Genomic DNA, 54,238 nt, shown 5'->3' on the forward strand with positions numbered 1-54,238 from the left:
CGTTACGGCTCGGCATGCCTACGCCGCCATCACGACCGCCCGTGTTCAGGTTGCCCGTGGTCCCGGTGACGCCCGCCTCGCTGGTGCCAATCCCGCTCAGCTCGTCATAGTTGGCGCCCTTGACGCCCCTGCCTTTGTTCTCAGCCATGGTGACCTCCTGTGGTGAAACGGACAAACCTTGATAGTAGTCCCGTGGGCGCCGGGGCCAATCGGAAAATGGACGTGGGCTTTGTGGGACCGGTCCTACAAATTCTTCTCCTGGTCTATTTCCCTTGTGACAAAAGGGGATTATTATTGCCGCATGGAATTTCTCAACGGAGCATCATGACCGGCCAGCCCACCGCCAAGGAACGCATCCTCGCCCGTGCCAACGCCGACTACCAGCCCGAGCTGGTGGCCGTCGATGCCGACGCCATTGCCCGCATGCCCGCGCGGGCCGACCGCTTCAGCCACATGGCCGTTGGCCTGTTCGGCAAGCCGGCCGGCCAGACGCCGGAAGGCGCGGCTGCCTACAGCATTGCATTGAACAGCCTGAACTTCATGTTCTGGACGCCGACCACCGACGGCATCACGCGCTACCACTGGGGCGATGAAGGCGGTGCGCACGGCCTGAAGGCGGCGCTGGACTACGCATGGGGCGAGGAGCCGACGCCGGCGCGGCTGCGCGAGCTGCTGGGATCGGGGCAGGAGCAGGCGGTGCTCGACGTGCTGGGCGAGATCTCGCTGGCACGGCGCCGGGCCCAGTTCCTGCGCGAGGTGTTGGCGGGCGATCGCCTGGAGGAGGCTGCGGCCGAGCTGGTGCAGGCAGCTGGCAGTGGCAGCCTGACCAGCGATGATGCCGAGCGGCTGGCCCGGCGCTTCCCGATGGCGTACGGCCAGGATCCGTATCTGGTGCGGGCACAGCTGGCGGTGATGTGGTACGCCGGCTTCCTGCGCGAGCAGGGTAGCGACATCGATTGCGACATCACGGTGGCAGCCAGCTACCAGATGCCGCGTGTGATGCGCTCGATTAAGGTGCTCAAGTTCGCGCCCGCGCTGGCGGCCAAGATCGACAGCCACACCCTGATCATGCGCGAAAGCGACGAAGAGCGCGCGATCCGCGCCGCCACCGTGCTCGGGTGCCAGATGCTGGCGCGGCATGTGGGCGTGTCCGAACATGCGATGGTCAATGTGCTGTGGCAGAACCGGCATGCGTGCGGCACGATTCCTTACCATCTCACGATCACGACGGATTACTGATCGAGGCCAGCTCGCGAGGCGCTGGCGACGATCGCACCGTTTGGACGCGTGGGCAGAATCTGCCCGCGCCAGCTCAGTGGGTGCGGGCGGCGTCAGTCGCGCGCCAGCGGTCGCACGTATTCGAGCAGGCTGACCAGCAGCTTGCCCGGTTCCTCGAACTGCACCAGGTGCGACGAGCGCTCGAACCACACGCCTTTCTTGTACGGCGCCTTCACCTTGTCGAGCCAGGCAGCGGTCGGTTGGGACGGGGTCGAATAGTCGTGGCGCCCCATGAACATCAGCACCGGGATCGGGAACCGGGTCACGCCCTTGAAATCCACCTCGAGCATTTCGTCGATGACGCTGCCCAGCGTGAGCAGGCTGCCCTTGTCGATCGCGTCCACGGCGGCCTTGTCGTATTCCGGCGAGAGCGCTGCCGCGTTGAAGTAGTAGCCCGATTCGCTGCGGAAGGCCGACAGGCCGCCGTAATACTGCGCCCACTTGCGCGCGATGATGATGCGTTCGCGTGTGATCGGCTGATTGCCGGGGTAGGGCGCGATGGTGGCCAGTTCGTCCAGCGCCGCCTGGTTGTGCGCGGCGCGCGCCTGCTGCAGCCCGTAGTCGAAGCTGATCCGCTCGTTGTCGTGCGCGTTGATGATCTGGCCGATGCCCACATAGGCGTAGAACAGGTCGGGGCGCGCGAGCGCCGCCTTCATCGCCACAATGGTGCCCCAGCTGTGGCCGACCAGGATCACCTTGCGCTTGCCGTAGCGCTGGGCTACCTGCTGGGCGATCTCGACGGCGTCCTGCACGTAGCGATCGATTTTCAGGGTCGGCTTGACCGCGGCCGGGTCGCTTTCAAGGTAAGTCTTGCCGGCGCCGCGCTGGTCGTAGTTGACGACGGTGAAGTACTCTTCCAGCGGACGCTGGTAGGTCCACATCACCGGCGCCGCCGGCGAGGCCGGGCCGCCGTGGACGAACAGGATCACCGGGTTGGCCTTGTCCTGGCCGCGCACGTACAGCCATTGGTCGATGCCGCCGATGCGCAGCTTGAAGTTCTCTTGTATGCCCGAAGGGCTCACGATGCGCCCGAGGTCGCCGATGACGTCGCGCGGCGGCGGTTCGGCGGCGAGCGCAAACAGGGGCAGGGCAAGGAGCAGCAGGCAGCGGTACAGCGTGCGGATCATGGGGGCCTCGTCGGACAGGATGGGGCTGCTAGTGTAGCAGAGCAATATTGACAAGGCAGGAGCGCGCGGATCGTGCGCCACGATAAAACTTGCCGTGTTAGCGTTATTTCCTTGTGGAAACTTTGCGAGGAAGAGCGCATGGAAAACGAGATCAGGGAATCGGTCATGGATGCAATCGGCAATACGCCGGTGGTACGGCTGGAAAGGCTGTTTCCGGCTGCCGACGTGGTCGCCAAGCTCGAATACATGAACCCAGGCGGCAGCATCAAGGATCGGATGGTGCGCTACATGTTGCGGCACATGCCGGAGGGCACGACGCGGCTGGTCGAGAGCTCGTCCGGCAACACGGGCGCGGCGCTGGCGATGGCCAGTGCCGTGCTTGGGCTGGAGTGCGAGGTTGCGGTGCCGGAGTGCACCAGCGTCGAAAAGGTCCGGCGCATTGGGGCCTACGGCGCGCGCGTTCATCTGTGCGCGCAGGAGAGCGGCGAGGGGGATTATCACGCCGTGGCGCGCCGCATCGCGGCCGCGCGCGGCGCCTTTCACCTGGACCAGTACGCGTCCGAGCTCAATCGGCTGGCGCACTATCACGACACCGCGCCGGAGCTGTGGCGGCAGCTCGGTGGCGAGCTCGACGTGTTCGTGTGCGGCATCGGCTCGGGCGGCACCATTTCCGGCATCGGCCGCTACCTCAAGGAGCGCAATCCGAACGTGCGCGTGATTGGCGTGGAGCCGCTCAACTCGTCGTATCGCAAGCTGGTGACCGACCGCCCGGCCGCGGGCGAGTTCGACACCGTGATCGAGGGCGTGGGCAAGCGCGCGCCCTCGCGCAGTTTCGATCCGGCGGTCGTGGACGACGTGGTGCAGGTGCCGGACGGCCAGGCGCTCGCCTGGTGCCGGGCGCTGGCAACCGAGGAGGGCATCCTGGCCGGTGGCTCGAGCGGTTGCGTGGTGGCCGGCATCGCCGAGGTCCTGCCGCGCTTTCATGGGGCGCGGGTGGCGGCGGTGTTGCCCGATTCGGGTGCCTACTACTTGTCGAAGTACTTCTGAGGCCAGGGGGCGTTGCGCAATAAAGTTGAGCTATTAATACTTTTTCGTGTTTCGGAGAAACTATTGTGTAAGATAGCCGGCTGTACCGCACTCCCGGTTTTCCCTTGAGCACACTGAGCCTCCTTCTTGTCACGGCCGCCATGTCGGCCGTCATGCTGCTGGTCCTGTCGTCGCTGTCGCGCAGCGAGGTGAAGGGCATCCGCTGCTGGGCGCGCGCCAACTGGCTGGCGGTGCTGGCGCTGCCGCTGTTCGCCGGGCGTGGCGTGCTGCCCGACCTGATTTCGATCGAGCTGGCCAACGGGCTGTACCTGTGGGCCATTGCGACGATGCTGGTGGGCTTTCGCAGCCACCTGGGAGTGCCCACCGGCGCGCGCGCCCTGGCTGCCTGCGCCGTGCTTGCGCTGGGCGCGCTCACCATTTTGCACTATGTGATCGAGTCATTCCCGCTGCGCGTGGTGGTGGCCTCGCTGTTCCACGGCGGGTCCACGCTCGCCATCGGGCTGGCGGTCAGGCGCGCGCTGGGCAAGGCGCCGGCGCGCTATCCCTACGTGTTCACCAGTGTGGCGGCGTTCGGACTGGCGAGCGGCCATGCGGTGCGGGCGGCCGTGTCGCTGGCCCAGCATGCGGGCGTGGCGCCGCTGTTCGACGCGGCGACCTGGACCCTGATCTTCTTTTCGCTCGGTACGCTCGCCATGCCGCTCCTGACGCTGGGCGCGGTGATGATGGCAAATGCCGACATCGTGGCCAGGGCCAGGTATGCGGCGGACCACGATTACCTGACTGGCGCCTGGTCGCGGCGCGCGTTCTTCAACCTGGCCGAGCACGAGCGCGCGCGCGCGACGCGAAGCGGCGCCGAGCTGTCGGTGCTGCTGTTCGACGTGGACCACTTCAAGCGCATCAACGACACCTTCGGCCATGCGGTCGGCGACCGGGTGCTGGAGGATATCGTACGGCGCACCGCGAGCGTCATCCGCGAGGCCGACTGCTGCGCGCGCCTGGGCGGTGAGGAGTTCGCCGTGCTGCTGCCGGACGCATCGATCGAAACGGCGAGCGCCGTGGCCGAGCGCCTGCGCGACGCGCTGGCCCATTCGCCGCTGCTGCTGCAGCCCGCCGTGGTGGTGGCATACACGGTGAGCATCGGCGTGGCGCGGCTGGAGCCGGGCGAAAGCATCACCGCGCTGCTGTGCCGCGCCGACCGCGCGCTGTACCTGGCCAAGGCCGCGGGCCGCAACGTGGCCGTGTGCGCCGCCGCGGCGTGCGATGCCGAGGACGCGTTGTGCGAGCACCCGGCGCCAATGACGCTGGCGGTGAGCCAGGTGTTAGCGGGCGACCAGCAGCTTTAGGCCGAGCGCAACGAAGATGCCGCCGGCCAGGCGGTCGAGCCACATGCCGGCGCTGGGCCGCCTGGCCAGCCATGCGCCAACCGATCCCGAAAAGAACCCGAGCAGTCCGAACAGCAGGGCCGCCTGCACCGTGAAGATGAGGCCCAGCGCCGCCGTCTGCAGGTTGGCATGGCCGTGCGCGGCAACCACGAACTGCGGCAGGAAGGACAGGAAGAACAGCACCACCTTGGGGTTGATCGCGTTGGCCAGCAGCCCCTTGGCGAACAGCGTGGACAGCGGCTCGCTGGCGGTGACGGTGGCCGCCCTGGCGCCGCCACGGCTGCGCAGCGCCTGCAGGCCGAGCCAGACCAGGTACAGGCCGCCGGCCACCTTGAGCAGCGTGAATGCGGCGGGCGAAGCGGCGATCAGCGCACTCACGCCGAGCGTGGCCAGCACGGTGTGGCTCAGGCAGCCGAGCGCGCAGCCCAGGCCAAAGGCCATGCCGCGCGCGCGGCCCTTGGCCATGCCGATGCCAAGCACCATCATGTTGTCCGGTCCCGGCGACAGGGTGATCAGGACCGCGGCGGTGAGAAAGCCAAGGACTTGTTCGATCGAGAGCATCTGGTGGCTTCAGGCGGCAAACGGCAGCAGCAGGGCGTGCTGGGTGGCGGTGTGCAGGTCGCGCCATACGCGGCCGATCTCGCTGCGGCTGTCGCAGGCGGACAGGCCGCACAGCGGGTACAGCTCGTCCACGGCGCGGCGTGCGGCCTGCACCATCTGCAGCGCCACCTCGTGCAGCGCGCGGATATCCTCGCCTGGCACCTGCTCGCGGCGGCACACCTGGTCCCACATCCGGTCCAGCAGTGCGTAGAAGCGCACGCGCAGCCGTGCCAGTTCGGCCGGGCCGTCCGCCAGTGCGCTGGCCACCTGCGGCAGTTCGGCCAGCGGCTGCCGGGTCACGTGGTGGCGCCGCTGGCCGATGACCTCGCGCGCAAGGCCGATGAAGTTGGCGGCCATGCCGGCCATGTTGGCGCCCAGCGTGACGAAGGCGAGCGACAGGAACGGGAAGCGGTACAGCGGGCCGTCGGCCACCGCGCTCTCGGGCGTCAGGTCGAATGCCTGATGCGCGCCGGCGAACACGCCGTCCAGGCTGAAGGTGTGCGATGCCGTGGCCTTCTGACCGATGGTGTGCCAGTTTTCGTGCACCGTCACGTCGGATGCGGGCACGATGAAGGCCCGCATGCGCGGCGTACCCGCCTCGTCCAGCAACGGCTGGCCGTCGCGGCGCAGGATCGCGTTCATCGTGAAGTGCGTGGTCATGGGCGCGCCGGTGGCGAAGTCCCAGCGGCCGGTCAGGCGATAGCCCTCGCCCTCGATGTCGGCGTGGCCCGAGGGCGCGCCGCTACCGCCCAGGCACAGGCCGCGCGTGGCCATCACCTCGCTGGCGTAGGCCGGCGGCAGGAAGCCGGCGAACCAGCCGGCGCCGGCGCACAGCGTGACGGTCCAGCCGGTGCTGCCGTCGGCGGCGGCAATGGCTTCTTCGAGCCGCACGGCCTGCGGCAGGGGCAGCTCGGCGCCGCCGACGGAGCGGGGCGCCAGCATGCGCAGCCAGTCGCGCGCGTGAATCAGTTCCTGCACCGGCGCGGTCAGCATGCCGGCTTGCTCGGACGGGTGGGCCTGGCCGCGGATCAGGGCGGCGTCGGCGGGGGAAAGGGTGTAGTCGGTGTTGGGTACTGCTTGGTCGGGCATCTTCAGGTCCGGTGATGAGTTACGAGACCGACAGCGCGGTCATGCCATGTTCGCCCAGCCGCACCGCGACCGCGCCGCGCGCCACCATGCGGTCGATGGCGCGTGAGCCGTCGCCCGGGTGCACGTCCACGGCGCGCATCGCTTCGGGCACGATCAGGGTCTCGAAGCCTTCTTCCAGCGCGTCGGTGACGGTGTTGAGCACGCAGTAGTCGGTGGCCAGGCCGCACACGGCCACGCGCGTCACGCCGCGCGCGCGCAGCTGGCTGGCCAGCGTCGTGCCGTTGAAGGCCGAATAGGCGTCGGCTTGTGCGGTGTCGGCCTTGGAAATGACGATGGTGTCGTCGGGGAAGGCCAATTCGGCGGAGAATTCGGCGCCGTGGGTGCCGGCCACGCAATGCGGGGGCCACGGCCCGCCCTGCTCGCGGAACGAGCAGTGGTCGGCGGGGTGCCAGTCGCGCGAGGCAAAGATCGGCAGCTTGCAGTCGCTGTACAGTGCGAGCAGGTGGTTGATCGGGGCAATCACCTCGTGCCCTGCCGGCACGCCCAGGCTGCCGCCGGGCAGGAAGTCATACTGCATGTCGACGACGATCAGGGCGTCTCCCTTGCCGAGTTTTATCGCGCTCATGGTGGTTCCGGTCAAATGGTTGGCGGGCAGGTTGCCATTGTAATCGTTCCGGCATCCCGGCCCGGAAAGTCAGGCGTCGAGCTCGACCCACGTGGGCGCATGGTCGCTCGGCTTTTCGCGCGCACGCACATGGCGGTCCACCTCGGCAGCGCGCAGCGCGGGGGCCAGTGCGGGGCTGAGCAGCAGGTGGTCGATGCGCAGGCCCGCGTCGCGCCCGAAGGCGTTGCGGAAGTAGTCCCAGAAAGTGTAGATCGTTTCGTCCGGGTGCATGGTGCGCAGGGCGTCGGTCCAGCCCTGGTCCACCAGGCGACGGAAGGCGGCGCGCGTCTCGGGCCGGAACAGGGCGTCGTTTACCCAGCGCTCGGGCTTGTACACGTCCAGTTCGGTGGGCATCACGTTGAAGTCGCCGGCCAGGATCACCTTCTCGCCGCTGGCGATCAGCTCGGCGCCGCGCGCGATCAGGCGTTCGAACCAGGCCAGCTTGTAGTCGAACTTGGGACCGGGCGCCGGGTTCCCGTTGGGCAGGTAGAGGCAGGCGATGCGGATGCCGTTCACGATCGCCTCGATGTAGCGGCTCTGTTCGTCGGACGGGTCGCCCGGCAGGCCGCGTCCCGCCTCCTGCGGCTGGCAGCCGCGCGCCAGGATCGCCACGCCGTTCCAGCTCTTCTGGCCATGCCAGATCGCGCCGTAGCCGGCCTCGCGGATCGCGTCCAGCGGGAACTTCTCCTGCGGCGCCTTGAGCTCCTGCAGGCAGGCCACGTCGGGCTGGGTTTCGTCCAGCCATTGCAGCAGGGCGGGCAGGCGGCTGCCGATGCCGTTGACGTTGAAGGTGGCGACACGCATGTTTACTCCGGGATGTTATTGATTCTCCAATTTTGCCTGCAGGTTGCACTGTCGTGACGCACGCGTCAAGCGACCGTTCTTGTTGGCCGGTTGGCAATTGCCTATACTCGACAGCTCAATCGACTCTGCATTGGGATCAAGATGCCTGCCTGCCGCAAACTCATCGTGTCCGCCGTTTTGCTGGCTGCGCAGGTGGCCGCGCATGCCGCCGAGCCGCTGCTGGTCCGCATCGGCCTGGCCGACGCGCTGACCGGCCCGTTGTCGCATTTCGGCAAGGACGACGAAAACGGCGCGCGCATGGCCATCGACGAGCTCAACGCGCGCGGCGTGACGATCGGCGCTCGCAAGGCGCGCTTCGAGCTGCTGGTGGAGGACGACGCCAGCGAGCCGCGCATCGCAACCACGGTGGCGCAAAAGCTGGTGGATGCAAAGGTGAACGCGGTGATCGGGCACGAGACCTCGGGCACCAGCATCCCGGCTTCCCGGATCTATTTCGATGCCGGCATACCGCAAATCTCGACCTCGGCCACGAGCCCGAAGTACACCGAGCAGGGCTTCAGCACCACCTTTCGCACCGTGAACAACGACAAGCAGCTGGGGCGCGCACTGGGACGTTATGCGGGCAAGAACATGGGCGTGAAGCGCCTGGCGCTGATCGATGACCGCACCGCGTACGGCCAGGGCGTGGCGACCGAATTCCTCAAGGGCTTCCAGGAAGCCGGCGGTACGGTCGTGGCCCGGGAGTTCACCAACGACAAAGCCACCGAGTTCAGCGCCATCCTCACGAAGATCCGCGCCGCGCGGCCCGACATGGTGTTCTTTGGCGGCATGACCCCGGTGGCGGCGCCGATGCTGCGGCAGATGAAGTTGCTCGGCATGGGCAGCGTACGCTTCATGGGCGGCGACGGCATCTGCACGGACGAGATGACCAGCCTGGCGCAAGGCGCGATGGGAGAGGGGCAGGTGATGTGCGCCGGCTCGGGCGGCGTGGAGGACGCGCAGCAGGCCGGCTTGCAGCGCTTTCGCGCGGCGTACCGCAAGCGCTACGGCATCGACAGCCTGATCTATTCGCCCTACGTGTACGACTCGGTGATGACGCTTGCCGCCGCCATGGAGAAGGCGGGCTCGGCGCAGCCCGCGCGCTACCTGCGGGTGCTGGCGAAAATCGAACACCAGGGCATCACCGGCGCGATCGCGTTCGACCAGCACGGCGACATCCGCAACGGCACGCTGACGCTGTACACATTCAGGAACGGGCAGCGTGCGAGCGTGGGCGTGATCCGGTAAATACGGCTGTTGCTTTATAGCAGGCGCGTCTTTCGATATTGCCAATCGATACTTCTGGCGCCCCTGCGCATCGCCTATACTCGACGGTTCGATTCATCAGCCGTCTGGAGCAACCATGGTCATTCGTCGTAAAGTTTTTGTATCCGCCGTCGCACTCACCCTCGCCGCGGGGGGCGCGCAGGCCCAGCAGCAAGTGGTCAAGATCGGCCACGTCGCCGCCGTGTCGGGGCCGCTGTCGTACTTCGGCAAGGACAACGAGAACGGCGCGCGCATCGCCATCGACGAACTGAACGCGAAGGGCGTGACCATCGGCGGCAAGAAGGTCAAGTTCGTGCTGATGGCAGAGGACGATGCGGGCGAGCCGCGCAACGCCACCGTGGTCGCGCAAAAGCTGGTCGATGCCAGGGTCAACGCGGTCATCGGCCACGAGACCTCGGGCACCACGATCCCGGCGTCGAAGATTTACCACGATGCCGGCATTCCGGAAATCTCGGCCGCCACCACCAGCCCGAAGTACACCGAACAAGGCTTCAATACCGCGTTTCGCGTCGTGGTAAACGACAAGCAGCTCGGCCGCACGCTGGGGCGCTACGCGGTGAAGAACATGGGCGTCAAGCGCGTGGCGCTGATCGATGACCGCACCGCGTACGGCCAGGGCATCGCTACCGAATTCGTCAAGGGGTTGCAGGAAGCGGGTGGCCTTGTCGTGACCAAGGAGTTCACCAACGACAAGGCCACCGAGTTCGGCGCGATTCTCACCAAGATTCGCGCTTCGCGCCCGGACATGATCTTTTTTGGCGGGATGAGCGCGGTGGCCGGGCCGATGCTGCACCAGATGAAGGCGCTCGGCATGGGCAATTTGCGCCTGATGGGCGGCGACGGCATCTGTTCGGACGAAATCGGCACGCTGGCGCAAGGTGCGATGTCGGACGGCCAGGTCGTGTGCGCCGAGGCGGGTGGCATCGAGGATTCGGCCAAGACCGCGCTCGAGAAGTTCAATGCCGGCTACAAGAAGCGCTTCGGCATCGACGTGCAGATCTACGCGCCCTACGTGTACGACTCGATCATGACGATTGTGGATGCGATGGTGAAGGCCGGTTCGGCCGAGCCGGCCAAGTATCTGCCGGTGCTGGCGAAGATCGAACACAAGGGCATTACCGGCACCATCGCCTTCGATGCGCGCGGCGACATCCGCGACGGGACGCTGACCCTGTACACGTTCAAGAAGGGGCACCGCACCACGATCGCGGTCACGAAGTGAGCGTAGGGTGGGCGGGTTTCCGCCCACGCGTTCAGCCGGGGCGCGCGCCGTCGTGATGCCTGCCCTTGTTGGACGCGTGGGCAGGGAACCTGCCCACCCTACGGGGACCGTTCGTGGTTATCTTGCCGGAGCTTTGAGCATCGACGGGTAGCCCGCGTCCTCGGTCGCCTTCTTCAGGTCGTCCACGGTCGCCTTGCTGTCGTCGTACACGATCACGGCTTCGCGCCGCTCGTAGCTCACCTTCACCTTGGACACGCCAGGCACCTTGTTCAGCGATGCCTTGATCGTGATCGGGCAGGTGGCGCAGTCCATGGTGGGGATATTCAGCGAAACGGTCTGCTGCTTGGCCAGCGCGAGGCCGGGCATGAGCAGGAGGGCAGCGATAAGCAGTTTGGCCTTCATGGTTCGGGTCAGTAGAAAAGTGGTGCGATCAGCGGAAAGCCCAGCAGCAGCGCGACAAACACGGCGCAGGCGATGAAGATGCGGCGCGTGGCCGGCCGCGTGGTGGCGCAGGCGTCGGTGCCGCATTCGCCGGCGGGACGCAGCACCAGGTAGCCGGCCCAGCCCATCGCGCCAAGCGCCAGCGCGATGAACAGCGGCGTGACCGGCTTGAGCGCGACCAGGTTGGCCATCCACGCGCCCGTCACGCCCAGCAGCACCAGCACCAGCGGCAGCACGCAGCAGGTGGAGGCGAGCAGGGTCGAGACCACCGCGAGTCCCATCAGCCGCAGGCCGAGATGCTCGCGCGAGGGTGCCGCTTTGGCCGGTGCCGCTTGCAGGTTCATGCTGATTTACGCCTTGATTTCGCGGGCGGTGATGGTGTACTTGAACGAGTCCGGGTCGAGCGGGTCGTAGGCTTCGCCACCGGTCTGGGCCTGCGGGTACATCAGGAAGCCGAGCTTGGCGCCATGCGCGCCTTGCAGCTTCACGTCGTGCGCGAAGTTGTAGCCCATCCAGTTGCCTTCCCAGCCGCCGAACAGGCCGGCCTTGACCGGCGCGACCAGCGCGTTGTCCGGGTCCTTGATCCAGGTGTCGGTTTCCAGGCGCATCACCTTGCCCACGTCCGCCGGGTCCATTGCAACCCAGCCGTGCTTCTTCAGGTACACCTCGGCGCGGCAGTGCTGCGCGCCCTGCAGCGCGGCGCTGTTGCCGCCCAGTTGCTTGTAGCCGAACGCGGACGGCGCCACGCGCAAGCCGTACACGTCGCGCGCGGGCACGCCGGCGGCGCGGCACAGGCCGACGAACAGACCGTTGATGTCACCGCACTTGCCGCCGAAGTTGCCGGTTTCGAGCATCGTCTTGATGTCGCCGGTGCCGCAGCCGCGCACCTTGGGCTCGCGGAAGGTGTTCAGCACGATCCAGTCGTAGATGCGCTGGACCTTTTCGTCATCGCCGCGGGCGCCCGCCACGATCTGGCGCGCCGTCTTGCGCACGATGCCGTCGGTGGGCATCAGGTCGGTCGGCTGCAGCCACATGCGCAGGTCGGCGGCCGATTCGGTCGCGCCGGGCGCGGCCTTCCAGTCTTGCGCGCGGTCGCGCGTCTGCACGCGGCTGGCCACTTCGAGCACCGGCTTGCTGCTGCCGTCGAATTCGGCGACGAGGTAGCGCGCGCCAAAGCGCGGGTCGGCCGCCAAGCGCATTGCGGTGGCGTTGCCGGACCAGTTGTTCGACAGCGAACGCTGCCAGTCGGTGTCGATCGACGGCAGCGGCACCCACACGGTGGAGGGCGCGGTGCCGTGCGTGAGCTCGACGCGGGTGACGACTTCGAAAGTACGCCAGTCGCCCGGGCGCGGCTCGAAGCGGCGCGCGGCTTCCTTGGCCAGCAGTGTGGTCGGCAGCGCGCCGAACAGCATCGCGCCGGAGGCGGCCTTGAGCACTGCGCGGCGGGTCATATTGCTTGAGTCTTGCATGGTTTAACCTTTCCCTGTTTTTGGTTGTTTTTATTGCGCGAGCATCTGGTCAAGCGCCTCGCGCACCCGCTTGTCGTTCGGGGCGATCGCACCGATCACGCGCCAGCGCGGCTTGCCGTCGCGGCCGATCAGCACGGTGGTCGGCATCACGCCGCCGGTCCAGCGCTTGAAATGCTCGCCGGTCTTGTCCAGTAGCGCCGGGTAGCCGAACTGGTGTTCGCGCGAAAAGCGTTCGACTGTCCAGCTGGGCTCTTTGTAGTTGACGCCGAGCACGACCAGCCGGTCGCCGGATGTGGCCGCAATCGTGTTCAGCACGGGTACTTCTTCAATGCACGGCCCGCACCAGCCGGCCCAGAAGTTCAGCACCACCACCTTGCCGCGCAAGTCGGCCAGGTTCCATTGCTTTCCGTTCAGGTCGGTCAGGGCCAGCGGCGCCGCCGCCAGCTTCGCCGGCCATGGGCGCAGTACGCTGTCGGGGGCGGCAGTCGCGATCGAGCAGGCCAGCAGCAGCGGGACGATGCCGCATGCGGCGCGGCGCAAGAACTTGACGCGCATTGAACTCAGAGACTCCGGCTGTGCCACGAAAAATGCCCGCTATTTTAGCAGATCAGCGGGCTGCCCGGCCCTTGTGGGGCGGCCCGCCGGACGCATATCCCACAATGCAACCGAGACAAGGAGGAGATCATGGCAACTGGAAACGAACGCAAGGACAAGCCGGGACGGCCTTTCGACCAGATCACGCACGATGGCACCAGCAGCGCCGGCAGCGTCGGCCCTGGCGGCACGGGAGACTTGGGTGGCGCCGCAGGCGGGCAGGGCGGATCGCTGCAGTCGGACACGCGCACGGATGACCTGCTGGCGGGCGACGCCGGCACGCAGGGATTCCGGCCAGAGCACGCGGGCGAATTGCAGATTGGCATGGGTGGCATCGGCGGCGCCAGCCAGAGCAACCGCCAGTCGGCTCCGGTTGGGCCGCCGGGCTCGGCGCAGGGCGAGCGCGACCGCGAGAACGAGCGGGCGGTGCCGCGCAGCTCGGCGCGCATCTCCGAAAGGCACGGCCGCAAGGGCTGAGCGAGCTGGCCGGCTTAGCGCAGCGCCTGCCGGGCCGCGGCGCCGTATTGCGCGACCGCGGCCTCGCGAATGAACTGGGCGGTCGCCTCGGGCTGGGTGATCGGCAGCATGTGGCCGGCATCGAGCAGGCTGAGGGTGGCCCCCGGCACCTTGTCGACCAGCGCCTGGCCGTTGTCGCGCCAGTCGAGGATCTTGTCGTTCAGGCCGTACAGCACGCGCACCGGCAAGCGCAGCTGGCTGTAGCGCGCTCCCAGCGCCGGCAGCGTGTGCTCGAGCGCCAGCAGGTCGGCCGACGAGGACAGGAAGGCGCCCGGGCGCAGGCTGAGCAGGCCGCCGCCGCGGGTGGCGAAGTCGGCCGGCACCGCCTCTGGGCCGAACACGTCGGCCAGCAGGCGCGCGCTCTTTGCGATCGACATGGGCGTGGCGAGCGTCCAGGCGACGAACTTGCGCGCCAGCGCCGAGCGGATGGTGAGCCCCTTGAACGCGGGCGGCACGTCGTCAGGCGCGTGGGTCAGCGGGGCGATCAGCGCCAGCGCACCAACCTGGTCCGGGTGGTCGAGCGCCAGCGTCAGCGCCACGGTGCCGCCGAACGAATGGCCGACCACCAGCGGCCGGTCAAGCTCGAGCGTGTCGATCAGCGCGGAGATCGCGTTGGCCTGCGCGCTTGCGCTTGCACTCGCTGCGGCGTCGCGCGTGGAGTAGCCGGAGCCGGGGCGGTCGACCATGATGACGCGGTAGTCCGCAGCCAGCCGGTCAAGCAGCGCGTAGCTGAAGTGCGCCATCTGGCCGGCCAGGCCGTGGATCATCAACAGTGGCGGCCCGTTGCCGGCTTCGCGCACATGCAGGCGCGCACCGGGCACGTCGATGAAGCGGCCGGCCGGGCGCAGGTAGGCCTCGATCCTTTTGGCCGTGCGCCAGGTGAACAGCGCGCTGGCCGCCAGCACCAGCGCAATGGCGCCGGCAACGAAGAGCAGCAGGTGTGTGGTCATGCCCTGATCGCTTTCCTGAGAAGGTTCCAGTAGCTCACCGGTGCAAAGCGCTCCAGCAGCGACACGATTTTCGCATCGTTTCCGACCAGGATGCGAGCGCGATCGCGTTCGATGCCCTGGACGATGATTTCGCCGGCCTGGTCGGCCGGCATGCGCAGCATCGCCTGTGCGATCTTGCGGCCGCGTTCCACTTCCGCGGGCGGCGCACCCGCCGGAAGGCGCGCGTTCTGCGCGATCGCCGTGTTGACCCCGCCCGGGTGCACAACCGTCACGCCGACGTTGGTGCCGGCCAGTTCGTGGCGCAGCGCATTGGAAAAGCCGCGCACCGCGAACTTGCTGGCCGAGTAGGCCGCCTGGCCGGGGGGCGAAATGATGCCGTAGATGCTGGACAGGTTGACGATGCGTGCCTGCTGGCTGCCTTTCAGGACCGGCAGGAAGGCACGGGTCATGCGCACCACGCCATGGAAGTTGATCTCCATGAGCCAGTCGAAGTCTTCCTCGCTGACCTGCTCGAACATGCCCCCAAGGGCCACGCCGGCGTTGTTGATGAGGATATCCACGCCACCGTGGGCGGCGCGCACCGTGTCGGGAAAGGCGCGCACGGCGTCGCGGCTGGCGACATCGAGCTGGTGCCAGGTAGCGCGCACGCCGAACTCGCGCGCCTGCAAGGCGGTGAACTTCGCCCCCGATTCGTCGATGTCGGCCAGGGCGAGATGGCATCCGCGCCGTGCCAGCGATATGGCGATGGCGCGTCCGATGCCGCCGCCCGCGCCGGTGATGACTGCTACGCGTTGGGCCAGTTTCAAGGCATGGTTCCTTTCCGTCCAAAGTGCATGACGCCGTCGGCCAGGCGGCCGAAGCGGATCATCAAGAGGTCCTGCAGGTAGTTCTGGTACACCTGCCAGGGTTTGCGGTCGCCCTGCTTGGGCAGCATGTCGATCGCGCGCTGCACGTACCCGGAGGTGAAGCTGACGAAGGGCTGCGCCCCGGCTTCGTGGCCGCGCCGAGGTACCGCGATGGCGAGCTTGCGGCGGTCCATGTAGCGCAGCAGGCGGCACACCCAGGCGGCGGTCAGGTCGGCCTTGAGCGTCCAGGATGCGTTGGTATAGCCGAAAGCGAGCGCCAGGTTCGGCACGTCCGACAGCATCATGCCCTTGTACGACAGCGCCTGGCCGGGCTTGAACGGCTGGCCGTCGATGCTGATGGCGGCGTCGCCCAGCACGTTCAGCTGCAGGCCGGTGGCCATCACCACGATGTCCGCCGCGAGCTCCTGGCCACAGGCGAGGCGGATGCCGGTTGGCGTGAAGCGTTCGATGGTGTCGGTGACGACCGAGGCGCGGCCCTCGCGGATTGCGCGGAACATGTCGCCGTCCGGGACCACGCACACGCGCTGGTCCCAAGGCTTGTAGCGCGGGGTGAAGTGGGTTGCCACGTCGTAGTCGCGGCCCAGGTCCTTGCGCGCCAGCGCGACGATGCGGCGCTTGACCTCCTCCGGATACTTGCGCGCCATCCGGTACAGGAACATGCTCTCGGCGATCACGCGCCAGCGGGTGACCGCATAGGCGAGCTTCTCCGGCAGCAGGCGGCGCCAGCGCGCGGCGAATTCATACTCGGACGGGCGCGACACCACGTAGGTGGGCGAGCGCTGCAGCATGGTCACGTGGGAAGCGCGTTCGGCCATCGCGGGCACCAGGGTCACGGCGGTGGCGCCGCTGCCGATGACGACCACGCGCTTGCCGCTGTAGTCGAGGTCCTGCGGCCAGAACTGCGGCTGCACGATGGTGCCGGCGAAGCTGTCTTCGCCTTCGAATTGCGGCCGGTAGGCCTTGTCGTAGCTGTAGTAGCCGCTGCACATGTAGAGAAAGCGAGTGCGCAGCAGCCTGCTTTCGCCGGTCTTGCTGTCGCGCGCCTCGACGCTCCAGCAGGCGTCCGCGCTCGACCAGCTCGCGGCAACCACCTTGTGGCCGAAGCGGATGTGCTTGGCGACGCCGTATTCGCGCGCGGTCTCGCGCACGTAGTTCAGTATCGACGGCCCGTCTGCAATCGCCTTGGACGCCAGCCAGGGCTTGAACGCGTAGCCGAGCGTGTACATGTCCGAGTCGGAGCGGATGCCCGGATAGCGGAACAGGTCCCAGGTGCCGCCGATGGCGTCGCGCGCTTCGAGGATCGCGTAACGCTTGCCCGGACAGCGTTTGTGCAGGTGAACCGCCGCGCCGATGCCGGACAGGCCGGCGCCGACGATCAGGACGTCGAGGAGTGGCTCCTCGGGTGGAGAGGATACGGCTGTCATGTGGTGTCTCTTGTTGTAATTATCGTGTGTGACACTGTACATTGTCAGAAATCCGGTTGCAACAACCTGTGCCAAAATAGAGGGATGACTCCAGACTCCTTACCATCGCGCCCGTACCGCGGCGTGGCCCCGGACGAGCGGCGTGCGCAGCGGCGCCGGCGCCTGATCGAGGCTGCGGTGGCGGTGTACGGCGAGCGCGGCTACCGGCAGGCCACCGTCAAGGCGGTATGCGAGGCGGCCGGGCTCACGGAACGCTATTTTTACGAATCGTTCGCCAACAGCGACGAGCTCCTGATCGCCGGCTTTAACGCGGTGACGTTCTCGGTCGTCGGCGAGGTGCTGGCGGCGGCGCAGGCCGCGGGACGCAGCCGCAGGGAGCGTGCGCGCGCGCTGCTGGGCACCTATTTCGCGGCACTGCAGCGCGACCCGCGTTCGGCGCGCGTGTTCCTGGTGGAGATGCGCGGCGTGAGCCGTGAGGTGGACAAGGCCTTCGATGCGGCGCTGCGCGATGTCGGGCGCCAGGTCGCGCGCGTGGTGGCGCCGCCGGGCAGCCAGGACGACGAGCTGCTGCAGGCTGGCGTGATCGGCGGGGTGATCCACATCGCGCTGCGCTGGATCGAGCAGGGCTATTGGCCGCCGCTGGAAGAGGTCACGGAAACGGCCCTCCGCCTGGGCATGGTGCTCGCGCGCGCGTCCAGCCCTGCCTGAGCCGGTCAGAAGTTACAGTAGCCCGCGCCCGGCACGCCGCGAAAATCCATCCGCCCCACGAAGTTGTTGTGGAACGCGTCCCAGGTACTGCGGTTGCCGTTGGCAACCAGGGCGGCATTGAGCGCGCCCAGCGTGGCCTGGTGCAGCCTGGTCTCTTCCTGGGTGTAGGTCGGCGCAAAGTTCTGGATCACGTAACCCCGGTAGAACAACAGGTTCACGCAGCGCATCTGCGGCGACTCGGTGATCGCGGCGTTCACGATCATGCCGGTTGCGACGTGGTCGGTATGGTCGCCGGGGTTCCAGCGCGTGTCCGGGTCCTGCGTGTTCAGGTTGACCATGGCGGCGGCGCGGTTGTTGATCCGGACGATCTCGCGCATCACTTCCTTCAGCTCTGCCAACGTGTAGGTGTTGACCGGGTTCAGACTCGTCACCATCCCTAGCCGGCCGGTGGCGAGCTGCTGCAAGCTCATGTCGTCGGGCAGGTTCAGGTGGTACATCACCACGTTGCCCATGTGGACAGTCTCGATGGCCTTGCCTGCGATGAGTTCGGTCGTCCTGAGCGGCACCGGCGCTGGCACGTCCGGGTTCAGGCCCTGCCAGAAATGGACGATGGACTCGAACGCCCTGAGCCGCGCCCGGTAGTAGGGAATGCGCATCGTGTTGTTGGCGTAGCCGGTGCCGTTGGCGGCGTCGCCGGCCGTGGTCAGCACGAATACGGTCGGGTAGCCGGTGGCCACGTCGGTTGCCGCGTTCTTGTGCATCATCAGCGGCACGTCGTCGGGATGGGCGGCGATGAACAGGGCACAGCGGGCGGGAGCGATGAGGATTGCCGCGAGGGCGAGGAATGCGGCCGCGCTACGTTTGAGGGAGATCATGGGAACCTCCGGAAGCGGGAACTGGTTGTAAAGTTGCTAATCCAGTCTAGGGTTCCGCAGGAGGCCGGCTATTGTGCGAGATCGAGCCGCACTGTGCACCTGATCAAACGTGTTGACCAAAGTGCAGGATTCGTTTTCGTAAGGAAAATGCGGCCGCGCAGTTGGGGCCGCGCGCGCGAAAAAACACCGTCATTCCGGCGAAGGCCGGAAATCCATGCTGAGCGTGCGTCCGGGCGGTCGGTGACCTGCCGCGACGGTTCACGTTCAGCATGGGTCCCGGCTTGCGCCGGGACGACGGGTGCTTCAGATGTGCAAGGCGTGGCCCAGGGCGCGCAGCGCGGCTTCCTGCACCGCTTCGCCCAGGGTCGGGTGCGCGTGGATCGTGCCCGCGACATCCTCGAGCTGCGCGCCCAGCTCGATCGACTGCGAGAACGCGGCCGACAGTTCGGACACGCCGCGACCTACCGCCTGCCAGCCGACGATCAGGTGGTTGTCCTTGCGCGCGACCACGCGCACGAAGCCGTCCGTGCTTTCGATCGTCATCGCCCGGCCGTTGGCGGCGAACGGGAAGTTGGCAGTCACGCATTCAAGGCCGTTGCGCTCGGCTTCCTGCGGCGTGAGGCCGACCACCACCACCTCGGGGTCGGTGTAGCACACCGCGGGAATCGCGCTGGGAGCGAAGTGGCGGCGCTTGCCGGCGATGATCTCGGCCACCATCTCGCCCTGCGCCATCGCGCGGTGCGCCAGCATCGGCTCGCCGGTGATGTCGCCGATGGCCCAGACGTTGCGCATCGAGGTGCGGCACTGGTTGTCGATGCGGACCGCGCGACCGTTCATGTCCAGCAGCAGGCTTTCCAGGCCATAGCCCTTGGTGCGCGGCTTGCGGCCGACCGCCACCAGCACGCGGTCCGCTTCCAGCTGCGATTCGTAGCCGCCGGCAGCGCCACGCACGCGCACCGCGTCGCCGGCTTCGGTCATGCCCAGCACGCTGGTGTTCAGGTGCACCTCGATGCCCAGGCGCTTGAGCGATGCCGCAACCGGCTTGACCAGCTCTTCGTCGTAGGCCGGCAGGATGCGGTCCATCGCCTCCACCACGGACACCTGCGCGCCCAGCTTGCGGTAGGCGATGCCCAGTTCCAGGCCGATGTAGCCGGCGCCCACCACCACCAGGCGTTGCGGCAGCGTCTCGGGCGAAAGCGCCTCGGTGCTGGAGATGACCGCGCCGCCGAACGGCATGAACGGCAGCTCCACGGCCTGCGAGCCGGTTGCCAGCAGAAGGTGCTCGCAACGGATGCGCATGCTGCCCTCCGCAGCGCCAGGTTCGGTCACCTCGACGGTCTTGCCGTCCACGATGCGCGCCCAGCCCTTGATGACTTGCACGCCGTGCTTGCGCAGCAGGGCGCCCACGCCGCCGGTCAGGCGCCTGACGATGCCGTCCTTCCATTCAACGGTGCGGGCGACGTCGATCTTCACGCCGGACACCGCGATGCCGAGCGGCGAATTGTCGGCGTAGTGGCGGGCCTTCTCGAATTCCTCGGCCGCGTGGATCAGGGCCTTGGACGGGATGCAGCCGATGTTCAGGCAGGTGCCGCCCAGGTGCTCGGCCTCGACCAGGATGGTGGGGATGCCGAGCTGACCGGCGCGGATCGCGGCCACGTAGCCACCGGGGCCGCCGCCGATCACGAGCAGGGTCGTCGAAACAGAATTCATATGCTCATTCCACAAACAGAGTTGCCGGGCACTCGAGATAGCCACGGATGGTTTGCACGAACTCGGCGGCCACCATGCCGTCGATGACGCGGTGGTCGAACGAGGACGACAGGTTCATCGTCTTGCGCGCCACCATGCCGCCGTTCCTGATCACCGGCTTTTCGACGATGCGGTTCACGCCGATGATCGCCACCTCCGGCCAGTTGATGACCGGTGTGGTGACGATACCGCCCAGGGGGCCAAGGCTGGTGATGGTGATGGTCGAACCGGAGAGCTCTTCGCGCAGCGCCTTGCCGTTACGAGCCGCGTCCGCCAGGCGCACGATTTCGGAGGCGCTGGACCACGGGTCGCGCGCCTCGGCATTGCGCACCACGGGCACCATCAGGCCGGTGTCGGTCTGGGTCGCGATGCCGAGGTGGACCGGGTTGTAGCGGGTGACCACGCCAGCGTCGTCGTCGTAGCGCGCGTTCACCTCGGGGAACTTGCGGATCGCGAGCACCACCGCGCGCATCAGCAGCGGCAGCAGGGTGAGCTTGCCGCGCTCTTCGCCGTAGCGGCTGTTCAGTTGCGTGCGCAGCAGTTCCAGTTCGGTGACGTCGACCTCTTCCACATACGTGAAGTGCGGGATGCGGCGTTTCGCTTCCTGCATCTTCTCGGCGATCTTGCGGCGCAGGCCGATCACCGGCACCGCCTGTTCGCCCTGCAGCTCGGCGTAGCGCGTGTCCGCGCCGCCCATGCCGCCACCGCCGCGCTGGCGCGTTTCGACGTAGGCGTCCAGGTCGGCGTGCGTGATGCGGCCGGCCGGGCCGCTGCCCATCACGTATTGCAGCTCGATGCCCATGTCCCAGGCGCGCTGGCGAACCGCGGGCGCGGCCAGCGGTTTTTCGCCAGCGGGGCGCAGGGCGACCACGGGGGCGACAGGGCGCGGTGCGGTTGCGGGGCGTGCCTGCGCATGGGCATGAGTGCCCACGCTACCGGTCTGCGTGCCTGTGTTGGACGCGTGGGCAGCGGAGCTGCCCACCCTACCGGTTGGCTTGCCTTCCGCGTTCACCGCAACGGGCTCGCCGGCCTGTTGTTCGGCCACCGCGTCCTGCGCCGAGACCGGGGCCGGGACCTTGTCCTTGTCGGCCGAGTGGTTGCCGGCGCCTTCCACTTCCAGGCGAATCAGCTCGGCGCCAACTGCCATCGACTGGCCCACGGCGCAGCCGAGCGAAGTGACCGTGCCGTGCACCGGCGACGGGATTTCGACGGTGGCCTTGTCGGTCATCACGTCGGCCAGCACCTGGTCTTCCTTGATCGTGTCGCCGGGCTTGACGTGCCATTCGACGACTTCAACTTCTGCAATGCCTTCGCCCAGGTCGGGCATTTTGATTACATGAATGCCCATATCACCTCTCCATCGCACGTTTGAATGCCGCGCCCACGCGGTCGGGGCCCGGGAAGTACGCCCACTCCTGCGCGTGCGGGTACGGGGTATCGAAACCGCACACGCGCTCGATTGGCGCTTCGAGGTGGTAGAAGCAGTGTTCCTGCACCAGCGCGGCCAGTTCGGCGCCAAAGCCGCTGGTCTTCGTGGCTTCGTGCACGACCACGCAGCGGCCGGTCTTGTTGACCGAGGCGACGATGGTTTCCAGGTCGAGCGGCCACAGGGTGCGCAGGTCGATGATCTCGGCATCGATGCCGGTCTCCTTGGCGGCAGCCTCCGACACCCAGACCATGGTGCCGTAGGTGAGCACGGTCAGGTCGGCGCCGGGACGGAACACGGCCGCCTTGTCGAGCGGGGTCGTGTAGTAGCCTTCGGGGACTTCGCCCATCGGGTGCTTGGACCAGGGCACGACCGGACGGTCGTGATGGCCGTCGAAGGGGCCGTTATACAGGCGCTTGGGTTCGAGGAAGATCACCGGGTCGTCGTTCTCGATCGAGGCGATCAGCAGGCCCTTGGCATCGATCGGATTGGACGGCATCACCGTGCGCAGGCCGCACACGTGGGTGAAGAACGCTTCCGGGCTCTGGCTGTGGGTCTGGCCGCCGTAGATGCCGCCGCCGCAGGGCATGCGGATGGTGAGCGGGGCCGAAAAATCGCCGGCCGAGCGGTAGCGCAGGCGCGCAGCCTCGGACACGATCTGGTCGGTCGCCGGGTAAAAATAGTCGGCGAACTGGATCTCCACCACCGGGCGCAGGCCGTAGGCGGCCATGCCGACCGCGGTGCCGACGATGCCGCCTTCGGAGATCGGCGCGTCGAACACGCGGGTCTTGCCGTACTTGGCCTGCAGGCCGTCGGTGCAGCGGAACACGCCGCCGAAGTAGCCAACGTCCTGGCCGTAGATCACGGTATTGCTGTCACGCTCGAGCATGACGTTCATGGCGCTGCGCAGCGCCTGAATCATCGTCATCGGCACGACTTTGCTTGGTTTATCGTCGTCGCGTGCCACGGTCACACTCCCAGTTGTTGGCGTTGCTGGCGCAGGTGTTCGGGCATGTCCTTGTACACGTCCTCGAACATCGTTGCGGCGCTCGGCACACGGCCGTCGATCAGGGTGCCGTGCTGCTCGGCCTCTTTTTGGGCGGCGAGCACTTCGGCTTCCAGTTCGGCCTGTACCTTGTCATGTTCCTCGTCGCTCCACCAGCCCTTGTTGGTCAGGTGGCGGCGCAGCCGGGCGATCGGGTCGCCCAGCGGGAACCACGACCAGTCGTCGGCGGGGCGGTAGCGCGACGGGTCGTCGGAAGTGGAGTGGGGGCCGGCGCGGTAGGTGACCCATTCGATCAGGGCCGGGCCATGGCCGCCGCGGGTGCGCTCGGCAGCCCAGCACGAGGCCGCGTACACGGCCAAAAAGTCGTTGCCGTCCACGCGCAGCGAGGCGATGCCGGTGCCCACGCCGCGAGTGGCAAAGGTGACGCTCTCGCCGCCAGCGATGTGCTGGAAGGTGGAGATGGCCCACTGGTTGTTAACCACGTTCAGGATCACCGGCGCGTTGTACACGTGGGCGAAGGTGAGGGCGGTGTAGAAGTCCGATTCGGCGGTGGCGCCGTCGCCGATCCAGGCCGACGCGATTTTTGTGTCGCCCTTGATGGCCGAGGCCATGGCCCAGCCCACGGCTTGCGGGTACTGGGTGGCCAGGTTGCCGGAAATGGTGAAGAAACCTTTTTCGCGCACCGAGTACATGACGGGCAGCTGGCGGCCCTTCATGGGGTCCGCTTCGTTGGACAGCAGCTGGCAGATCATGTCCTTCATCGGATACTCGCGCGCCATCAGCAGGCTTTGCTGGCGGTAGGTCGGGAAGTTCATGTCGCCATCCTTGAGCGCGAGCGAATGGGCGGTGCCGATCGCTTCCTCGCCAAGGGAGGTCATGTAGAACGACAGCTTCTTCTGGCGCTGGGCGATGACCATGCGCGCGTCGAAAATGCGCGTTTTCATCATCGTGCGCAGGCCGAAGCGCAGCGTTTCACGGTCGAGATCCGGCGCCCACGGACCAACGGCATTGCCGTCGTCGTCGAGTACGCGGATCATGGTGGAGGCAAGATCGCCCGTTTCGGATGGCAGTACGTCAATGGGTGGACGACGCACTGATCCCGCGGGGCTGACCTGCAGGTATGAAAAATCAGTCTTGCAGCCGGGCCGGCCGGATGGCTCCGGTACATGCAGCGACAGAGGCTTACTCTGGCTCATAAATACGCTTCTCCCTTGTGAGGTGACTTGCGGCAAGCGCGATGATAAAGCGTCCAGCAGCGCACGAGTGGCGATATCGCAGATATTTTCATGTTGCTATGCAGCACGCATCCTGGTCCGGGCGGGACGTGCGCGGGCTGATCGCGGTAAAGTTGCTGCATGAACGAGCCGATTTGCCCGCTGTGCGGGCGTGCCCTGGGGACCGAAAACATCGACCGGCACCACCTGGTGCCGAAGACCTACAAGGGAAAAGAGCAGTTCCCGGTGCACAAGATCTGCCACCGGAAAATCCATTCGGTGTTCACCGAGAAGGAGCTGCGCGACCGCTTCCACAGCTGGGAAGCTTTGCGCGCACATGAGGATATCCGCAACTTCATCGCCTGGGTGGCAAAAAAGCCGCCGGGGTATTACGCGCGTACGGAGACGGCAAAGCGCAAGAAGTGGTGATGCACGCAGCTGTTGGACGCGTGGGCGGGAAACCGCCCACCCCTACGGGGCGCAGCCAGTGACGGTGGGCGTTCAGCTCACGTCCGCGCTGGCGCGTTCGGGTACCGTGGCCACGCTGCGCTGACGCAGCCAGTAGCCCACGCCCAGCACCGCCAGCCAGGCCGGGATCAGGATCACCGACACGCGCAGCTCGGGCGTGATCCACATGATGACCAGCATTGCGGCAAGGAAGCCCAGGCACAGGTAGTTGGTGAGTGGCGCGGCCGGGCTGGGGAAGCCGGTCGGCGCGCCCGCAGCGCGCTTGGCGGCGCGAAAGCGCAGGTGAATCCAGCTGATCATGCCCCAGTTGATCACCAGCGCGGACACGGTCAGCCCCATCAGCATGCCAAACGCCTCACCTGGCATGAAGTAGTTCAGGCACACGCAAATGCCGGTCACCAGTGCAGACACGCCCAGCGCCAGCACCGGCACCCCGCGCCGGTTCACGCGCAGAAGTGCGCGCGGCGCGTTGCCCTGCGCGGCCAGGCCATACAGCATGCGGCTGTTCGAATACACGCCGCTGTTATACACGGACATGGCCGCGGTCAGCACCACAATGTTGAGCAGGTTGGCAACCATGTCGCTGTTGAGCGCATGGAAGATCAGCACGAACGGGCTGCCGCCGGCCGCGACCTTCTGCCACGGGTACAGCGACAGCAACACGCCGAGCGCGCCGATGTAGAAGATCAGGATGCGGTAGATGGCCTGGTTGGTTGCGCGCGGGATCGAGTGCGACGGGTCGTCGGCCTCGGCGGCCGTGATGCCGATCAGCTCCAGCCCGCCAAAGGAGAACATCAGCATCGGGATCGCCATCACCAGACCGCCCAGGCCGCCCGGGAAGAAGCCATCGCGCCACAGGTTGGACACGCTGGCTTGCGGACCGGCGCCGCCGGACAGCAACAGCCACAGGCCGAACACGATCATGCCGACCACCGCCACCACCTTGATGAGGGCGAACCAGAACTCCATTTCGCCGAACGCTTTCACGTTGAACAGGCTGATGGCGTTGATAACGGCAAAAAAGGCCAGCGCCGAGACCCAGGTGGGGATGCCCGGCCACCAGTACTGCACATAGATGCCGACCGCCGACAGCTCGGCCATGCTGACCAGGACGTACAGGACCCAGTAGTTCCAGCCGGTGACGAAGCCGGCGAGGTGGCCGCAGTATTTGTTGGCAAAGTAGCTGAAGGAACCGGCCACCGGCTCGTCCACCACCATTTCGCCGAGCTGGCGCATGATGAGGAAGGCAATCATGCCGCCGATCGCGTAGCCGAGCAGGACCGACGGGCCGGTCATCTTGATCGTTTGCGCCACGCCCAGGAACAGGCCGGTGCCGATTGCGCCGCCGAGGGCGATGAGCTGGATATGGCGGCTCTTGAGCCCGCGCTTGAGTCCTTCTTTTGGTTCTGACATATTCACCCTCGGCAATAGCTGAAGGTTCGGATTCTAAATCAGGCGCGGGCCGAGCGGGTAGCGAAAACGGCCGGCCCCTCGCTGGAAGGGGCGCGGACGCCATGCGCAAAACCTAGCGCTGCAGGATCGAGGCGACGTTGCCGTAGCCGGGCGTGGTGAAGTTCTGGGAGATGGTGGCGGTGTACCCGGCGGTGCCGGCGCTGGTCTGGGTGATGGTGGCCAGGTTGTCGTAGCCACCCTGGCGAATGGTCGCCGTGTTGGTCTGGTCTGCCGAGAAGCCATCGCCCACCGAGGTGATGCGGCCGGTGTTGTGGTTGCCGTGCTGGATGATGGTGGCATCGACGAAGCTGCCGGTCACGTCGATGGTGGCGACGTTGTTGTTCCCGGCCTGGTCGATCTTGGCCGAATTGGAAAAGCCTTGCTCGCTGATCCGTCCCACGTTGCTCACACCGTCCTGCTTGACCGTGGCCTGGCTCGAGTTGGCCGGCAGGTCGATGGTCGCAAAATTCGACGAACCGTGCTGGTGGATCGTCGCGTTCGGATCGACCGAGTTCGGCTCGTTGATCGTGGCCACGTTGTCGTTGCCGGACTGGCGCACCTCGGCGGTGGCGCCGATGGTGTTGTTCTGGTTGACGGAAGTGATGTTGCGCAGGCCATCCTGCTCGACGTTGATGTGAAGCTCGTGGATGCCGCTCTGGTCCACGTCGGCCACGTTGTCCGACCCGCGCTGCACGATCGTCGTGTGCGAGCCGTCGGTGTCCTGCTTGACGCGGGCGATCTGGTTGTTGCCGTACTGTGTGACGGCGGCGTGCGCCTCGTAGCCGGTCTGCTCCACGGCGGCGTAGTTGTTGGTGCCGGTCCCCTGCAAGATGTCAGCAGTGCTCTCGAACGAGACCACGAACCGGCCCTGGGTGATCTTGGCGGTGCTCAGACTGCCCTGCTGGGTAATGGACGAATTGTCGGACGCGAAGGCCGGCAGGGCGCTCAGGGCCAGGACGGTGCATGCGAGTGTGGCGAATGGGTGCTTCATGGTGGATCTCCTGTGGTGAGGGATGAAGGTGCTGCCTGGAGCGGGGTGGGTGGCGGGTGCCGGCTAGCGGCGCACGACGACAGGGGCGCTTGCGGCGCCGTTCTTGACGATCGAGGCGGTCAGGCCCAAACCGGCCAGTTCGATGCGCGAGGGCTTGTGCGGTGCGCTTCATGGCGGCTCCCATCAGCCCTTGCGCGCACCGCGGGCGCCCAGTGCCCCGTCTTCCTTCAGGTAGGCTTCGATCAGCGGATCGGACCAGTCCTTTTCGTCTTTCAGCTGCCAGCGCCCGTCCTTCAAACCCTGCACCACCAGGTGCACGACCGCCGCCTCGATCGCCTCGCGCACGCACAGCTGGGCCGGCTCGTTGCGGGTGGTGCCGGCCTCGAACTGGGCCAGGTCCTTGAAGTTGACGAACTTGAACACGCTTGGGTGCAGCTCGTACGAATAGATGGTCTTGGTGGTGGAGACCGAGTTCAGCACCTCGCCGGTGCGCACGTCCACGCTGCGCAGGGTGATGGTGACCTGGTCCACCCGGTATTGCGAGGACGCGCCGATGCCGAGGAAGTTGGCGCCAATGCCGCCGGTGCGCACGTTGGTCTCGTAGGCCGTGATGCCGCCTTCGACCAGGATGGCGGCGGACACCAGCTGCGGCATTGCGGCCGGCGCCGGCGCGGCGTTCGCTTCCTTGGGCGACTCGAGCGCGCGCGCGATCTTGCGTTCGGTGAGCAGGTCTTGCAGGTTCTCGCGCTCGACCGGGGTGAACCAGCCGGAAGCCTGCAGGGCGCCGAGCAGCAGCGAGGCCGCGCCCTGCGTGACGGCGGTGGAGAACGAGCTGTCCGGCGCCGCCTTGTACTGGCCGGTCTGGTCGCGAAAGCCGTACACGGCCACGCTGATCTTGCCGCGCGGCGGCGGCAGGCGGGTCAGGTCGCGGGTGACGGAGGTGGCCGGGGTCAGGCGCGCGCCGGACTGGGCGACGGACGGGGCGTGGGCGCAGCCGGCCAGCGTTGCGCATACCAGCGCGCCGGACAGCGCGGCAAACAGCTTGATGGCGGGGCGAGCGTTTTTCATTGTCCACCTATCTGGAAGGTCGTCGAGGCGCCGGTGGTCTTGTCGGTGGTGGTGATGGTCAACACGCCGCCGCCGGAATCGACGATCGTGATGCGAAAGTTGCCCGTGTCAACGGTTCCTGGCTGGAGCTTGCCGTTCTGCCCGATCACGCCCGACATCGCCGCGGCGGACAGCTGGCTGAGGATCGAGCGCTCCAGCATGTCGGTGAACTGTTCCAGCGGCGACTTGTCGAGCAGCGAGTTGCGCGCAGCGAGCGGGTCCTTGTGCTTGTTGGTCGCTTGCGCGCTGGCGAGCAGGCCCGGGCCGTTGAGCGGGCTGCCGCCGAACGCGGGGTTGACGGGCGTGTAGACCAGCTCGGTTGCGGCGGCCGGAAGGACAGCCGTACACGCACAGAGGAGGGCGGCAAGGTACAAGTGTTTGGCCATGGGAACTCCTGTTGACGCTGCTAGATTTCGTCGGGCGCGAGGTCGCCGTCGGCCGGCAGCAGCGGCTGGACCTGGCTGGCGAGCGCCGCGTCGTAGGCCGCATCCACCGCCTGCGCGGCCAGCGGGCGGACCTGCGCGCGCGTGGGCGGCAAAAAGGCGCGGAACAGCAAGCGGCCCGCGTGCTCGACCTCGATGGTGGTGCCGCGCGCGGCGGAAGGCCGCTCGCGCACCAGCACGGCGTAGCCGGCCACGCCCGGCTTGTCTGCCCACATTGCGGCAAAGGCGGCGTGGAACTCCTGTCCCGCCACCGTGACGGTCTGGTTGACCAGAATGCCTTCGACCGGATCTTGTTGCGGAGGCACACCGCCGGCCGTGGCCATCCTCGCGAAGAGCAAGGCCAGGGCCGCGGCTGCAATGGTCCCGGCACGCCTCATCTTCCTGTCTCCGCCATTACCGCTGCACGATGCGGGCGTAGTTGCCGCCACCCGGGGCAAGGGTGTTCTGCGTGATGGTGGCAGTCAGCCCATTGCCAAGCTGATCGATCTTGGCCCAATTGTTCCGGCCGCCTTGCACGATGGTGGCGAAGTTGCCGTCGCCGGCCGAGGTGATGAAGGCCTTGTTTCCGGTGCCGGTCTGCGATATCTGCGCGGCGCTGGTGGTGCCGGTCAGGTCGATCTCGCCGACGTTGTTGCTGCCGTTCTGGTCGACGATGCCGGATAAGCGCGAGCCGCCGTGCACGTTCGTTGCCGCTGAGTTATCCGTCCCCACCTGGTGGGCGCCAGCCTGGTTCTCGTCACCCGAGAGATCGACGTCGGCGACGTTGCCTGTGCCGTTCTGGTAGACCGTCGAGCCGAGAATCGTCCCGTTCAGCTCGCTGATGCTGGCCTTGTTGTTCGTCCCCAGCTGCGTGACGTCGGCGAAGGCGTCCGTGATACGCTGGGCTATCGTGACGGTGTTGCCCCGGCCTTCCTGGCGGACCTTGGCAATGCCGCCAACGACCTCCTGCACAATGTCCGCGGAGTTGCCCGCGCCGTGCTGCAAGATGGTGGCGCTGCCGCCATCGTTGTGCTGCAGGATGCGCGCGGCCTGGTTGTCGCCCCCCTGGTCGATGGCGGCGTCGGCCTGGTTGCCGGCCTGTTCGATGATGCCCAGGTTGCCCGAGCCCGGCCCCTGCGTGATGCTCGCACTGGCCCCGGAGAGCAGGTGCTCCTGCTTGATCGTTGCGGTGCCGTTGCTGCCTTGCTGGTCGATCGACGCGGATTCCTGCGCGAGCGCCGGCAGTGCCAGCAGCGTCAGGGTGGCGAGGGCAAGTGCTTCGAATGGCCGCTTCATCATGATTCTCCTTGCTGAAGGAAATTGTTTCGTTTCGGAATTTTTCCCTGAATAATCAACTAGATAGGGTTGTCATCCTGTCCAGTATTGGCGAGGCCCAGGCCCCAGCCCTTGGCGCAGATTAAGAACGGCTGAGTTGACCATATGACGTGGCGCAACAACGCATGGCGCCGCGTTTTGATTTATCTCAATTGGCACTTGAGCACCTCGGAAACAATGCCGGGATACCCGCCCGGCGTGCCAGCCCGGCCGCCGTCGTTCACCAAGGAGACTGCCGTGCGCCAAACATCCCGTGCCGCCTTAGCCCTCATGACCCTCGCCATTGCCGCCTGCTTCCAGGGCGCGCGGGCCGACGAGACCTGCAATTCCCCGTACCTGTCCAACCTGATCAAGGGGCAGGAGGACTACCTGTACGTGTGGACGCTGGGTGTGCCCGGCATCGGCGATGGCTCGGACAAGCTGGTCACGGTGGACGTGAACCCGCGCTCGAAGCAGTTCGGCAAGGTGATCGCGCAACTGCCCGTGGGCGGGCGCGGCGAGGCGCACCACGCCGGCTTCACCGACGACCGCCGCTTTTTGTGGGCGGGCGGCCTGGACGACAGCAAGATCTACGTGTTCGACATCCACACCGACCCGGCCAGGCCAAAGCTGGTGAAGACCATCACCGACCTGCCGGCGAAGAGCGGCTATGTCGGCCCGCACACCTTCTACGCGCTGCCGGGGCGCATGCTGGTCGGGGCGTTGTCGAACACCAAGGACCATGGCGGTGTGACCGGTATGGCGCTGTACAACAACAAGGGCGAGTACATCACCAAATACCCGCTGCCGACAAGCATGGGCGGCGACGGCTACGGCTATGACATCGCGATCAATCCGGCGAAGAACGCCATGCTCACTTCCAGCTTTACCGGCCACACCAACTACATGATGGACCTGGGCACGCTCATCAAGAACAAGACGGCGATGGGCAACTTCGGCAACACCATGGTGCTGTGGAACCTGAAGGCCATGAAGCCGGAGAAGGTGTTCAAGGTGCCCGGTGCGCCGCTGGAGATCCGCTGGTCGCAGCACGAGGGCGACGACTGGGCGGTGACCGCAACCGCGCTCACGTCCAAGCTGTGGCTGGTGAAGAAGGACGCGCAGGGCCAGTGGCAGGCCAGGGAAGTGGCCACGATCGGCGACCCCGCCAAGACACCGCTGCCGGTGGACCTGTCGCTGTCCGCCGACGGCAAGGGGCTATGGGTGAACACCTTCATGGACGGCATCACGCACCATTTCGACCTGTCGAACCCCGAGGCGCCGAAGGAGGACTACGCGAAGCACACCGGATCGCAGGTGAACATGCTGTCGCAGAGCTGGGACGGCAAGCGCCTGTACGTGAGCAGCTCGCTGTTGGCCAACTGGGACAAGAAGGGCGCGGACAACGAGCAGTTCGTCAAGCTGTATGCGTGGGACGACAAGGAGCTCAAGGAGGTCTTCCAGCTCGACTTCGCCAGGCTCGGGCTGGGCCGGCCGCACCACATGAAGTTCGGCGCCGCCACGCCCCAGCGGGTGGCGTCGGCCCGGGAGTAGGCGATGGCCGGGCGCCGGCCGGGTCGCGCGGTGCTGGCCGGGCGCGCCGCACTCGCGCTCGGACTGCTGCGCGCGGCCATGGCAAGCTGCGCGCCGGTGCAGGCCGCCACGCCGGGCCAGGCGCTGACGCTGCCGCCGCCCGGCAGCTACCGGCTCGAACGCATCATGCGCGCGCCGGAGGGCGTGGTGCTGGACAGCGACGGTGGGGCGCACCGGCTGTCCGAGTTCACGACCGGGAAGGTGACGCTGTTCTCGTTCATCTACACCTACTGTACCGACGCGCGCGGCTGCCCGTTGGCCTACGCGACGATGCACAGCGTGAAGCAGGCGATCCTGGCCGATCCGGCGCTGGCCGCACAGGTGCAATTCGTGAGCATGAGCTTTGACCCGGAGTACGACACCCCCGCCGCGATGCGCAGCTATGGCGGCGAGGACGCGCGCGACCGCCGCGCCCTGCGCTGGCACTTCCTGACCGCGCGCTCGGGCCGCGAGCTGGCGCCGATGCTGGACGGGTTCGGGCAGGATGTGCGGCTGGCGGCGCAGCCGCCGGGCCAGCGCGCGCCGGTCTTGAGCCACGTGCTGAAGGTGTACCTGCTGGACCGGCGCGGCTACGTGCGCGAGATCTATTCGACCTCGTTCCTCAACCCCGAGGTGCTGGTGAACGACATCCGCACGCTGGCGATGGAGCGCTAGGGGCGCAGACTAACGGCGGCGGGCCACCAGGCCGATCAGGGCCGACGGTCCGATGTGGCGCGAGCCTTCGTTCAGCTGCGCCTCGTACTCGCGCAGCTCCACCATCTCCAGGTCGGCAAACGCCGCGCGCAGCAGCTCGGGCGTGTACAGGTGCTCGAGGATGCCGGGCCCGCCGGTGTTGTAATCCAGCTGTTTGGGGGTGTAGCCCTGCAGGACAAGGTAGCCACCGGGCTTGAGCGCGCGCGCCATGTTGGCGAACAGTCGCTCCCGCATGGCCGGATCGGCGAACTGGATGAAAATCGCCACCACGTAATCGTAGGTTTGCGGCTCCCAGTTCCACCCGTCGCAATCGGACACCTGGTAGTTGACGGCCACGCCGCCCTGGCGCGCCAGCTCGCGCGCCTTGGCCACGCCCACCGGCGAAATGTCGAATGCGTCCACGGCCAGACCCTGCCGGGCAAGCCAGACGCTGTTGCGGCCTTCGCCGTCGGCCACGGCCAGCACGCGCTTGCCCGGCTCGAACAGGGCGCGCTGGTTGGCGAGGAAGGCGTTCGGTTCGGTCCCGAACACGTAGCCCGGCTGACTGAAGCGCTGGTCCCAGGTCGCGGCCGGTTCCGGGAATTGTCGTTCATGCGCCATGTGAAAGCCCCAGGTTGCGGTTGGCAGGTACGGCCACGTCGATCAGCTTCGGACGCGGCAGGTTGAGCGCGGCCATCACCTCGGCAAATTCAACCCGGGTGCGGTTGGCAAGGCGCGCGTTGTGACGCTTTTCCCAGCCGATCGTGGAGACCGACTGGCCCTTGTAGTCGTGGCCCGGCCAGATGCGCGTGTCTTCCGGCAGCGTGAACAGCTTGTTGGTCACGCTGTCGTACAAGGCGTCGGCGCTGCCGCTCTGGAAGTCGGTGCGCCCGCAGCCGTCGATGAGGAGGGTGTCGCCGGTGAACGCGTTGCCGCGCCAGACGTAGCTCATGCTGCCGGCGGTGTGGCCCGGCGTGTGCAGCACCGAGATCGTCTCGCCCGCGCCAAAGCGGATCACGTCGCCGTCGTTCAGCTGTACTTCGGCCGGCGGGATGCCGCAGCCGCTGGGCACGCAGGCCTTGGCGCCGGTCAGTTCGCGCAGCTTGCCGGCCGAGGTGACGTGGTCGGCATGCGCGTGGGTCTCGAGCACGTAGGCCAGCGTCAGGCCAAGGCGTTCAATGTGCGCCAGGTCGCGCTCGAGGTTGTGATCGACCGGGTCGATGATCACCGCCTCGCGGCTGTCCGGGCCGCACAGGATGTAGGTGAAGGTCGATGACTCGGCATCGAACAGCTGGATCGGGTTGATGTTCATGGTCTCTCCTCAGTCCTGATTCTAATCTGCTTTCACCATACGGCCTTGGCGATCATCCCCAGCGCCACGGCGCCCGAGATCGCGCCAAAACCCGCCTGCAGGTGCGGCCCGGCCAGCCGCGCAGCCACGGCGCGCCCGCCCAGCATGCCGGCCAGTGCGCCGCCGGAAAAAGGCAGGGCGACCGCCCAGTCCAGCTGACCGGCGATGGCGCTTGCGACGACCCCGGTGGCCGACACCAGCGCGATCACGGCCAGCGAGGTTGCCACCGTCGACTGCATGTCCAGGTCGGTGTAGCGCTGCAGCGCCGGCACCATCACAAAGCCGCCGCCCACGCCAAGCAGGCCCGAAAGAAGGCCCGCCGCCACGCCGGACAGGGCAAGCGCGCGTGCGCACGGCGCCGTCCAGATGAAGCGGCCGGTGGCGGCATTGCGCACGCACGGACGCGCGGCGTGCGCGTGTTCGGCCGGCTGCTGTCCGCGGCCCAGGCCCTTGGCCAGCGCGCGGTAGCCCACGTACAGCAGCACGAGTGCGAACAGCACGCTCAGCCAGCGGTTGTCGATGCGATGCGCGAGCAGCAGGCCCAGCGGCGAAGCCAGCATGCCTGTCCCGGCAACCAGACCGGCCGCACGGTAGCGGACGATGCCGCCGCGCAGCCCAAGCAGCGCGCCCAGCGCCGCCGCCATGCCCACCGCCAGCAAGCCGATCGGGGCCGCCTGCACCAGCGCGATGTGCGCCACGAACACCAGCAGCGGAACGGCCAGGATGCCGCCGCCCGCGCCGGTGAGCGCAAGGATGATGCCGACGACCAGGCCGAGGGCGAGGGCGATCATGACCGGGTCGCTGCGCGGCCGGCGCGCGGCAGGCGTTCGAGCACTTCGAACAGCGCCATGCCGGCGACCATCGCGATCACGAAGATCGCCGGTTTCGCGCCCAGCGTGAGCGAAGCGAGCGCCGGGCCCGGGCAGTAGCCGGCCAGGCCCCAGCCGGCCCCGAAGGCCAGGCTGCCGAGCACCAGCCGGCGGTCGATGTCGCGGGCGGTGGGCAGGCGCATGGGGGCGCCCAGCACCGAACGTTCGCGCTTGCCGGCAAAACGGAAGGCGACCGTGCCGACCGCGATGGCGCCGACCATGACGAAGGCCAGCGACGGGTCCCAGCTGCCGCCAAGGTCGAGGAAGCCCTGCACCTTGCCGGGGTCGGTCATGCCGCCGACGATGAGGCCAATGCCAAAGACAAGGCCGATGATGAATGCGCTCAGGATCTGCATGGCTGGTTCCTTAAAAAACGTGACGAATGACGAACACGGTGACAAAGCCCGCCAGCATGAAGGCGGCGGTGGCCACCAGCGAGCGCGGCGACAGGCGCGACAGGCCGCACACGCCGTGGCCGCTGGTGCAGCCGGAGCCGTAGCGCGTGCCCAAGCCGACCAGCAGGCCGGCGGCGATCAGCGTGCCGGTGCCGGCATCGACGCGTGACTCAGGCAATGCGTGGAACAGCGCGTAAGTGGCCGGGGCGAGCACCAGCCCGAGCAGGAAGGCGACGCGCCAGGCCGAGTCGCCGGCGGGGCGCGTGAGCAGCCCGCCCAGGATGCCGCTGATGCCCGCGATGCGGCCGTTGAGCAGCACGAACAGGGCCGCCGCCAGGCCGATCAGCAGGCCGCCGGCGAGCGAGGCCAGCGGGGTAAAGTGGGTCCAGTCGATATTCATTTTTTGGCTCCTTGGTTGGCGCCGCAATACAGGTCATAGAGGACCTGCATCACGGCCTGCGCCTCGCGGCTGGTGATGCTGTAATAGATCTGCTTGCCCTCGCGGCGGGTTTGCACGAGCGCTTCGTCGCGCAGCACGCCCAGTTGCTGCGACAGGGTGGGCTGCTGGATGCCGAGGGCTTGTTCGAGGTCGCTCACGCACTGCTCGCCTTGCGTGAGCTGGCACAGCAGGAGGAGCCGGTCGGGATTGGACAGGACCTTGAGCAGGCCGCGCGCCTGTTCAGCCGCGGCGCGCATGGCGTCGATGTCGAGGGTGTCTTTATTCACGGGAATCTCGGACGGAGCGGAATGGTTCATGGCAATCAGTATATCGCACGATAATCTATTGTGCAATAGAGTGTGTCAGTACGCCGCCTTTCGTCCGCTGTTGCAGGTTGGCAACTATACAAGCCAGCCTCTTGTCCATACTAGTTTCCTGCAGGTAATATCTGCGCTCTTTTTGCCAAGAGCTCCACGTGAGGGTGCGGGAGGCACTGTGCCGCCCGGCGTTTCGCTAATGAAAGGTGGTCAATGAAGTTACGTAGCAAGATCGCGCTGGGCATGGGCCTGGTGTTCGCCGTATTCTCGATTGCACTCGGCGTGGCCATCTGGGGCATGCGCAACGCGACCGCCCAGTTCGAGCGCTTCATCGACAAGGACCAGGTGGTGCTGACGGCGAGCAACGGGCTGTATGCGCAGGGCCTGCAGATGGGCCAGGCGCTGCGCAACATCGTCATGGCGCCGGATAACCGCAAGGCGTACCAGAACCTGGAAGACTCGCGCAAGAGCTTCCGCCAGACGCTGGACGATGCCGGGCCGTTGGCGGCGGAGGACCCTGAGATGGCGCGCACCCTGGCCAAGCTGGGCGAGATGCACCAGCGCCAGCGCGCCTTGCAGGACCAGTTGGTAGCCATGGCCAGGGACGACCAGGCCGGCGCGATCCAGAAGCTCAACGCCGAAGAAACGCCGCTGTGGCGCCAGATGCGCGCCGACTTGCTCGATCTCATCAAGAGCAAGAGCGCAGCGGTGGGCGAGCGCAAGGCCGCGCTGGCGGCGCAGACCAACCGCCTGCTGACATGGAGCCTGGCGCTGGCCGCCTGCGCGCTGGTGGCCGGCGGCGCGATCGCGTTCTGGCTGGCGCGCGACATCATGCGCCGCCTGGGCGGGGAGCCCGATTACGCGGCCTCCATTGCCGCGTCCATTGCGGCCGGCGACCTGACGGTGCAGATCGACATCGACAGCGAGGACAACCGCGCCAGCGTCATGTATGCGATGCGCACCATGCAGCAGGGCCTCGCCCAACTGGTGAGCAAGGTGCGCCAAGGGACGGATGCGATCACGACGGCATCGGGCGAAATTGCGGCCGGCAACCTGGACCTGTCGGCGCGCACCGAGCAGCAGGCCAGCGCGCTGCAGGAGACCGCCGCGTCGATGGAGCAGCTCACCGTCACGGTGCGCCACAACGCCGACCATGTGCGCGAGGCCAACGACATGGCCGCGTCGGCATCGGCGGTCGCGCTCAAGGGAGGCGACGCGGTGGCCGAAGTGGTCCAGACCATGGGGTCGATCAACGCCTCGGCCAAGCGCATCGTGGACATCATCGGCGTGATCGATGGGATCGCGTTCCAGACCAATATCCTGGCATTGAACGCGGCGGTGGAAGCGGCGCGCGCGGGCGAGCAGGGGCGCGGCTTTGCCGTGGTGGCGTCGGAAGTGCGGGCGCTGGCGCAGCGCAGCGCGGCGGCGGCCAAGGAGATCAAGGAGCTGATCGGCGAGTCGGTGCACCAGGTGGAGAACGGCAGCAAGCTGGTGCACACTGCCGGCAGCACGATGGAAGACGTGGTGGAGAGCGTCAAGCGGTTCTCGGCCATCATGCACGAGATCGCGCAGTCCGGGCAGGAACAGAGCTCGGGCATCGCCCAGGTGAGCCATGCGATCACGCAGATGGATTCGGTGACCCAGCAAAACGCGGCGCTGGTCGAGGAGGCGGCCGCGGCGGCGCAGGCCATGCAGGAGCAGGCGGAAGCGCTGCTGTCGCTGGTGGGGACGTTCCGCGTGGCGCAGGATGAGCGGGCGCCGGCCTTGGCGGGACGGGCGCTGCTGACTGCGTAAGGCGTTCCATCTGCCGCACGCTTTGGCTGGACGCGTGGGCAGGAAACCTGCCCACCCTGCGGGTTCAGGAGCGCAGGTAGGCGTAGCCTTCGTGCTGGCGGCGGATCAGTTCACCGACGCCCGAGGGCACGTAGCCGGCTTCGGGCAGCATGTCCTTCGGCTCCAGGTGCAGCGCCCGCATGGTGTTCTGGCAGGCGACGAGCTTGATGCCGGCGGCTGCGGCTTCGGTGATGCGCGCGCCCACTTCCGATCCGGCCTTGAGCATGCCGATGCCGGGGCCGAACACCACGATCTCGATCACCGTGTCCTTGCCCAGGTCGGCCGCGGCGTTCCTGGCGTTGTTGAGCGTGAGGTTCCACTTGTGCGGGTCGGCGTCGCTCACCTGGATCACGACCTTGTACGGGCCGCCGGCCCGGGCCGGTTCGGCGGCGACGGCACCGGCGCACAGCGCTGCGGCGGCCGCCGCGGCGATGGATTGGGTGACGAGCGAGCGGCGCTCCTGCGAAGGCTTGGTCATCGTTGTTCTCCGATTGTCGAGTCGCGACAGTCTAGCGTGTTTGCCCGTCCTCGGGGGCGTTTGCGGACCCGGTACGCCTGACCAGCAAGCGGTCGATCCGGTTGCCGTCCATGTCCACCACCTCGAAAGAGAAATCGTCCCAGCCGAAGTGCTCGCCCGGCCGCGGGATGGTGCCGAGCTGGTAGAGCACGAAGCCGGCCAGGGTATGGTAGCGGGCTTCGTCCTCGTCGGGAAAGCGCGCATCGGTGGCGAACAGGTCGCGAAAGCGTTCCAGCGACATGCCGCCGTCGAGCAGCCAGCTGCCGTCCTCGCGCTGCACCGCGTCCGGCTCGGGCTGGTCGGCCCGGGCCGGCACCTCGCCCACCAGCGCGCCCATCATGTCCGCCAGCGTGACCATGCCCTGGATGTCGCCGTACTCGTCCACGATCAGCGCAAGCTCGGCGCGGTTCTGCTTGAACAGCTCGAAGGCGTCCATCACGCTCACCGATTCGGGAACGTACAACAGTGGCCGGACAGCGGCGCCAATGTCGATCGCGTCGAGCGCGCATGCGCGAATCGCCTGCGAGAACAGGTCGCGCGCGTGCACCACACCCAGGATCTGCGAGCGGTCGCCGCGGTACACCGGATAGCGGCTGTAGGGCGAGGCGGCGATGCGCGCCAGGTTGGTGGCGGTGCTGTCGCCAAGGTCGAGCAGGTGCAGGTCCACGCGCGGCGTCATCAAGGCTTTCAGGTTGCGGTCGTCCAGCCGCAAGGCGCGCGACACGATGTCGTACTCCATTTTTTCCAGCACGCCGGCCTGGCTGCCTTCGCGGATCATGCCCGAGATCTCTTCTTCGGTCGGCGTCTCGTCGCGCGGGCGGTGGATGCCCAGCAGGTGCGAGAGAAAATCGGTGGCGGCGGTCAGCACCCTGACCAGCGGCGCCATCAGTGCCGACAGCGCGCGCAGTGGCGGCGCGGCCAGCGTGGCCAGCTGCTCCGGGTACTGGATCGCGATGCGTTTGGGGACCAGTTCGCCGAACAGGATCGAGGCAAAGGTGATGGCCACCACCACGGTCACCAGCGCCGCCTCGTGCGCGTACGGGTCGGCCAGGCCAAGGGCGGAAAAGCGCGGCCCCAGGCGCGCGGCCAGCGAGGCCTCGCCGAAGGCGCCGTTGAAGATGCTGATGAGGGTGATGCCGATCTGGATGGTGGACAGGTAGCGGCTCGGGTTGTCCGCCAGTTCGAGCGCGGCGCGGGCGCCGACGCTGCCATCACCGGACAGCTTTTCCAGGCGCAGGCGGCGGGCCGAGACCAGGGCCAGCTCGGCCATTGCGAACGCGCCGTTCAGCAGGATCAGGCCGAGGATGATCAGGACGTCGCTCATGGCCCCGCGAAGTGCCGGGCTTGCCGGGCCGGCGGCCGCTGCGCCGGGATGGCGCGCAGCACATCATCGCACGTGCGGCGTGCCGCCCGGCACACAACTGGCTACGGTTCCAGCCGGAAATTCTTGCGGATGCCGGCCCAGCAGTCGGCGTAGTCGCGCTGCAGCTGCGGCGAGGTGAGGGCGTACTCGGTCGGCTGGATCACGTGGCGCGTTTCGAACATGAAGGCCATCGTGTCGGCCACCTTGTGCGGGCGCGTGGTGTCGGCCGCGCTGGCCTTGTCGAAGGTGGCCGCGTCCGGGCCGTGGCCGCTCATGCAGTTGTGCAGGCTGGCGCCGCCGGGCACGAAGCCCTCGGCCTTGGCGTCGTATTCGCCGTGGATCAGGCCCATGAACTCGCTGGCCACGTTGCGGTGGAACCAGGGCGGGCGGAAGGTGTCTTCGCCCGCCAGCCAGCGCGGCGGGAAGATCACGAAGTCGATCGTGTCCACGCCCGGGGTGTCGGAAGGCGCCTGCAGCACCAGGAAAATCGACGGGTCCGGGTGGTCGTAGCTGATCGAGCCGATGGTGTTGAAGTGGCGCAGGTCGTACTTGTACGGCGCGTAGTTGCCGTGCCAGGCCACCACGTCGAGTGGCGAGTGGCCGATCGGGGCGCGCCAGAGGTTGCCGCAGAACTTGGCCACCAGCTCGAACTCGCCCTCGCGGTCCTCGTAGCGCGCCACTGGCGTGAGGAAGTCGCGCGGGTTGGCCAGGCCGTTGCTGCCGATGACGCCCAGGTCGGGCAGACGCAGCAGGGCGCCGAAATTCTCGCAGATGTAGCCGCGCGCCTGACCGTCCGGCAGCGCCACCTGGAAGCGCACGCCGCGCGGGATCACTGCGATCTCGTGCGGCTCGACCTGAACCAGGCCAAGTTCCGTGGCAATCGACAGCCGGCCCAGTTGCGGCACGATCAGCATTTCGCCGTCGGCGGAGTAAAAGAAGCGGTCCGTCATCGATTTGTTGGCGGCGTACAGGTGGATCGCGCAGCCGGACTGGCTTTCCGGAGAGCCGTTGCCGGCCATGGTCACCAGGCCTTCGACGAAGTCGGTGGGCGCGTCCGGCATCGGCAGCGGCGACCAGCGCATCTGGCTCGGCGGCACGGGCACCTGGCCGAAATGGCTGACCATGCGGCCGTTGGGCATGCGGCTGAACTGGCCGTGCAGCGCGCCGGGGCGAATGCGGTACATCCACGTGCGGCGGTTGTGTGCGCGCGGGGCGGTGAAGGCGGTGCCGGACATCTGCTCGGCATACAGGCCGTAGGCCACGCGCTGCGGCGAGTTGCGGTGCTGCGGCAGGGCGCCGGGCAGGGCTTCGGTGGCAAATTCGTTGCCAAAGCCGGACTGGTAGCCGTCCTGGGGCTGGGGCATGGCGGTCTCCTCCAATGATTGGGTCGTTTTCGGACACTCTACGGCAAACCTGTGTGATTTACGAGATGAATGGCAAAATGTAGACTATTGATCGGATAAATATCGTTGAACGCTACCGGACGCAGCGCATGTCCGCCCACGCGTTCATTCAAAACGCCGGATGATCGAGCCAACCAATATCGACTTGAACCTGCTTGCCGTCTTCCAGGAGGTGTACCGCGAGCGTCAGATCTCGGCCGCCGCGAAGCGCCTTGGACTGACCCAGTCGGCGGTGAGCAATGCGCTGGCGCGCCTGCGCCGCGTTTTCAACGACGAGCTGTTCGTGCGCACGGCGCAGGGCATGCAGCCCACGCCGTTCGCGCAGCAGGTCGCCGGCCCCGTCGGCGCGGCCATGGCCCAGGTGGCGCTGGCACTGAACCAGCGCAGCCAGTTCGACCCGGCCACCAGCGAGCGCCGCTTCGTGCTGGCGATGACGGACGTCGGCGAGGTGCACTTCATGCCCGCGCTGATCGAGCGCTGCCGGGCTCTGGCGCCGCGCGTGCAGCTCAGCTCCGTGCGCGCGGGCAGCATCGCGCTCAAGGAGGAGCTCGAGACCGGCCGGGTGGACCTGGCGGTCGGGCCGTTCGACGGCATCTCGGAGGCGCTGTTCCAGCGGCTGCTGTTTCGCCAGCCGTACGTGAGCATGTTCCGCAAGGGCCATCCGCTCGGGCGCGGCAAGGTCACGCTGGCGCGCTTCGTCGCGGCCGAGCACCTGCTGGTGGACGCGACGGACGCGCCTTACGAGCGCATCAACCAGTTGCTGGAACAGGCGGGCGTGGGCGGCAATTCGCGCTTTCGCGTGCCGCATTTCACCGCCGTGCCGTACATCGTGAGTACGGGCGAACTGGTGGTCACGGTACCGCTCAAGCTGGCCGAGCGGGCGGCGGCGCCGTTCGGGCTTACGTGGATCACGCCGCCGCTGGCGTTACCGCCGCTGCAGACCAATCTGTTCTGGCATCGGCGCTTCCACCAGGATCCGGGCAACCAGTGGCTGCGGGCATTGGTGGTGGAGGTGTTTGGGGAGTGAGGCGAAGGCGTCGCCGCACTAAGCTATACAATAACCACCTGCCCCAAGACCGTCATTCCGGCGCAAGCCGGAATCCATAGGCAGCGTGCGCATTTGCTCAGCATTGGTTCCGGCCTGCGCCGGAACGACGGCTTTCAGTTTAGCGGTGATCCCCGATACCGCGATCCAGATTGATACCGGAAGGACCAACATGCTTGCGGCTTTCGCCATCCTCCTCATTTTCCAGTGTCTAGGGGAGGGCGTCGCCTTCCTCATCGGCGTGCCGATTCCAGGCCCGGTGATCGGCATGCTGCTGCTGTTTGCGGCGCTGCTGGCGTGGCCGCGCCTGCAGGAGCTGCTGGAACCGACCGCCTCGGAGCTGCTGCGCCACCTGTCCCTGCTGTTCGTGCCGGCGGGGGTTGGCATCGTCGTGGCGGCGGCGAGCGGGCGCGGACAATGGGTCGCCATTGGGGCCGCGCTCGTGGGCAGCACGCTGCTGACGCTGGGCGTGACCGCGTTCGTGATGCAGGCCCTCTCCCGTGTGGGCAAGGAGCAGGGCGATGTTTAGCGAAATCACGTCGTTCTGGGTGTACCTGTCGGCCTCGCCGCTGCTTGGCCTGACGCTCACGCTGTGTGCCTACGTTGTCGCCCACGCCATTTTCGTGCGGGCCCGGTTTTCGCCGCTGGCCAACCCGGTCGCCATCGCGGTGGCCCTGATCGCGCTGGTGCTGGCCGGGTCCGGCATGTCCTACCAGCGCTATTTCGCGGGCGCCCAGTTCGTGCACTTCCTGCTGGGACCGGCCACGGTGGCGCTGGCGGTGCCGCTGGCGCGGCTGTTTCCGCGCATGCGTCGCTCGCTGCTCCCGATTTCGTGCGCGCTGCTGTCCGGGTGCGTTACCGCCATCGTGTCGTCGGTGGTGATCGCCCGCCTGCTGGGGGCGACGCCGCAGCTGGCGCGCACCCTTGGTCCCAAGTCGGCCACCACGCCGATTGCCATGGCGGTGGCCGAGCGCCTTGGCGGCCTGCCGGCGCTGACGGCGGCGGTCGTGATCGTCACCGGCGTGTTCGGCGCGATCACGGGGCGTTTTCTTTTCAACGCGCTGCGCATTCACTCGATGCAGGCGCGCGGCTTTGCGCTTGGCGTGGCCGCGCACGGGATCGGGACGGCGCGCGCGTTCCAGGTCAATGCCGAGGCTGGCGCCTTTGCCGGCCTGGGCATGGGCCTGAACGGCGCGCTGACCGCACTGCTGGCGCCGTGGCTGGTGCCGCTGGTGCTGAGCTGGATGTAGGCGCGCGGAACGGGACGCAGCCCGGCCGCGCGGCCGCGCTATCATCGGCTCGACAGCCATCACAGGGAGGCTGCGATGCCGACTCATCTTTGGCGGCCTGGCGCCGTGCTCGCGCTGGCGGTGGCGGGCCTGGCACAGGCGCAACCGTTCCAGCCGCAAGTTGCCGCGTCCGTTGTCGAGCAGGACCGGTACCCGCAAGGCCAGCCGGCTTTCCCGCGCGGCGTGACCGGGCTGCCCGGGCTGGTTTATGCCACCGATCCGGGCTACGCCCCGCTCCGGCTCGACTTGTACCTGCCGCCCGGCGCCGCGTCCAGCGCGCCGCGGCCGCTGGTGGTGTTCGTGCACGATGGCGGCTGGCACGGCGGATCGCGCCGCACCAACGGGGCGTTTGCCGACTGGCCGCTGGCGCTCGCGGCACTCGCCGCGCGCGGCTACGTGGTGGCGTCGATCGACTACCGACTGGCGCCGCAGGCGAACTTCCCGGCGCCGGTGCAGGACGTGAAGGATGCGCTGCGCTGGCTGCGCAGCAAGGCGGGAGCCTACGGCATCGACCGCGCCAAGGTGCTGGTGTGGGGCGCCGGGGCGGGTGCGCACCTGGCGGCACTGGCGGCGGTCTCATGCGGCGCCGCGGGCCTCGACCGGCCCGCCAGCGGGGGGCGCCCGAACCCGGCCATCGGCGCCGCGGCGACGCCGCCGCCACCGTCTGACGAATCGGCCTGCGTGCGGGCGGCGGTCGCCTGGTACGGCGCTTACGACCTGCTGGCGCTCAGGTCCATGCCGCAGGCGAACAGCTTCCTTGGCTGCGGCGCGGCCAATTGCGACCCGCAGCGGCGCCTGGCCAGCCCGGTGAACTACGTGGACGCAAGCGTACCGCCGTTCCTGATCGTGCACGGGATGGAGGACACGTTCTTCGCGGTGTCGCAGGCGTCCACGCTGGACCGCGTGATCCGCGCGCGCGGCGGCAGCGCCGAGCTGATCTTGCTGCCCGGGGTTGGCCATGCCTTCATCGGCAGCAGCGCGGACGCGACGCGCGCAGCGTCCCAGCGCGCGTGGGAACGCACGGTGGACTTCATCGCCCGCATGCTGCCCCCGGCCAGGCCGTGAGGGCAAGCGCTCAGGCGTGCTTTTGCCCGAATTTCTTGACCGCGAACAGCGTGCCGGCCACGCCCAGCGCGATGGCGGCCGTGCTGCCGGCAAAGCCGAGCACGGTGTTGGCGGCGATCTTGCCGGCCTTGGGCGTGACCAGCTCAAGGCGCCGGCGTGTCATCTGCGCGCCCAGCTCGGACAGGCGCTCCTGGCCAAGGAATTCCTCGGCCTGCGGCAGCAGCACGGTTTCCTCGTCGGCCACGTGGTGGATCACCAGGCGCATCAGCTCGAACATCAGCCGGTCGTGGTCGGGATCGTCCGCCTCGGTGTTGCACAGCAAGGCAATTACGTTGCGCATCTGGTCGTGCTCGGACGGGCTCTTGGCGAGCACGTGCTCGTCGGTGGTGATGCCGCGCATGACCGGGTAGAAGAGCTCCTCTTCCAGCCGGGCGTGGATGTCCACCGCGTCGCAGATGGTCTCGGCGAGCGCCTTCTTGATCCTTGCCGGCTTGTCCCGGGTGTACTGGTGGAAGGTCACCATCACGTGCGAGTGATCGAAGCGGATCATGTCGGTGATGGTCGGGCTAAGCTTGTTCAGAGAAAACATTTCGCAACTCCGTCGAGCGTTGAAGCCACCATGCTAGCTCCCGGCGCGCGCGTCGTCAGTAGGACAGCAGGCTATCGTGCTGTCGGCATTTTGCCGGGAAAGTTCAAAAAATCGGCTGAACCGACGCGCTGGCCGCTTGTCTTATGAGTTATTTCCTGAAACGCAATCGGTAACGCAGCGCATGGCTGAACAAACGGCGACCACATCCGTCGCCAGCCTCGAGAACGTGCTGATCACCGGCGAACTGTCGGCGCGGCCCGCGCGCGCTCCCGATTACCGGGCCGAGAGCCAGGCGCTGGCCGCGCTTGGCAGCGAGATGGCGGCGCGCCCGCACGGGGTGCTGCAAAAGCTGGCCGAGATCGTTCTGGAGCTGTGCCACGCCGACTCGGCTGGCGTCAGCATCCTCGAGCCGGACGGCGCAGCGGGACAGTTTCGCTGGCGCGCGGTGGCCGGCACGTTTTCGCCCAACCTGGGCGGCACCATCCCGCGCGACACCAGCCCGTGCGGTGCGGTCATCGAGCGTAACGGGGTCATGTTGTTCCGCGATCCCGAGCTCGTGTTCCCGCGCCTGCGCGAAGTGCAGCCGCGCATGCACGAGACCTTGCTCGCGCCGTGGGCGGCCGACAACCAGGTGGTCGGCACGGTGTGGGCGATCGCGCACTCGCCGGACCGGCACTTCGACCGGGAAGATGCGCGTTTGCTGCAGAGCGTTGCCAGCTTCGCCTCGGCGGCGCACCAACTGGTCACCGCGCGCGACCAGGCCGACACCGCGCGCGACGTGGTGCAACGGCAGGTGGCTGAGCGCACGCGCGAACTGGGGCGCAGCAACGCGCTGCTGCGCCAGCAAGGCGAACAGATCAGCCAGGCCGGGCGCGACGCGCGCGAGCAGCACGCGCTGCTGGCGGCGGCCATGGGCATCGATACGGTCGGGGTGCTGTTTTTCCGGCTCGACGGCAAGGTACTGGCGGCCAACCGGGGCTTTCAACGGATGAGCGGCTACAGCGAGCAGGAACTGGTGCAGTCGGTGAACTGGGCCACGCTCACGCCCGCCGAGTTCTGCGCAGTCACGCGCGCCGCCGCTGCCGAGCTGGAGGAGACGGGCCGCACCGCGCCCTACGTCAAGCAAATGGTGCGCAAGGACGGCACGCGCTGGTGGGGGCTGTTTGCGCCGACCCGGCTGTCGGGCAGCGGCAAGCAGTCGAAATGCGTCGAATTCATCCTCGACATCACCAAACAGAAGGACACCGAAACGGCGCTGCGCGCAAGCGAGGAGCGGTTCCGCGCGCTGGCCGACGGGTCGCCGGCGCTGATCTACCAGTTCGACGCCAATGGCGCTGCGGTTTTCCTGAACCAGCGCTTTGCCAGCGTCACCGGGTGCGACACCGAAGCGATGCTCGGCACCGGCTGGCAGGCGTTGCTGCACCCGGACGACGTGGCGCCGATCACCCAGGCCGTGGGCAAGGCGATCCGCGAGCACGTACAGTGCCAGCAGCGCATGCGCTTTCGCAGCGCCGGCGGCGACTGGCGCTGGTTCGAGTCGCACTCGGTGCCCTGGTACGGCGGTAGCGGCGATTACCGGGGACTGGTTGGCATCGCCATCGACATCACCGACGCGGTGCAGGCCGAGCAGGCGCTGCGCGCCGCCGACCGGCGCAAGGACGAGTTCCTGGCCACGCTCGCGCACGAGCTGCGCAATCCGCTCGCCCCGATCAGCAACGCCGTGCACCTGCTCGGCCGTCCCGACGGGCGGCGCCGCGCCGACCGGCTCATTGGGATGGTCGAGCGCCAGATCAAGCACATCGTGCGCCTGGTGGACGATTTGATGGAGGTGTCGCGCATCACGCGCGGCAAGCTGGAGCTGCAGTTGGCGCCGGTGACGCTGGACGAGGTAGTGCGCGGCGCGCTCGAGATCAGCCAGCCGGCGATCGACCAGGGAAGGCACCGGCTGGCGGTGTCGCTGCCGCCAGAGCCGGTCACGCTCATGGCGGACAAGGTGCGGCTGGTGCAGGTGTTCGCCAACCTGCTCAACAACGCGGCGCGCTACACCGACCCGGGCGGCGCGATCGCGCTGGCCGCGTGCCGCGCCGGCGCCGAGGTGGTGGTGGCGGTGCGCGATACCGGCATCGGGATTGCGCCGGACCAGCTGCCGCGCGTGTTCGAGCTGTTCACCCAGGTGCAGCGTGAAGGTTCGCGCGGCATCGGCGGGCTCGGCATCGGGCTGACCATGGCGCGCAGCCTGGTCGAGATGCACGGCGGCAGAGTGGCGGTGGCAAGCGACGGGCCGGGGCGCGGCAGCGAGTTCACCGTGCGCTTGCCAATCGCCGCGAAACCAGAGGCAGTCGCCACGGGCGAGGACGCCGGCAAGGAGCACGCGCCACTGGCCGGGCTGCGCGTGCTGGTCGTGGACGACAATCGCGACGCTGCCGACTCGCTGGCGATGCTGCTCGAGGAAGAGGGCGCGACCGTTGACGTGACCTACGACGGGCCGGCCGCGCTCGCGCGCGCGCAGGCTTTCGCGCCGCGCGCCGTGCTGCTGGACCTGGGCATGCCGGGAATGGATGGCTATGAGGTGGCGCGCCGCATGCAGCAGGACCCGGCGCTGGGCGAGCCGCTGCTCATCGCGCTCACCGGATGGGGCCAGGACGCCGACCGCCGCGCCACCAGCGCCAGCGGGTTCGACCACCACCTGACCAAGCCGGTGGACCTGGCCAGGCTGACGATGTTATTGCGGGAGCGAGGTTAGCAGCTCGCCTTCGATCCCGGTGTGTGTGCCCAGGTCGCGGCACAGGGCACGCATGCGCTCGAGGATCCAGTCGCGCGCTGCCGCGTGGGCCGGCGCGGTGCGGCAGTCTTCAATGAACAGCGGCCGCATCGCCAGCTTGAGCACCCGCCGGGCGTCGAGGTCCAGCTCGAACAGCAACTGGTGGTCGTTGCGAAAGCCCGGATCCACGTAATAGTCGTCCACCAGATCGCCCGCCGCGTAGATGATCGGGCAGCCGGCGCGCCACTCCACGCCCTGGAACACGTGGGCGCTGTGGCCGAACACGATCTTCCAGCCCATGTCGATGGCGGCGTGGGCCAGCCGCCGGAAGCGCGGCGACGGCCGCCACACCATGTTCGGACCCCAGTGCAGCGACAGCACCGGCCAGTCGGTGCCGGCCTCCACCAGCGTGGTGAGCGCGGCGCGCAGGTCATCCGCGGCGCGCGCCGGGTTCTCCAGGTCGATCCAGGCGATGCCGGGGCGGTCGTGGGCGGCGGCGAAATCGCTCTGGTGGTCGCAGAACGCCGCCATGCCGAAACGGATGCCGTCGCGTTCGAGCAGGGCGGGGCGCAGCGCGCCAGCGAGGTTTTCGCCGGCGCCGGCATGCGCGATGCCGTGCGCGTCCAGCGCCTGCAGGGTGTCGCGCAGCCCTTGCACCCCAAAGTCGAGGGCGTGGTTGTTGGCCAGGCTGACGAGGTCGATGCCGGCATCGGCCAGCGACAGCACGGCCGCGGGCGGGGCGCCGAAGTAGAAGGCCTTGGGTTCACCGGGCCAGGGCGTGGTGCACGCGGTGAGCGCGCATTCGAGGTTGACGATGGCAAGGTCGGCGCCGGCCAGCGTGGCCGCCAGTGGGCCGAGCGGGTAGCCGTGGCCGAAGCGGGCGATCGCCTTGCCCACCAGCCGGCCGAGCATGGCGTCGCCGCCGAACACGACCCGCAGTGGCCGCGCGGCGTCCATCGGTCACCCGGCCGGGCAGTGGCTGCGGAACCAGTCCGTGGCCAGGCGCGCCACCTCTTCCAGCGTGCCGCGTTCCTCGAACAGATGGGTGGCTCCAGGCACGATGACAAGCTCCTTTTCGCAGGTCATTGCGGCCAGCGCGCGGCGGTTCAGGTCGATGACGATGGCGTCGTCGCCGCCCACGATCAGCAGCGTGGGCGAGCGCACCTTGCGCAAGGCATCGGCGCCGGCCAGGTCGGGCCGTCCGCCGCGCGAGACCACGCACGCCACCGCATCCGGCCGGGCCGCGGCCAGGCGCAGGGCCGCCGCCGCGCCGGTACTGGCGCCGAACAGGCCGATCAGCAGGTGCCCGACCTGCTGGTTGGCCGCGAGCCAGCTCGCGGCGTCATCCAGGCGGCCGGTGAGCAGGGCAATGTCGAAGCGGTTCTCGGCTGCCTGGTCTTCCTGCGGCGTGAGCAGGTCGAGCAGCAGGGTGGCGATGCCGGCCTTGCGCAGCTCGCCGGCGACGTAGTTGTTGCGCGGGCTCAGGCGGCTGCTGCCCGAGCCGTGCGCAAACAGGACGATGCCGGCGGCGTTGTCGGGCACTTCGAGCATGCCCTCCATGACGGCCGCGCCGGTGGGGATGGTGACAAAGGTTTGCTGCGCCATATTTGGCCTCCGTGCCGATTGGACCGGAGCGGGGGCGCGAAAATTCGGCTCGGCGGTTTTGGTACTGCCGGCGCGCGGGGCCGCGTGCGCGTGTCGAACGCGTGGGCAGGATCTGCCCACCCTACAGGTTGGTGTCGCGGGTAGGGTGGGCAGGTTTCCTGCCCACGCGTTCAGCCAGAAAAAGCGCGCTCAGTCGCGAATCTCCAGCGCCCGGTTCAGGCTCAGCGCCGCCAGCGAGCCGACCGCGCCGGACAGCAGGTACAGGCTGACGTAGCCCAGACCGAAGTTGGCCGACAGCCCCAGCGCGACCAGCGGCGCGAACGCGGCGCCCACCAGCCATGCCAGGTCCGAGGTGAGCGCGGCGCCGGTGTAGCGGTACTTGCGCTGGAACTGGGCCGTCACCGCGCCTGCCGCCTGGCCGTACGACAGCCCGAGCAGTCCGAAGCCCACCAGGATGAAGATGTTCTGGCCGCTTTCGCCGCCGTCGATCAGCGTCGGCACAAAGGCCGAGAACAGCGCGATCAGCGCCGCCAGCGTGCCGAGCGTGGTGCGGCGCCCCAGCTTGTCGGCAATCAGGCCCGACACCAGGATGCCCACCGCCGCCACGCCCGCACCCCACATTTGCAGTTGCAGGAACTCGGCGGTCGGGCGCGTATCGTAGAGCTGGATCCACGACAGCGGGAACACCGTGACCAGGTGGAACAGGGCATAGCTGGCGAGCGCCGCCATGGCGCCGATGGCAACATTGCTGCCTTGCTCACGGGTCAGTTCCAGCACCGGGGCCGGGTCGAGCTCGTGCGCGTCCAGCAGGCGCGAGTACTCGGTCGTCGAGACCAGCCGCAGCCGCGCGAACAGCGCCACCACGTTGATGGCGAACGCCACATAGAACGGGTAGCGCCAGCCCCAGACCAGGAAGTCCTCGGAAGACAGGTTGGTCAGCAGGTAGGAAAAAAGACCGGCTGCGATCACAAATCCCACCGGTGCGCCAAGCTGCCCCAGCATGGCGTACCATCCGCGCTTGTTTTCCGGCGCATTGAGCGCGAGCAGCGACGGCAGGCCGTCCCACGAGCCGCCCTGGGCCACGCCCTGGCCGATGCGCAGCAGCGCGAGCAGCACGATGGCGGCGGTCCCCAGGCTGGCGTAAGTTGGCAGGAATGCAATTCCAGCGGTCGCGGTGCCCATCAGGAACAGGGCGATGGTCAGCTTGATCTCGCGGCTGAACTTTTGTTGGATTGCCATGAAGATCACGGTGCCGATCGGCCGCGCGATGAAGGCCAGCGCAAAGATGGTGAACGCGTACAGCGTGCCGTCGAGCCGGTCGGCAAACGGGAAAAACACCGCCGGGAACACGAGCGCCGAGGCGATGGCGTAGACGAAGAAGTCGAAGTATTCCGAGGCCCGCCCGATCACCACGCCGATGGCGATTTCGCCGGGGTGGATTTCGGCGTCGCGCGCATTGATGTTGCGGGCGCCGCTGCAGGGATGGGTAATGGGAGCGGCACCTGCACCGCCGTATTGCGTCGTGCTTTGCATATCTTCGTCTCCATATTTACTTGTTTTACAGCCCGAGGTTTCACCCCGAAAGTGATGCTGTGTGACAAAGGGTGAGACAAAACGTCCAATGTGCAGCCCGGGCCGTTGGCAGTACAGTAGCATGTTCTCATTCCCATGTAACGTCCTATACAAGCATGATTCCATTGACCGTCCGTCGCGGACTGGTTCTGACCCCGTTGTTGCTCGCTCTCGCGGGCTGCAACACCGTGGTGCTGAACCCTTCCGGTGACATTGCTAAACAGCAGGCAGACCTGATCACCGTGTCGGTGCTGCTGATGCTGTTGATTATCGTCCCCGTGATGTTCCTGATTGTCCTTTTCGCTTGGCGTTATCGAAAAGGCAATACCAGTGCGAAGTACGAGCCCGACTGGGACCACTCGACCAAGCTGGAACTGGTCATCTGGGGTGCCCCGCTGTTGATCATCATCGCGCTGGGCCTGATCACCTGGATCAGCACCCACAAGCTCGACCCTTACCGTCCGCTCGAACGGCTCGACGCCCACCGGCCGATCGCCGCATCGACCAAGCCGCTGACGGTGCAGGTGGTGGCGATGGACTGGAAGTGGCTGTTCATCTATCCGGAGCAAGGCATCGCGACGGTCAATGAACTGGTGCTGCCGGTGGACCAGCCGGTGCGCTTCAAGATCACTTCGACGACGGTCATGAACGCGTTCTACGTGCCGGAACTGGCCGGCATGGTGTACGCAATGCCGGGCATGCAAACCGAGCTGAACGCGGTGCAGAACAAGCCGGTGGTCTCGCGCGGCCTGTCGGCCAACTACAGCGGCGCCGGCTTCTCGGACATGATCTTTGCCTACCGTGGCGTTCCGCAGGCCGATTTTGACCAGTGGATCGCGCAGAAGAAGGCCGGCTCGGGCAACCTGAACCGCGCCGACTACCTGCAGCTGGCCAAGCCGAGCGTGAAGGAAGCGGTGCGCTCGTACGCGCAAGTGGAAGAGGGCCTGTACAACGCCGTGCTGAACCAGTGCGTTGCAGCCGGCACCGTCTGCCTGAACCGCCAGATGGCCGACGACGCGCGCCGCCAGCAAGAAGCCGCCACCAAAGAGTCGCACAAGGAAGCCGGGGAGAAGGTAGCCCAGGCCGAGATCTGCACGACACCTGACAAAACCTCTGTGAAGTAACCATGCAAGACTTTGACTTGACCAAGCTGATTTTCGGTCGGCTGAGCTGGGAAGCGATTCCCTACCACGAGCCGATCCTGCTGGGCACCTTTATCATGGTTGCCCTGGGTGGCCTTGCCGTGCTCGGCGCGCTCACCAAATTCAAACTGTGGGGTCCGCTGTGGCGCGACTGGATCACCTCGATCGACCACAAAAAGATCGGCATCATGTACATGGTGCTGGGCCTCGTGATGTTCCTGCGCGGCTTTGCCGACGCGCTGATGATGCGCGCGCAGCAGGCATTCTCGTTCGGCGACGCCCACGGCTTCCTGCCGCCGCACCACTACGACCAGGTCTTCACCGCCCACGGCGTGATCATGATCTTCTTCGTGGCGATGCCGCTGGTGACGGGCCTGATGAACTACGTGGTGCCGCTGCAGATCGGCGCGCGCGACGTGGCGTTCCCGTTCCTGAACAACTTCTCGTTCTGGATGACCACGTTCGGTGCGATCCTGGTGATGGCCTCGCTGTTCGTGGGCGAATTCGCGCGCACCGGCTGGCTGGCCTATCCGCCGCTGTCGGGCATACTGGCCTCGCCTGATGTCGGGGTGGACTATTACATCTGGTCACTGCAGATTGCCGGTGTCGGCACGCTATTGTCCGGCGTGAACCTGATCGTCACCATCGTCAAGATGCGTGCCCCCGGCATGGACCTGATGAAAATGCCGGTGTTCACCTGGACCGCCCTGTGCACCAACATCCTGATCGTCATCACCTTCCCGGTGCTGACCGCCGCGCTGGCCATGCTCGGCGTGGACCGCCTGTTCAACGCCCACTATTTCACCAATGAGCTGGGCGGCAACGCGATGATGTACGTGAACCTGATCTGGATCTGGGGCCACCCCGAGGTGTACATCCTGATCCTGCCGGCGTTCGGCATCTTCTCGGAAGTCGTGTCGACCTTCTGCTCCAAGCGCCTGTTCGGCTACACCTCGATGGTGTACGCGACCTGCGTGATCATGATCCTGTCGTACCTGGTGTGGCTGCACCACTTCTTCACCATGGGTTCGGGCGCATCGGTCAACTCGTTCTTCGGCATTTCGACGATGATCATCTCGATCCCGACCGGCGCGAAGATCTTCAACTGGCTGTTCACGATGTACAAGGGCCGCATCCGCTACGAATTGCCGATGATGTGGACCATTGCGTTCATGATCACCTTCATCATCGGCGGCCTGACCGGCGTGATGCTGGCGGTGCCCCCGGCCGACTTCGTGCTGCACAACTCGCTGTTCCTGATCGCGCACTTCCACAACGTGATCATCGGCGGCGTGCTGTTCGGCCTGTTCGCCGGCGTGAACTACTGGTGGCCGAAGATGTTCGGCTACAAGCTGGACCGTACCTGGGGCGTGCGCTCGTTCTGGCTGTGGTCGATCGGCTTCTGGGTCGCCTTTACCCCGCCGTACATCCTGGGCTTCATGGGCTATACCCGCCGCATGTCGCACTTCGACAACATGGACGACCAGTGGCTGTTCCGCATCTCGCTGTTCGGCACCCTGATGATCGCCGCCGGCATCGGCTGCCTGGTCATGCAGATCCTGGTCTCGGTGTACAAGCGCAAGGAACTGCGCGACGTGACCGGCGACCCGTGGGATGGCCGTACGCTGGAGTGGTCGACCTCGTCGCCGCCGCCGGACTACAACTTCGCGTTCACCCCGGTGGTGCACGACAACGACACCTGGGCCGACATGAAGAAGAACGGCTACAAGCGTCCGCTCTCGGATTTCGTGGCGATCCACATGCCCAAGAACACCTGGGCCGGCTTCGGCATCGCAGCGATTTCGGCGGTGTTGGGCTTCGGCGTGATCTGGCACATGTGGCTGCTGGTTGGCCTGTCGTTCCTCGCGATGATGGCCGCCATCATCAAGCACACCTTCGATTACAAACGCGATTACTACATCCAGGCGGACCAGGTGGTTCGCACGGAAAACGCACGTACCGCACTGCTGGAAAGCCATGTCTGAAATTAACGCAACTGCTGGCGGCGTAGCCGCCGACAACAGCTCGCGCTACTTCGTGCGCGAGCATCATCCGGAGAACGGCACGCTGCTGGGCTTCTGGATCTACCTGATGAGCGACTGCCTCATCTTCGCCTGCCTGTTCGTGGGTTACGCCGTGCTGGGCCGCAACTATGCGGGCGGCCCGACCGGCGCCGAGCTGTTCGAGCTGCCGATCGTGGCGCTGAACACCGCGTTCCTGCTGGTGTCGTCGATCACCTATGGGTTCGCGATGCTGTCGGCACAGAAGAAGAACGTGAAGGCCACCCAGCTGTGGCTGGTCGTCACCGGCATCTTCGGCGCCTGCTTCCTGGGCCTGGAGCTGACCGAGTTCGCCACCCTGATCCACGAAGGCGCCGGCCCGTGGCGCTCGGGCTTCCTGACCTCGTTCTTCTCGCTGGTGGGCACCCACGGCCTGCACGTGACCTTCGGCATCGTGTGGCTGGTGACGCTGCTGTTCCAGCTTGGCAAGCACGGGATCACCCCGGAAAACTATCGCCGCCTGGCCTGCCTGTCGATGTTCTGGCACTTCCTGGACGTCGTCTGGATCGGCGTGTTCACCTATGTCTACCTGATGGGAGTATTGCCATGAGCGATCATCACCACGCACACGGCCACCACGGCCATGACGATCACCTCGAAGCCCACGGCAGCCTGAAGGACTACACGATCGGCTTCATCCTGTCGGTGATCCTGACCGCCATCCCGTTCTGGCTGGTGATGGGCCATGTGGTGCCGCCTGGCACCACCAAGGTCGTGATCCTCGGCTTCGCCGCCGTGCAGGTGGTCGTGCACATGATCTACTTCCTGCATATGAACTCGAAGTCCGAGGGCGGCTGGAACATGATGGCGCTGATCCTGACCGCGAT

The 54,238-nt window shown here is 67.1% G+C and carries 57 protein-coding genes (2 of these 57 cut by a window edge); 20 read left to right on the forward strand and 37 right to left on the reverse strand.

Going from position 1 to position 54,238, the window contains the following annotated elements; all coding sequences use genetic code 11:
- A protein-coding gene (locus NX773_RS07160; RefSeq protein ID WP_258855622.1) for a hypothetical protein crosses the window boundary here: on the reverse strand, window positions 1-148 show its beginning. The gene continues 257 nt to the left of window position 1, outside the view; 148 of the gene's 405 nt are visible here — the first part of the coding sequence; the start codon lies at window positions 146-148; its stop codon lies off the left edge, out of view.
- 176 nt (window positions 149-324) lie between these two features.
- On the opposite strand from NX773_RS07160, the gene NX773_RS07165 reads away from it, so the two are divergent.
- Window positions 325-1,239, forward strand: a complete 915-nt coding sequence (locus NX773_RS07165) for a queuosine salvage family protein (protein WP_258855623.1) — start codon at window positions 325-327, stop codon at window positions 1,237-1,239.
- Window positions 1,240-1,331: 92 nt separating this feature from the next.
- Here NX773_RS07165 and NX773_RS07170 read toward each other — a convergent pair whose 3' ends face one another.
- A complete protein-coding gene (locus NX773_RS07170; protein WP_258855624.1) occupies window positions 1,332-2,405 on the reverse strand; it encodes an alpha/beta hydrolase in 1,074 nt (357 codons plus the stop codon).
- 138 nt (window positions 2,406-2,543) lie between these two features.
- Between NX773_RS07170 and NX773_RS07175 the strand changes: the two genes are divergently transcribed.
- Both NX773_RS07175 and NX773_RS07180 read left to right on the forward strand, forming a co-directional pair.
- Complete coding sequence (locus tag NX773_RS07175; protein WP_258855625.1) at window positions 2,544-3,452, forward strand: PLP-dependent cysteine synthase family protein; 909 nt, start codon at window positions 2,544-2,546, stop codon at window positions 3,450-3,452.
- A gap of 104 nt (window positions 3,453-3,556) precedes the next feature.
- Complete coding sequence (locus NX773_RS07180) at window positions 3,557-4,795, forward strand: GGDEF domain-containing protein (protein ID WP_258855626.1); 1,239 nt, start codon at window positions 3,557-3,559, stop codon at window positions 4,793-4,795.
- Here the strand turns inward: NX773_RS07180 and NX773_RS07185 are convergent.
- The 4 genes from NX773_RS07185 to xth all read right to left on the reverse strand — a co-directional run bounded on the left by NX773_RS07185 (window position 4,772) and on the right by xth (window position 7,991).
- Window positions 4,772-5,395: a LysE family translocator gene (locus NX773_RS07185; protein ID WP_258855627.1), complete on the reverse strand. Its 624-nt coding sequence runs from the start codon at window positions 5,393-5,395 to the stop codon at window positions 4,772-4,774. The two genes, NX773_RS07180 and NX773_RS07185, sit on opposite strands and share 24 nt — an antisense overlap.
- A gap of 9 nt (window positions 5,396-5,404) precedes the next feature.
- Window positions 5,405-6,523 (reverse strand): acyl-CoA dehydrogenase family protein, encoded by a 1,119-nt coding sequence (locus tag NX773_RS07190; RefSeq protein ID WP_258855628.1) that lies wholly within the window; start codon window positions 6,521-6,523, stop codon window positions 5,405-5,407.
- A gap of 19 nt (window positions 6,524-6,542) precedes the next feature.
- Window positions 6,543-7,148 (reverse strand): isochorismatase family protein, encoded by a 606-nt coding sequence (locus tag NX773_RS07195; RefSeq protein WP_258855629.1) that lies wholly within the window; start codon window positions 7,146-7,148, stop codon window positions 6,543-6,545.
- A 69-nt stretch (window positions 7,149-7,217) separates the two neighbouring features.
- Complete coding sequence (gene xth / locus NX773_RS07200; RefSeq protein ID WP_258855630.1) at window positions 7,218-7,991, reverse strand: exodeoxyribonuclease III; 774 nt, start codon at window positions 7,989-7,991, stop codon at window positions 7,218-7,220.
- A 141-nt stretch (window positions 7,992-8,132) separates the two neighbouring features.
- Between xth and NX773_RS07205 the strand changes: the two genes are divergently transcribed.
- The gene (locus NX773_RS07205; protein WP_258855631.1) at window positions 8,133-9,278 is read left to right on the forward strand and encodes a branched-chain amino acid ABC transporter substrate-binding protein; all 1,146 of its coding nucleotides are present in this window, start codon (window positions 8,133-8,135) and stop codon (window positions 9,276-9,278) included.
- A gap of 115 nt (window positions 9,279-9,393) precedes the next feature.
- Window positions 9,394-10,539, forward strand: a complete 1,146-nt coding sequence (locus tag NX773_RS07210) for a branched-chain amino acid ABC transporter substrate-binding protein (RefSeq protein WP_258855632.1) — start codon at window positions 9,394-9,396, stop codon at window positions 10,537-10,539.
- Window positions 10,540-10,656: 117 nt separating this feature from the next.
- On the opposite strand, the gene merP is transcribed toward NX773_RS07210, so the two are convergent.
- The 4 genes from merP to NX773_RS07230 are packed head-to-tail and all read right to left on the reverse strand — an operon-like array spanning window position 10,657 to window position 13,004.
- Window positions 10,657-10,941 (reverse strand): mercury resistance system periplasmic binding protein MerP, encoded by a 285-nt coding sequence (gene merP / locus NX773_RS07215; RefSeq protein WP_258855633.1) that lies wholly within the window; start codon window positions 10,939-10,941, stop codon window positions 10,657-10,659.
- An 8-nt stretch (window positions 10,942-10,949) separates the two neighbouring features.
- Entirely contained in the window at window positions 10,950-11,324 is a 375-nt protein-coding gene (locus NX773_RS07220) for a mercuric transporter MerT family protein (RefSeq protein ID WP_258820244.1), read from the reverse strand.
- Between the two features lie 6 nt (window positions 11,325-11,330).
- Window positions 11,331-12,431, reverse strand: a complete 1,101-nt coding sequence (locus NX773_RS07225; protein ID WP_258855634.1) for a transglutaminase-like domain-containing protein — start codon at window positions 12,429-12,431, stop codon at window positions 11,331-11,333.
- Window positions 12,432-12,479: 48 nt separating this feature from the next.
- Window positions 12,480-13,004 (reverse strand): TlpA family protein disulfide reductase, encoded by a 525-nt coding sequence (locus tag NX773_RS07230; protein ID WP_258855635.1) that lies wholly within the window; start codon window positions 13,002-13,004, stop codon window positions 12,480-12,482.
- A 129-nt stretch (window positions 13,005-13,133) separates the two neighbouring features.
- Between NX773_RS07230 and NX773_RS07235 the strand changes: the two genes are divergently transcribed.
- Window positions 13,134-13,520: a hypothetical protein gene (locus NX773_RS07235; protein WP_258855636.1), complete on the forward strand. Its 387-nt coding sequence runs from the start codon at window positions 13,134-13,136 to the stop codon at window positions 13,518-13,520.
- Between the two features lie 14 nt (window positions 13,521-13,534).
- Here the strand turns inward: NX773_RS07235 and NX773_RS07240 are convergent, their stop codons facing one another.
- The 3 genes from NX773_RS07240 to NX773_RS07250 are packed head-to-tail and all read right to left on the reverse strand — an operon-like array spanning window position 13,535 to window position 16,799.
- Window positions 13,535-14,509: an alpha/beta fold hydrolase gene (locus tag NX773_RS07240; protein ID WP_258855637.1), complete on the reverse strand. Its 975-nt coding sequence runs from the start codon at window positions 14,507-14,509 to the stop codon at window positions 13,535-13,537.
- The gene (locus NX773_RS07245) at window positions 14,506-15,315 is read right to left on the reverse strand and encodes an SDR family NAD(P)-dependent oxidoreductase (RefSeq protein ID WP_258855638.1); all 810 of its coding nucleotides are present in this window, start codon (window positions 15,313-15,315) and stop codon (window positions 14,506-14,508) included. Before NX773_RS07245 ends, NX773_RS07240 begins: the two co-directional genes overlap by 4 nt.
- Window positions 15,312-16,799, reverse strand: coding sequence for a flavin-containing monooxygenase (locus NX773_RS07250; protein WP_258855639.1), 1,488 nt, complete (start codon window positions 16,797-16,799; stop codon window positions 15,312-15,314). Before NX773_RS07250 ends, NX773_RS07245 begins: the two co-directional genes overlap by 4 nt.
- A gap of 84 nt (window positions 16,800-16,883) precedes the next feature.
- On the opposite strand from NX773_RS07250, the gene NX773_RS07255 reads away from it, so the two are divergent.
- Window positions 16,884-17,507 (forward strand): TetR/AcrR family transcriptional regulator, encoded by a 624-nt coding sequence (locus tag NX773_RS07255; protein ID WP_258855640.1) that lies wholly within the window; start codon window positions 16,884-16,886, stop codon window positions 17,505-17,507.
- 5 nt (window positions 17,508-17,512) lie between these two features.
- On the opposite strand, the gene NX773_RS07260 is transcribed toward NX773_RS07255, so the two are convergent.
- The 5 genes from NX773_RS07260 to NX773_RS07280 form a co-directional block, all read right to left on the reverse strand.
- Window positions 17,513-18,382, reverse strand: a complete 870-nt coding sequence (locus NX773_RS07260) for a PIG-L family deacetylase (RefSeq protein WP_258855641.1) — start codon at window positions 18,380-18,382, stop codon at window positions 17,513-17,515.
- Between the two features lie 303 nt (window positions 18,383-18,685).
- Complete coding sequence (gene lpdA / locus NX773_RS07265) at window positions 18,686-20,092, reverse strand: dihydrolipoyl dehydrogenase (protein ID WP_258855642.1); 1,407 nt, start codon at window positions 20,090-20,092, stop codon at window positions 18,686-18,688.
- Between the two features lie 4 nt (window positions 20,093-20,096).
- Window positions 20,097-21,479, reverse strand: coding sequence for a dihydrolipoamide acetyltransferase family protein (locus tag NX773_RS07270; protein WP_258855643.1), 1,383 nt, complete (start codon window positions 21,477-21,479; stop codon window positions 20,097-20,099).
- 1 nt (window position 21,480) lies between these two features.
- Window positions 21,481-22,485, reverse strand: a complete 1,005-nt coding sequence (locus NX773_RS07275) for an alpha-ketoacid dehydrogenase subunit beta (RefSeq protein ID WP_258855861.1) — start codon at window positions 22,483-22,485, stop codon at window positions 21,481-21,483.
- A gap of 41 nt (window positions 22,486-22,526) precedes the next feature.
- The gene (locus NX773_RS07280) at window positions 22,527-23,759 is read right to left on the reverse strand and encodes a 3-methyl-2-oxobutanoate dehydrogenase (2-methylpropanoyl-transferring) subunit alpha (protein WP_258855644.1); all 1,233 of its coding nucleotides are present in this window, start codon (window positions 23,757-23,759) and stop codon (window positions 22,527-22,529) included.
- A 159-nt stretch (window positions 23,760-23,918) separates the two neighbouring features.
- Here NX773_RS07280 and NX773_RS07285 point away from each other — a divergent pair, with 159 nt between their 5' ends.
- Window positions 23,919-24,206 (forward strand): hypothetical protein, encoded by a 288-nt coding sequence (locus NX773_RS07285; RefSeq protein WP_258855645.1) that lies wholly within the window; start codon window positions 23,919-23,921, stop codon window positions 24,204-24,206.
- A gap of 72 nt (window positions 24,207-24,278) precedes the next feature.
- Here the strand turns inward: NX773_RS07285 and NX773_RS07290 are convergent, their stop codons facing one another.
- From NX773_RS07290 to NX773_RS07315, 6 genes are all read right to left on the reverse strand, one after another.
- Complete coding sequence (locus tag NX773_RS07290; protein WP_258855646.1) at window positions 24,279-25,658, reverse strand: amino acid permease; 1,380 nt, start codon at window positions 25,656-25,658, stop codon at window positions 24,279-24,281.
- Between the two features lie 112 nt (window positions 25,659-25,770).
- Entirely contained in the window at window positions 25,771-26,688 is a 918-nt protein-coding gene (locus tag NX773_RS07295) for a hypothetical protein (protein WP_258855647.1), read from the reverse strand.
- A gap of 183 nt (window positions 26,689-26,871) precedes the next feature.
- Entirely contained in the window at window positions 26,872-27,756 is an 885-nt protein-coding gene (locus tag NX773_RS07300) for a CsgG/HfaB family protein (protein ID WP_258855648.1), read from the reverse strand.
- Window positions 27,753-28,181, reverse strand: a complete 429-nt coding sequence (locus NX773_RS07305) for a curli assembly protein CsgF (RefSeq protein ID WP_258855649.1) — start codon at window positions 28,179-28,181, stop codon at window positions 27,753-27,755. The genes NX773_RS07300 and NX773_RS07305 overlap by 4 nt, the downstream gene beginning before the upstream one ends.
- Window positions 28,182-28,201: 20 nt before the next feature.
- Window positions 28,202-28,615, reverse strand: a complete 414-nt coding sequence (locus tag NX773_RS07310; protein WP_258855650.1) for a CsgE family curli-type amyloid fiber assembly protein — start codon at window positions 28,613-28,615, stop codon at window positions 28,202-28,204.
- A 16-nt stretch (window positions 28,616-28,631) separates the two neighbouring features.
- Window positions 28,632-29,516 carry a hypothetical protein gene (locus NX773_RS07315; protein WP_258855651.1) on the reverse strand — a complete coding sequence of 295 codons (885 nt, stop codon included), beginning with the start codon at window positions 29,514-29,516 and terminating at the stop codon, window positions 28,632-28,634.
- Window positions 29,517-29,789: 273 nt separating this feature from the next.
- Here NX773_RS07315 and mtoX point away from each other — a divergent pair, with 273 nt between their 5' ends.
- Both mtoX and NX773_RS07325 read left to right on the forward strand, forming a co-directional pair.
- Window positions 29,790-31,085 (forward strand): methanethiol oxidase, encoded by a 1,296-nt coding sequence (gene mtoX, locus NX773_RS07320; protein ID WP_370662222.1) that lies wholly within the window; start codon window positions 29,790-29,792, stop codon window positions 31,083-31,085.
- A 3-nt stretch (window positions 31,086-31,088) separates the two neighbouring features.
- A complete protein-coding gene (locus tag NX773_RS07325; RefSeq protein ID WP_258855652.1) occupies window positions 31,089-31,778 on the forward strand; it encodes an SCO family protein in 690 nt (229 codons plus the stop codon).
- 9 nt (window positions 31,779-31,787) lie between these two features.
- On the opposite strand, the gene NX773_RS07330 is transcribed toward NX773_RS07325, so the two are convergent.
- From NX773_RS07330 to NX773_RS07355, 6 genes are read right to left on the reverse strand one after another with little or no spacing between them, the layout of a single operon-like run.
- Window positions 31,788-32,417, reverse strand: coding sequence for a class I SAM-dependent methyltransferase (locus NX773_RS07330; RefSeq protein WP_258855653.1), 630 nt, complete (start codon window positions 32,415-32,417; stop codon window positions 31,788-31,790).
- Window positions 32,407-33,108: an MBL fold metallo-hydrolase gene (locus NX773_RS07335; RefSeq protein WP_307728444.1), complete on the reverse strand. Its 702-nt coding sequence runs from the start codon at window positions 33,106-33,108 to the stop codon at window positions 32,407-32,409. The genes NX773_RS07330 and NX773_RS07335 overlap by 11 nt, the downstream gene beginning before the upstream one ends.
- A gap of 32 nt (window positions 33,109-33,140) precedes the next feature.
- The gene (locus NX773_RS07340; protein ID WP_258855654.1) at window positions 33,141-33,938 is read right to left on the reverse strand and encodes a sulfite exporter TauE/SafE family protein; all 798 of its coding nucleotides are present in this window, start codon (window positions 33,936-33,938) and stop codon (window positions 33,141-33,143) included.
- Window positions 33,935-34,372, reverse strand: a complete 438-nt coding sequence (locus NX773_RS07345) for a YeeE/YedE family protein (protein ID WP_258855655.1) — start codon at window positions 34,370-34,372, stop codon at window positions 33,935-33,937. Before NX773_RS07345 ends, NX773_RS07340 begins: the two co-directional genes overlap by 4 nt.
- A gap of 10 nt (window positions 34,373-34,382) precedes the next feature.
- Window positions 34,383-34,811, reverse strand: coding sequence for a YeeE/YedE family protein (locus NX773_RS07350; RefSeq protein WP_258855656.1), 429 nt, complete (start codon window positions 34,809-34,811; stop codon window positions 34,383-34,385).
- Window positions 34,808-35,167 (reverse strand): ArsR/SmtB family transcription factor, encoded by a 360-nt coding sequence (locus NX773_RS07355; protein WP_370662223.1) that lies wholly within the window; start codon window positions 35,165-35,167, stop codon window positions 34,808-34,810. The genes NX773_RS07350 and NX773_RS07355 overlap by 4 nt, the downstream gene beginning before the upstream one ends.
- 213 nt (window positions 35,168-35,380) lie before the next feature.
- On the opposite strand from NX773_RS07355, the gene NX773_RS23510 reads away from it, so the two are divergent.
- Window positions 35,381-36,961, forward strand: a complete 1,581-nt coding sequence (locus NX773_RS23510) for a methyl-accepting chemotaxis protein (RefSeq protein ID WP_307728445.1) — start codon at window positions 35,381-35,383, stop codon at window positions 36,959-36,961.
- A 64-nt stretch (window positions 36,962-37,025) separates the two neighbouring features.
- Here the strand turns inward: NX773_RS23510 and NX773_RS07365 are convergent, their stop codons facing one another.
- The 3 genes from NX773_RS07365 to hmgA all read right to left on the reverse strand — a co-directional run bounded on the left by NX773_RS07365 (window position 37,026) and on the right by hmgA (window position 40,244).
- Window positions 37,026-37,478 (reverse strand): DsrE family protein, encoded by a 453-nt coding sequence (locus NX773_RS07365; protein WP_258855657.1) that lies wholly within the window; start codon window positions 37,476-37,478, stop codon window positions 37,026-37,028.
- 31 nt (window positions 37,479-37,509) lie between these two features.
- Window positions 37,510-38,841, reverse strand: a complete 1,332-nt coding sequence (locus NX773_RS07370) for a hemolysin family protein (RefSeq protein ID WP_258855658.1) — start codon at window positions 38,839-38,841, stop codon at window positions 37,510-37,512.
- 101 nt (window positions 38,842-38,942) lie between these two features.
- Window positions 38,943-40,244, reverse strand: coding sequence for a homogentisate 1,2-dioxygenase (gene hmgA / locus NX773_RS07375; protein WP_258855659.1), 1,302 nt, complete (start codon window positions 40,242-40,244; stop codon window positions 38,943-38,945).
- 160 nt (window positions 40,245-40,404) lie between these two features.
- On the opposite strand from hmgA, the gene NX773_RS07380 reads away from it, so the two are divergent.
- The 4 genes from NX773_RS07380 (at window position 40,405) to NX773_RS07395 (ending at window position 43,682) form a co-directional block, all read left to right on the forward strand.
- Window positions 40,405-41,310: a LysR family transcriptional regulator gene (locus NX773_RS07380; RefSeq protein WP_258855660.1), complete on the forward strand. Its 906-nt coding sequence runs from the start codon at window positions 40,405-40,407 to the stop codon at window positions 41,308-41,310.
- 190 nt (window positions 41,311-41,500) lie between these two features.
- Window positions 41,501-41,857 (forward strand): CidA/LrgA family protein, encoded by a 357-nt coding sequence (locus NX773_RS07385; RefSeq protein ID WP_258855865.1) that lies wholly within the window; start codon window positions 41,501-41,503, stop codon window positions 41,855-41,857.
- A complete protein-coding gene (locus tag NX773_RS07390) occupies window positions 41,850-42,578 on the forward strand; it encodes an LrgB family protein (RefSeq protein WP_258855661.1) in 729 nt (242 codons plus the stop codon). The genes NX773_RS07385 and NX773_RS07390 overlap by 8 nt, the downstream gene beginning before the upstream one ends.
- A 75-nt stretch (window positions 42,579-42,653) precedes the next feature.
- Window positions 42,654-43,682: an alpha/beta hydrolase gene (locus tag NX773_RS07395; protein ID WP_258855662.1), complete on the forward strand. Its 1,029-nt coding sequence runs from the start codon at window positions 42,654-42,656 to the stop codon at window positions 43,680-43,682.
- Window positions 43,683-43,692: 10 nt separating this feature from the next.
- Here NX773_RS07395 and NX773_RS07400 read toward each other — a convergent pair whose 3' ends face one another.
- Window positions 43,693-44,271, reverse strand: a complete 579-nt coding sequence (locus tag NX773_RS07400) for a hemerythrin domain-containing protein (RefSeq protein WP_258855663.1) — start codon at window positions 44,269-44,271, stop codon at window positions 43,693-43,695.
- A gap of 181 nt (window positions 44,272-44,452) precedes the next feature.
- On the opposite strand from NX773_RS07400, the gene NX773_RS07405 reads away from it, so the two are divergent.
- A complete protein-coding gene (locus NX773_RS07405; protein WP_258855664.1) occupies window positions 44,453-47,014 on the forward strand; it encodes a PAS domain S-box protein in 2,562 nt (853 codons plus the stop codon).
- On the opposite strand, the gene NX773_RS07410 is transcribed toward NX773_RS07405, so the two are convergent.
- The 3 genes from NX773_RS07410 to NX773_RS07420 all read right to left on the reverse strand — a co-directional run bounded on the left by NX773_RS07410 (window position 46,994) and on the right by NX773_RS07420 (window position 50,170).
- The gene (locus NX773_RS07410; RefSeq protein WP_258855665.1) at window positions 46,994-47,989 is read right to left on the reverse strand and encodes a CapA family protein; all 996 of its coding nucleotides are present in this window, start codon (window positions 47,987-47,989) and stop codon (window positions 46,994-46,996) included. The two genes, NX773_RS07405 and NX773_RS07410, sit on opposite strands and share 21 nt — an antisense overlap.
- A gap of 3 nt (window positions 47,990-47,992) precedes the next feature.
- Window positions 47,993-48,637 carry a dienelactone hydrolase family protein gene (locus NX773_RS07415; protein ID WP_258855666.1) on the reverse strand — a complete coding sequence of 215 codons (645 nt, stop codon included), beginning with the start codon at window positions 48,635-48,637 and terminating at the stop codon, window positions 47,993-47,995.
- 189 nt (window positions 48,638-48,826) lie between these two features.
- Window positions 48,827-50,170, reverse strand: a complete 1,344-nt coding sequence (locus NX773_RS07420; protein ID WP_258855667.1) for an MFS transporter — start codon at window positions 50,168-50,170, stop codon at window positions 48,827-48,829.
- 155 nt (window positions 50,171-50,325) lie between these two features.
- On the opposite strand from NX773_RS07420, the gene cyoA reads away from it, so the two are divergent.
- The 4 genes in view from cyoA to cyoD are tightly spaced (at most 2 nt apart) and all read left to right on the forward strand, a layout consistent with a single transcriptional unit that may run on beyond the window.
- Complete coding sequence (cyoA, locus tag NX773_RS07425; protein ID WP_258855668.1) at window positions 50,326-51,333, forward strand: ubiquinol oxidase subunit II; 1,008 nt, start codon at window positions 50,326-50,328, stop codon at window positions 51,331-51,333.
- Between the two features lie 2 nt (window positions 51,334-51,335).
- Window positions 51,336-53,336 carry a cytochrome o ubiquinol oxidase subunit I gene (cyoB, locus tag NX773_RS07430; protein WP_258855669.1) on the forward strand — a complete coding sequence of 667 codons (2,001 nt, stop codon included), beginning with the start codon at window positions 51,336-51,338 and terminating at the stop codon, window positions 53,334-53,336.
- A complete protein-coding gene (gene cyoC / locus NX773_RS07435) occupies window positions 53,329-53,961 on the forward strand; it encodes a cytochrome o ubiquinol oxidase subunit III (RefSeq protein ID WP_258820204.1) in 633 nt (210 codons plus the stop codon). Before cyoB ends, cyoC begins: the two co-directional genes overlap by 8 nt.
- A protein-coding gene (gene cyoD / locus NX773_RS07440) for a cytochrome o ubiquinol oxidase subunit IV (protein WP_258855670.1) crosses the window boundary here: on the forward strand, window positions 53,958-54,238 show its 5' portion. 106 nt of this gene lie beyond the right edge of the window; the window shows 281 of its 387 coding nt (coding positions 1-281); it begins with the start codon at window positions 53,958-53,960; the stop codon falls past the right edge of the window. Before cyoC ends, cyoD begins: the two co-directional genes overlap by 4 nt.

It is taken from the genome of Massilia solisilvae (assembly GCF_024753215.1).
Classification (GTDB): domain Bacteria; phylum Pseudomonadota; class Gammaproteobacteria; order Burkholderiales; family Burkholderiaceae_D; genus Telluria; species Telluria solisilvae.

Excerpts from the sequence above, each read along its gene's own strand:
- NX773_RS07165 (WP_258855623.1), top strand. The coding sequence starts at position 325 with ATGACCGGCCAGCCCACCGCCAAGGAACGCATCCTCGCCCGTGCCAAC.
- NX773_RS07330 (WP_258855653.1), bottom strand. The coding sequence starts at position 32,417 with ATGGCGCATGAACGACAATTCCCGGAACCGGCCGCGACCTGGGACCAG.
- NX773_RS07410 (WP_258855665.1), bottom strand. The coding sequence starts at position 47,989 with ATGGACGCCGCGCGGCCACTGCGGGTCGTGTTCGGCGGCGACGCCATG.
- NX773_RS07420 (WP_258855667.1), bottom strand. The coding sequence starts at position 50,170 with ATGCAAAGCACGACGCAATACGGCGGTGCAGGTGCCGCTCCCATTACC.
- NX773_RS07340 (WP_258855654.1), bottom strand. The coding sequence starts at position 33,938 with ATGATCGCCCTCGCCCTCGGCCTGGTCGTCGGCATCATCCTTGCGCTC.
- NX773_RS07415 (WP_258855666.1), bottom strand. The coding sequence starts at position 48,637 with ATGGCGCAGCAAACCTTTGTCACCATCCCCACCGGCGCGGCCGTCATG.
- NX773_RS07275 (WP_258855861.1), bottom strand. The coding sequence starts at position 22,485 with ATGACGATGATTCAGGCGCTGCGCAGCGCCATGAACGTCATGCTCGAG.
- NX773_RS07220 (WP_258820244.1), bottom strand. The coding sequence starts at position 11,324 with ATGAACCTGCAAGCGGCACCGGCCAAAGCGGCACCCTCGCGCGAGCAT.
- NX773_RS07325 (WP_258855652.1), top strand. The coding sequence starts at position 31,089 with ATGGCCGGGCGCCGGCCGGGTCGCGCGGTGCTGGCCGGGCGCGCCGCA.
- NX773_RS07205 (WP_258855631.1), top strand. The coding sequence starts at position 8,133 with ATGCCTGCCTGCCGCAAACTCATCGTGTCCGCCGTTTTGCTGGCTGCG.
- NX773_RS07310 (WP_258855650.1), bottom strand. The coding sequence starts at position 28,615 with ATGAGGCGTGCCGGGACCATTGCAGCCGCGGCCCTGGCCTTGCTCTTC.
- lpdA (WP_258855642.1), bottom strand. The coding sequence starts at position 20,092 with ATGAATTCTGTTTCGACGACCCTGCTCGTGATCGGCGGCGGCCCCGGT.
- NX773_RS07225 (WP_258855634.1), bottom strand. The coding sequence starts at position 12,431 with ATGACCCGCCGCGCAGTGCTCAAGGCCGCCTCCGGCGCGATGCTGTTC.
- NX773_RS07185 (WP_258855627.1), bottom strand. The coding sequence starts at position 5,395 with ATGCTCTCGATCGAACAAGTCCTTGGCTTTCTCACCGCCGCGGTCCTG.
- NX773_RS07380 (WP_258855660.1), top strand. The coding sequence starts at position 40,405 with ATGATCGAGCCAACCAATATCGACTTGAACCTGCTTGCCGTCTTCCAG.
- NX773_RS07175 (WP_258855625.1), top strand. The coding sequence starts at position 2,544 with ATGGAAAACGAGATCAGGGAATCGGTCATGGATGCAATCGGCAATACG.
- NX773_RS07290 (WP_258855646.1), bottom strand. The coding sequence starts at position 25,658 with ATGTCAGAACCAAAAGAAGGACTCAAGCGCGGGCTCAAGAGCCGCCAT.
- NX773_RS07240 (WP_258855637.1), bottom strand. The coding sequence starts at position 14,509 with ATGACCACACACCTGCTGCTCTTCGTTGCCGGCGCCATTGCGCTGGTG.
- NX773_RS07210 (WP_258855632.1), top strand. The coding sequence starts at position 9,394 with ATGGTCATTCGTCGTAAAGTTTTTGTATCCGCCGTCGCACTCACCCTC.
- cyoA (WP_258855668.1), top strand. The coding sequence starts at position 50,326 with ATGATTCCATTGACCGTCCGTCGCGGACTGGTTCTGACCCCGTTGTTG.
- merP (WP_258855633.1), bottom strand. The coding sequence starts at position 10,941 with ATGAAGGCCAAACTGCTTATCGCTGCCCTCCTGCTCATGCCCGGCCTC.
- NX773_RS07280 (WP_258855644.1), bottom strand. The coding sequence starts at position 23,759 with ATGAGCCAGAGTAAGCCTCTGTCGCTGCATGTACCGGAGCCATCCGGC.
- NX773_RS07370 (WP_258855658.1), bottom strand. The coding sequence starts at position 38,841 with ATGAGCGACGTCCTGATCATCCTCGGCCTGATCCTGCTGAACGGCGCG.
- NX773_RS07385 (WP_258855865.1), top strand. The coding sequence starts at position 41,501 with ATGCTTGCGGCTTTCGCCATCCTCCTCATTTTCCAGTGTCTAGGGGAG.
- NX773_RS07170 (WP_258855624.1), bottom strand. The coding sequence starts at position 2,405 with ATGATCCGCACGCTGTACCGCTGCCTGCTGCTCCTTGCCCTGCCCCTG.
- NX773_RS07400 (WP_258855663.1), bottom strand. The coding sequence starts at position 44,271 with ATGTTTTCTCTGAACAAGCTTAGCCCGACCATCACCGACATGATCCGC.
- NX773_RS07260 (WP_258855641.1), bottom strand. The coding sequence starts at position 18,382 with ATGATCTCCCTCAAACGTAGCGCGGCCGCATTCCTCGCCCTCGCGGCA.
- NX773_RS07190 (WP_258855628.1), bottom strand. The coding sequence starts at position 6,523 with ATGCCCGACCAAGCAGTACCCAACACCGACTACACCCTTTCCCCCGCC.
- NX773_RS07365 (WP_258855657.1), bottom strand. The coding sequence starts at position 37,478 with ATGACCAAGCCTTCGCAGGAGCGCCGCTCGCTCGTCACCCAATCCATC.
- NX773_RS23510 (WP_307728445.1), top strand. The coding sequence starts at position 35,381 with ATGAAGTTACGTAGCAAGATCGCGCTGGGCATGGGCCTGGTGTTCGCC.
- NX773_RS07230 (WP_258855635.1), bottom strand. The coding sequence starts at position 13,004 with ATGCGCGTCAAGTTCTTGCGCCGCGCCGCATGCGGCATCGTCCCGCTG.
- xth (WP_258855630.1), bottom strand. The coding sequence starts at position 7,991 with ATGCGTGTCGCCACCTTCAACGTCAACGGCATCGGCAGCCGCCTGCCC.
- NX773_RS07390 (WP_258855661.1), top strand. The coding sequence starts at position 41,850 with ATGTTTAGCGAAATCACGTCGTTCTGGGTGTACCTGTCGGCCTCGCCG.
- NX773_RS07270 (WP_258855643.1), bottom strand. The coding sequence starts at position 21,479 with ATGGGCATTCATGTAATCAAAATGCCCGACCTGGGCGAAGGCATTGCA.
- NX773_RS07255 (WP_258855640.1), top strand. The coding sequence starts at position 16,884 with ATGACTCCAGACTCCTTACCATCGCGCCCGTACCGCGGCGTGGCCCCG.
- NX773_RS07195 (WP_258855629.1), bottom strand. The coding sequence starts at position 7,148 with ATGAGCGCGATAAAACTCGGCAAGGGAGACGCCCTGATCGTCGTCGAC.
- NX773_RS07315 (WP_258855651.1), bottom strand. The coding sequence starts at position 29,516 with ATGATGAAGCGGCCATTCGAAGCACTTGCCCTCGCCACCCTGACGCTG.
- NX773_RS07300 (WP_258855648.1), bottom strand. The coding sequence starts at position 27,756 with ATGAAAAACGCTCGCCCCGCCATCAAGCTGTTTGCCGCGCTGTCCGGC.
- cyoC (WP_258820204.1), top strand. The coding sequence starts at position 53,329 with ATGTCTGAAATTAACGCAACTGCTGGCGGCGTAGCCGCCGACAACAGC.
- NX773_RS07345 (WP_258855655.1), bottom strand. The coding sequence starts at position 34,372 with ATGCAGATCCTGAGCGCATTCATCATCGGCCTTGTCTTTGGCATTGGC.
- cyoB (WP_258855669.1), top strand. The coding sequence starts at position 51,336 with ATGCAAGACTTTGACTTGACCAAGCTGATTTTCGGTCGGCTGAGCTGG.
- hmgA (WP_258855659.1), bottom strand. The coding sequence starts at position 40,244 with ATGCCCCAGCCCCAGGACGGCTACCAGTCCGGCTTTGGCAACGAATTT.
- NX773_RS07355 (WP_370662223.1), bottom strand. The coding sequence starts at position 35,167 with ATGAACCATTCCGCTCCGTCCGAGATTCCCGTGAATAAAGACACCCTC.
- NX773_RS07335 (WP_307728444.1), bottom strand. The coding sequence starts at position 33,108 with ATGAACATCAACCCGATCCAGCTGTTCGATGCCGAGTCATCGACCTTC.
- NX773_RS07405 (WP_258855664.1), top strand. The coding sequence starts at position 44,453 with ATGGCTGAACAAACGGCGACCACATCCGTCGCCAGCCTCGAGAACGTG.
- NX773_RS07235 (WP_258855636.1), top strand. The coding sequence starts at position 13,134 with ATGGCAACTGGAAACGAACGCAAGGACAAGCCGGGACGGCCTTTCGAC.
- NX773_RS07295 (WP_258855647.1), bottom strand. The coding sequence starts at position 26,688 with ATGAAGCACCCATTCGCCACACTCGCATGCACCGTCCTGGCCCTGAGC.
- NX773_RS07350 (WP_258855656.1), bottom strand. The coding sequence starts at position 34,811 with ATGAATATCGACTGGACCCACTTTACCCCGCTGGCCTCGCTCGCCGGC.
- NX773_RS07250 (WP_258855639.1), bottom strand. The coding sequence starts at position 16,799 with ATGACAGCCGTATCCTCTCCACCCGAGGAGCCACTCCTCGACGTCCTG.
- NX773_RS07285 (WP_258855645.1), top strand. The coding sequence starts at position 23,919 with ATGAACGAGCCGATTTGCCCGCTGTGCGGGCGTGCCCTGGGGACCGAA.
- NX773_RS07305 (WP_258855649.1), bottom strand. The coding sequence starts at position 28,181 with ATGGCCAAACACTTGTACCTTGCCGCCCTCCTCTGTGCGTGTACGGCT.
- NX773_RS07395 (WP_258855662.1), top strand. The coding sequence starts at position 42,654 with ATGCCGACTCATCTTTGGCGGCCTGGCGCCGTGCTCGCGCTGGCGGTG.